Raw genomic sequence first — 57,671 nt, forward strand, 5'->3', positions numbered from 1 at the left:
GCTAGAGAAGGTTACCACCAACTTGAAAAAGAGTTTAGAGCATTAAAATACGTAAGTGAAGCTCTGAAACACCCGCACAAAGTTAGTTTAGAAGAACCTAAAAAGTTGCCAGTAGAAGTTTTTCGCGATATAGTTAAAAAAATGGTGGAAAAATGAAAATAACTAATTCATCTGATGCAGAAGAATTAGAAAATTTAGCTTTAGCAATTCATGAACTGGTAAATAGATTACCATTAACAATGAGAAGCAAAGAAAAAAGAGGCCTGCGAATTGAAAATGGAAAGGTAATAGATTACAACTATACAGGACCTGTGTTGGAAAAAGTACTAAAAACCGGTAAAATATGTAAAGAAACACCAAATGAGGGTCCATATAAAGGTATACCTGTCGTTGTAGTTCCTCTAAAAGAAAACGGAGAAGTCATTGCAGCAATTGGAGTAGTTGACATAACTAAGGGCGTTTATAGTGACGTAGTTGAGATATCCCGCCGTCCTAAACTTTAGGAGGAAAAATAATGAAAGTTTTAATTTTTCCACCAAATTCACTTATACTGGCAGATCTAGTTGAAAGAAAAGGCCATGAACCATTAATTTTACAAAAAGAAATAAGACATAAAGTTACGGATCCAGAAATAGATTCTCCTCCCCTAAATATTAGACCGGAGGATGCATTGAAAGGTTTAAAATATGCAGCTATAGAAGTTCCATCAGGTGTTAGAGGTAGAATGTCTATTTTAGGACCACTGATAGAAAAAGCTGAGGCAGCTATTATTATGGAAGAAGCACCATTTGCCTTTGGTTGTGTAGGATGTGCAAGAACTAATGAACTCTGCATTCACCTCATTAAGAAAAAAGGAGTGCCTATCTTGGAAGTAAAATATCCTGAAACTAAAGAAGAAGCAATAGATGTAGTAAACAAAATAAATACATTTTTAGACAAATTGGAGGCCAAAAATGGTTAAAATAGCCCAAATATCTTGTGGTACAGAGTATAGTGGTATTCAAAAAGAAATTGAAAGAGCGGCTGAAACTTTTGGAGCTGAGATAGTAATTCCCGAAACAGATTTAGACTATATAAATGATGCATACGAAAGATTTGGATTTAAATGTGCCAGTTCATCATTAAAATTAATGATAGCTAGAGCAATGTCTGTTGTTGAGGGTAAAACAAAAGCAGACGCTGTATTCATAGCCACATGTTTTAGATGTGCAGAAGGGGCTATTGTAAGAAATGAAATAAGAAAATTTATACAAGAAAATACGAATTTACCAGTTGTAACATATTCATTTACGGAAAGAACAAAAGCAGAAGAGCTATTTATAAGAATGGAAGCATTGTCAACAGTAGTTTCCAGAAAAAGCCTACTTGCAAGAGAAAAACAAGAAGGAATCACTTTAGGCATCGATTCTGGTTCAACAACAACTAAAGCTGTTGTAATGGAAGATAATGAGGTCATAGGTACTGGTTGGGTTCCAACAACTGATGTTATAGAATCAGCTGAAAAAGCTGTAGATATGGCATTAAAAGATGCTGGATATACAATGAAAAAAATAGAAGGAATCGGAGTCACTGGTTATGGAAGGTTAACACTTGGAAAGCATTTTAATGCTGACTTAGTACAGGAAGAGTTAAGTGTAAACTCAAAAGGTGCCGTGTTTTTAGCAGATAGACAGAGAGGTGAAGCTACAGTAATAGACATTGGTGGAATGGATAATAAAGTTATAACTGTAAATAATGGAATTCCTGACAATTTTACTATGGGAGGAATATGTGCAGGAGCTTCAGGAAGATTTCTTGAAATTACAGCACGAAGATTGGGAGTTGATATTGAAGATCTTGGAGATTTAGCTGTTAAAGGTAACTACCGGAATGTTCCTATGGATAGTTACTGTATAGTGTTTGGAATACAGGATTTAGTTACTTCTTTAGCAGCCGGAGCAAAAAAAGAAGATGTTGCTGCAGCAGCATGTCATTCAGTTGCAGAACAAGTTTATGAACAACAATTACAAGAAGTTGATATCAGAGAACCAATTATAGAGGTGGGTGGTACATCCTTAATTAAAGGATTAGTAGAGGCTGTAAGTGATATTCTTGGTGGTGCAGAGGTAATAGTACCTAATTATTCACAATATATAGGGGCTGTAGGTTCAGCATTGTTAGTTTCAGGAATTATTAAATAATTATTTCAAAACATCATACAACCTTAATTTATACTCTCCTAATTTTCCACCATAATTTCCTGCAGAAATTCTTAAGACACCATCAACAGTAGTTGCAGCTTCTATGCCAACTTTCATTGCTTCCTTAATTTTATCTTCTTTCAATCCATTTATAACAATTTCAGGGATATATTTAACACCTTCAGGCACCTTAGAATCTTTTCCAAGTCTAGATTTTAATGATGGACAATAAGGATGATTTGTTGTTGGTCCTATCCAAGGATAATTTGTTTCTGGTTTTGACGCAGCTGAACATACATCAAAAGGTGTAATAACATAATCTATTTTATTTATAGCCTTTATAATTTTTTCACCTGCTTCTAAAACAGCTTCTTTGGTTTCACACATATACCAAAAATTTGCACCCATTATTCCTTTTTGATAACCAATTTTCCTCTCAATTTTGAAGTCAGGCACTGTAATCGGTACAATAATCATTTTTCTTCCATATAACTCTTCTTCCCATTCATATCCATCTCCACAATGTCCAACATATTTCATAGTGTCGATATGTCCATCAGCATCTAATTCTAAATTAAATAATGTTGTGAATGGTTTAACTAAAATATCTTGTCTAATCCTATATGATAACTCTACTTCAAATTTTTTTAAATCTTTTTTTCCAAACCAAAATTGTAAAATGGCACCAGGTCTTCCATCAGGAGTCTCAGACTTATCTACAAATTTTTCAACTCCTCCTTCGATTCTTCCTATTACAGCTCCAGGCGTTGATGTTGCATCATAAGCTGCTTTCTTTAAAGTATTTTTATCTTCTGCTGTAATCAATACCCTAGCACAAACTCCATAAAAAGCCTCACAAAAAGTGTCTTCAATAAAAACATCGTTGATATACACTAACCCAGACCTCCTATTTTCTCTCCTCTAATGTTTTTTCTCATCTCTAAACTTCTTTCAGATATTTTGTCAATGTCTACCATCTCAGGTAAGACAATCGTTGGTTTTGTTTTAAGCATATTTTTAAATTCAGGACAATATTTTTGTATAGCATCTTCAGGATCTTTACAATAATATTTTACAAATTCAAAAACTTCTTCTCTGCTACACATTGAATGTAATTTTGATAAAACTATTAATGGATCAGTTGTTGGAGAAATTACCACTATATTTGCTTCTTTAACTGCAAATTCATTGCCATTAAAAGAAATTGCCAATCCTTCACTTCTTAAAAACCTAAAAACTTCAATGTCTGTTATGCTATCGCCTATATATAGCGTTTCCTCCTTTTTTGAATTGTTTTTCCTTATAATTTCTTTTGTAATTTCTTTCTTTTTTTTACTACCTATAATTTCAACATCGTTAAAAATTTTACCTATCTCCATCTTTGGAATCTCTTCAAAAAATATTTTGTCTAGTGTTTCAATGTCAGGGTTTGAAAGGATGATTTTTCTAAATTCAATAATTTTCTTTTTTTCTTCAGGAGGTAAATTATATTTATCTAACTGTAATTTTGTACTATAAGTGTTGTCAAAAGGAAAGTTAACTAAATCACACAGCGCCTTTATATAATGTTCATAGCTTGTACTAACAATAAATGAGTTCATTAAGGATGAAACATACTTCAACATATGCTTTGCATTAGGTACCAAATTTATATTATCTTTAGAATACTTAATCATGGATTCATCAGTGGCCCCATATGCCTTTAAAAAAGGCAATATTAATTTGAGTGTGTTTCCAGCTTGGTATCCTGGTCTTTTAATTTCTTCTGCTAAAATATCGTCATATTTACTTACTATTTCGAAGAATTTATCCCCCTCTGGTATAAAATATGAAGATAATTCAAATGCATTGTCATTGAGTGTTATAGGTCCTTCACAATCACTTATAAAAAGTTTCATTTTTTACCCGCTCCTCATATTTCTTAAATCCATTTAAATTCCTTGGAATTCCATCTGTAGCTCCAAATTTTTTTATACAACATGAAGCTACATAATTACCAAGCATACAAGATTTCCTTAAACTATAATTATTTAAATAACCATATAAAAATCCTGCATTAAATGCGTCGCCAGCGCCTGTGGTATCTACACATTTAACTTTTAAAGTCGGCACAAATAACTCTAAATTTTTAGTTCTTAAATATACACTATTTTTACCTCTCTTAACAACTATTATGTCCACATAATCTAATAGAGAATTAGCTGCTCTTTTATAATCTTCCTCGTCACACAATATTCTTATTTCTTTCTCATTGATCAATAGTATGTTTGTTTTCTCCAAAAATTCTCTTAATGCCTTTTCACCCATTCTCACATATAACATTCCTGGATCAAAACTTACTGTTGTTCTTGAATCTATTTTATTTAATATTGATTTTTGAGTTTTAAATGAAATTTTTCCAACAAATGACGTCAAATGTAAAATTTTAGTTGAAAAACAAATTTTCTCTATTTCATCAATTGTAATGGTGTCATTAACGCCTGAATCAACATATATAGCCCTATTTCCACTTCTATCTACAAAAACAAAAACTTTTCCACTTCTACCATCTGAAGAAGTTATTAAACACCTAGTATCAACGCCCTCATCAAGTAATCTATTTTTTATGAATTTACCTTCTTCATCCTTAGCAATTTTACCTATGTATGCGCATTTAACACCTAACCTACTCAATCCGATTATAGTGTTTGCTGCAGAGCCACCAATATATCTTTTTTGACTTCTTATGGATGTTTCTTCATCAACTCCAGCTATTTCATCAACTAAATATATATTATCAACATTAAGAGCTCCAAAACCAACTACATCATATTTCATGCTCCCAACTATTCAAGTTTTGAAAATAAACGCCATATATCTGGATATTTATCTTTAATGGCCTTTTCTATCAAAGTTGAAGCTTCTTTACTTATACTAAACCCTGGTTTTGTCTTTTTCAAATATCTTAAAACTGCAGCTGCCCTCATAGACCACAATGTTATTCTGGGATTATTTTTAACTTCTCTTATAACTTCTTCAACCTTTTTATCTTTTAACATTGTTCCAAGGCTTTCATCCTCTGTTTTTATCAATGCATCAAGGCCCTTTCCAAGGCTTTTATTTCTTTTCATTATCTTCCTCCAATTTAATCAACTCTTTTGCTAACTTAAAGTATGCTTTAGAACCATTACAATCTTTATCATAAATTATGCATGGCATCCCATGACTTGGAGCTTCTGCTAAACGTATATTTCGTGGTATTGTTGTCTTAAAAATATATTCTTTTGAAGAAAAGAAATTTTTAACTTCTTGATAAACTTCCCTGGCTAGACGTGTTCTTCTATCATATAATGTCAATAATATACCTTTTATTGGGCATGGACTATTTAAACGATTCTCAACTAACTTAATAGTTCTTAATAGATCAGCTATTCCTTCTAATGCATAATATTCTGTCTGTATTGGTATTATAACACTATCACATGCAACCAATGCATTCAATGTCAATATTCCCAAAGATGGGGGCGTGTCAATAAATATATAATCATAATCATTCTTTATTGGATCTATCGCTTCTTTAAGCACTGCATGAGATCCTATTTGGCTAATAAGTTCTACCTCTGCCCCACTGAGGTCAAGATTACTTGGAATAATATAAAGATTAGGAATGGATGTTTTCCTAATGACCTCCTCTGCTTTTGCTTCTCCACAAATAATTGAATATACACTACTATCTAACTTAAATTTATTTATTCCAAAACCTGTTGTTGCATTTGCTTGTGGATCCATATCTATTACAAGAATTTTCTTGTTTAAAGATGCAAGTGCAGCCGATAAATTCACTGCCGTTGTAGTCTTACCACAACCGCCTTTTTGATTTGTTATTGATATTATTTCACCCATTAAGATCCTCCAAATTAATTAATCATGCCTCTTTCAATCTTAATGTTTATTGGATCTAATGGTTTATTAACATCTACTCCTTTTTCGTTAGCCCATTTTTCTATTCCCTTCAGAAGAAATCTTAAACCTAATTTTATCAAAGGAGAAATCAATGTAGCTAACAAACCTTTTTTTACCATTTTAAATCCTCGTCTAAATTCCCAAAGAATTTGTTTCCAGGCATGGTAAATATGTAATAACTCTCCCTTTGTTAATTCCTCATTGATGTTAAAAAACTCTTTATCTTTTAAATATCCCATTGGTACAAAAGAAAGCGGTACAACTACAAAATGTGCTTTTTTACCCAATTTCTCTCTCAATACCTTTCTCATCGTAATTATCAGTCTTGCTGTATAAATTTCATCCTCCTCTGTTGCACCAGGCAAGCCCACAATACTTGTATAAGCAGGGAACCAAAAATATTTATTGAGAAGGTAGGTACCATTTAACAATACTTGTGGCCATTCATCAACATTGAATGGTTTTGCTTTATTACTTGCAATTTTCTTTAATAAAGATGGTGAGGCAGTTTCAAATCCTATTTGGACACCTACCCATCTATTTGGGCCAGCATTATTTAATTTTGCTATCTCTTTTATAATTCTAGGTGCAGCTAATGCACTAGCAATATTTGCATGAGTAGGATTTGCATAATTTACAATTTTAAGAACTTCCTTAAATAAGTTGATTACAGCTTCTTCATTTGGATTATATTCCTTTTTATCTTCTAGCATGTAACTAAATATATCCTCACTATGGAGCCATGCGTTGTTTTGTCCAGCACTTTTATTTACTTTAATCTCTCTAATAATCTTCTTAATTGGATAGTATCTTACTTTCCTAATATTAGGATCACAAAATTTACATCCGCGACCACAACCTCTCATAACTTCTACCATTCCTTTATATGATGGGCCTACAATAGTTGGTATTTCATTTGCAGATGGTTGGTCCCTAATGAGAATTATCTCATCAGCTTTCTCAACCTCAATATCTTTAAATATTTCAGCAATTTTATGTTCTGTTTCACCAATTATTAAATGATCAATTTTTAATTTTTTCATTTCATATTCTTTGGCTTTTAATTGCCAAGCCCCAGAACCTCCAACTACAATTTTAAAATCTAAATTTTTTCTTTCCCTATAACTATTTATTCTATCAACAAGCGATGTAAACTTTATTTTTGTATAAGATGGAAATCTTCCACCCTCAGTAAACATCATTGTAAGTGGTCCTAAACCCAATGGATCCATAGCTGTAACAGCCACTATCTTTGTATTTTCATCAATAAATTTTTCTACATATTTAGGATGAACGACTGCTACTTCGTCTCTTCTATACTTTTTAAGTAATGCTGCTTCTACCTTACGTAAAGAATATGGTGCAAAAATTAGTCTGCCATTTTTATGTGGGACTTGAGTATCTATAATTCTATAAAGTATTGGAGGTATTCTTTGTGGAGGTACACATCCTAGAAAATCCGAAAGTGGTAAATTTCTATAAGTTGATGTTAATGTTTCGTCAGCAGTTAAAACAATTTTCAATATTTATTCCCTCTTTTTCATTATTAAATTCAACAATAATTTATGTTTTAAGAAAAAATAAAATTTTTCAAACTTAACTTTAAGAATTAAGGGGATAGCCATGACTAAAGTAGAGAAGATATTTTTAATAATTGCATTAATTTATGGAATACTTTTTTCATTTTTGGTGCCGCCATTTCAAGTACCTGATGAGAAATGGCATTTCTATAAGGCTTTTTCTATTAGTGAAGGACATATATTTCCAACAAAATATGTTGTCGTTCCAAAAAATGTTAAAGTTGTTGTAGATACATTCAATTCTGTTAAAGACGTCCAAAAGAAAATTTATGAAAGTTTAAATTTACCAATAACACAAAATAAAGTCGCTGTAGATATATCAAATGTTTCTATTTATCCACCTATTCCATATTTGTTTTCCTCTCTGATTTTTATGGCGTTAAAATCATTTTCACCCTTAATTTTAATGTATATAGCAAGACTTGTAAATTTAATTGTCTGGATAACCCTTCTATATTTTGCAATAAAAATTACACCCATACATAAAAGATTATTTTTAGCATTGTCATTAATGCCTATGACAATTCATCAAGCTGCATCACTGTCTCCAGATAGTTTTACAATTGGTATTTCGTTTCTTGCTATTGCAGTTATATACAATTATGTATTTGGGGAAGAAAAAATAAAAAGAAGAGATTTTGCTTTAATTTTAATTTTAATGTTAATTCTTGCATTCTCTAAGCCAGGTTATGCACTTTTATCATTGATTTTTTTGATGATACCTGGTGATAAGTTTCCAAAGAGAACCAAAATTTTAGACTTCATAGTAATAATTTTCGTTGTATTTTCACTTCTCGTAGTCTGGTGTATTTCATTCAAAGGATATTATACTCCAAGTGAAGATCCAGCAGTTCGGCCTAACTTACAATTTAATTATGTTGTCACACATCCACTAGAATTTATAAAAATCCTTGGAAACACAATATCAACAAAATTAAATTTATATTTAATAATGTTTGTTGGGTGTTTTGGACATCTAAACGTTTATTTACCTGAATTTCTTGTTTATGCATACCTCTTCATGTTATTTTTTATTTCACTTAGTGACAATGCTAAATTTGAAATACATAATAAACAAAAACTAATAGCATTTTTTACTTTCTTATTGCTTTCATTTCTCATATTTTTATTTGAGTATCTAACTTGGACACCTGTGGGGTATAATACAATACTAGGAGTTCAAGGAAGGTACTTTATACCTATTTCTCCTTTATTCTTCATGATTTTCCATAATAAAACTGTCAAAAAGCTAAAAATTAAAACTAATCATGCTTTAACAATATTAATATTGTTTATTCTCTTTTGTCTTTCCTTCAGCGTTTTTAAACTTTTGGAATATTACTGGTTGTGAACACTTCTATGGAACCTCTAGTAGAGTATTATCCTAAACAGCTACTTCAACAGTATTCACATGCTAATATATAATTCCCAACTTATTTTCCATAGCTTAGACTCTTGAATTTACTTCCTAAATCAGTTATTATAGGCAAAGAATTTGCTAAGATATCAACATTTTGGCAAATCATGATTTTACTATAAAATACTTTTCAGTTCTCATCTTCACGCTTTGTATGGAGACTTCTTGCCGATAGAGTTTAAAATTAAAAATAATAATCTTTATATATTAGATTTATTTAACATTGTTTTAACAAAACAACTATAATAAAATTTTTTTTGAACAATGTATATCATGGATAACAAATTTTAATAATCAAAAAAGTAATTTTTTTTAATGTTAATTTTTTTAAGGAGGTACTTAGATTGTGTGGAATAGCAGGGATCGTATGTAAAGATAAAAAAGTGCATAATGTAGGTAAATTGATGACTAAAATGCTTCAAACACTACAACATAGAGGCCCTGATTCTGCAGGTTTTGCAATATATGGTGGATTAAAATTGAAAAAAAATGAATATTTATTAAACATTGAAGTAAAAGAAAAACCAGGATTACTAGATAGTGTCAAAAAAGTTATAGAGAGTGTCACAAAAATAAAAAAAGAAAAAATAATTCCTTCAGTTGAAGAATATGTTATTTATCGTTGTATAATCACCCTAAACTCATATTCAGAATTAAAACCATTAATAGTTGAGATAGATAAAATAGAAGGTGCAACTGTACTTAGTGGAAGCCATTCATTTGAGATGATAAAAGATGTTGGGTCTGTAGTTGAAATTGCTGATCGCTATGATACATGGTCAAAGAAAGGTACTCATGCCATAGGTCATACAAGGTTTTCAACAGAGAGTATTGTAGATAGGTATCATGCACACCCATTCCAAAGTTATATAGTCCCTGATATTACAGTTGTTCATAATGGTCAAATAACAAATTATTGGAAAATAAGAGATCCTTTAGAAAGGAAAGGTCACATATTTGAAACAACAAACGATACAGAATGTATAGTTCATTATATAGCCGATAAACTTGCAGATGGATATTCTCTTGAAGAAGCATTAGAAGAATCTGTTAAAGACATGGATGGTCCATTTTCTTATATTATAGCCACTCCAACAGGTATAGGAATTGCAAAAGATAAACTTGGCTTACGTCCTGGAGTAATGGCAGAAGATGACAATGTTTTTGCAATAGCATCTGAAGAAGTAGCATTAAGAGAAGTTGTAGATACTAGGTGTGTAGAACAAATAAACCCTGGTGAAGTAAGGGTTTATGAATTTTAATCTACAATCATAAGGTGACTATATGAAAGAAGTAGTTATTGATGCTGAATCAAAAACCCCTAGAGAGGTCAATAGTTCTTTAAAAAAATTAGCAGAAAAATATGATAGGATAATTATCGAAAATCCTAATGCAATGCATTATCTTGCAGCAGGGCTTACTAAAAAAGTTGAAGTTATTATTAATGGATCTGCAGGGTACTTTGTAGGAACAATGATTCATGGCCCAAAAATAGAAGTAAAAGGAAATGCTGGCTGGTTCCCTGCAGATAATATGACTAAAGGCAAAGTTATAATTCATGGATCAGCTGGAGACGGAGTTGGGCAGGGAATATATGGAGGTACAGTGATTGTAAAAGGAGATGCAGGGTCAAGAACTGGAGAGATAATGAAAAATGGGACAATAATAATTGGTGGCAACTCTGGATTTATGACAGGTCTTTTTATGATGGGCGGACGCATTGTTGTTTTAGGAGATTTAGGAAAAGATGCTGGAGAGTCAATAATAAGAGGAAAAATTTATGTTAGAGGGGAAATACAAAGTTTAGGAAAAAATGCAAGAGTTGAAGAGATAAACGTCAAAGACGAAGAAGAATTAAATAAAATATTGAATGAAAATGGATTCAACATAAAAAAATCAGAATATGATGAATTTAAAAAAATTGTTCCAAAAAGTAAAAGACCATTTTATGGTAAGCAATCGGAGGAAGGATAAAAATGGGTGGTGAAGATAAGATTGCGATGGTAGGCACTCCCTGTCAAATAATAGCAGCAACACTTATGGAAAAATATTCATCACAACTTAAAAGGAATTTCCCGATTGATATAAAGATAGGTTTGTTTTGTATGGAAAATTTTTCTTATGAATATCTCAAAAAACTGTTACATTCATATGGAATAAAATTTCGAGATGTAGTTTCATGTAGAATAGAAGGAAGCAATGCATACTTTCATCTCATAAATAAAGACGTTATTTCCATACCTCTCAGTACTTTAAGAAAAAGTATGCGTAAAAGCTGTAAAATTTGTATGGATTTTACATCTGAACTAGCTGATATATCAGTAGGTTCTGTAGGTTCTCCAAAAGGATGGTCAACAGTAATCATAAGATCTGAAAAAGGTTTAAAATTAGTTGAAAAAGCTAAAAAAGCTAAATACATTGAAACAAAAATGTTAGATGCAGACAGATTAAATTTAATAGAAAAGTTAGCTAAAATTAAAAAAAATAAAAATCTTGAAGAAATTAAAAATAGGGAAAGAGTGGCAAGACCTGTTATGTATTGGAGAATCATGCCTGAAGAAATTTTTCTTAATGAAGTAGAAAATTATCAATTTAAGGATTTAAAGGGAGACGTTATAGATGTAGGTGCTTGTGTATTATGTGGAGCCTGTTTCTTTTCCTGTCCTGAAGATATCATAAAAATTGAAGATAGGAAACCAGAAATAAACGGTAAATGTCCTCCAGATTGCAATGCTTGTTATATAGCATGTCCAAGATCATATGTGCCTGATTGTATAGTAAATCATGAAGATGCATATTCGGCATTGGGAAATTATATAGAAATAATATCTGCTAGATCTCCGTTTTTTAAAGGACAAGATGGTGGTGTAGTAACAGCATTATTAGCTTGTGCATTGTCTGAAAAAATAGTAAACAAAGTATTAATAGTAGATAAGGATCCTGAAAAGCCATGGAAACCTTTACCAATCCTCACAGATAAAATTGACGATGTTGTAAAGGCATCTGGTACTAAATATTCTGTATGTCCTATATTCAAAGCATTAAAAGAATAAATAAGGAGATAATTATATGCCATTCAAAGTTGAAAGAAAAGAAAACATATGTAAAAGAGATTTTGACAGGCCTGGTTGTTGTTGGTATCTTTGTGATAATAGAGATGAAAATTTATGTAAAGATTGTTTTTCATGCTATAACAACTGCCCTCACAATGTTTATGAAATTATTAATGGTGAACCATTCCCAATATGGCATGAAAGATGTGTTGGATGTCGTATATGTGAAGAAATGTGTCCTAATAATGCAATAGAAGTTCACGCAGTACCTGAAGACAGAAGGAATGTCTGGTCATATGCTGATTTAGTGGAAATACAGAGAAAAGCTGAAGAAGGAACATATAAAGTTAGAGGATGTGGAGCAACAAGAAAAGTTCCTACCTTTGATGATCTTGTAATTGTACCTGCACAAGTTTCAAGGCCTCCTATAGATAAATACAGAGAACCATGTAATACCAAAGTTGTTTTAGGAGATAGGTATGCTGAAAAACCTTTAGAATTAGATACTCCAATAATGATAGCCGCAATGTCCTTTGGGGCAATTAGTAAGGAAGCCAAAATAGCATTGGCAATGGGTGCAACATTGGCAGGTACAGCCACAAACACAGGCGAAGGAGGCATGTTACCTGAAGAAAGAAAATATGCTTCAAAACTTATAGCACAGTATGCATCAGGGCGTTTTGGTGTATCAGCTGAATATCTCAACAATGCAGATGCTATAGAAATTAAAATAGGTCAGGGTGCAAAAGCAGGAATGGGAGGACATTTATTAGGAGAAAAGGTTGTAGCTGAAGTAGCAGAGATAAGAATGATACCAGAAGGTACGGATGCCCTTAGTCCTGCAAGACATATGGATATAGTTGGACCTGAAGATCTCAGCATGAAAATTTCACAACTACGAGAAATAACAGACTGGAAGGTGCCAATAATAGTTAAATTCACATCAGGGCGTGTAAGTGACGATGTAAAAATTGCTGCGAAGGCAGGAGCAGATATTGTCGTCGTTGATGGTATGCAAGGAGGTACTGGAGCAGGGCCAGACGTTGTAACAGAACATGCTGGAATTCCAACAATAGCAGCTATAGTAGAAGCAGATGAAGCTTTAAAAGAAATTAATTTAAGAGATGAAGTTAGTTTAGTTGCAGCTGGAGGTATAAGAAGCGGAGCAGATGTTGCAAAAGCTATAGCATTGGGTGCAGATGCTGTATATATTGGAACAGCTGCATTAGTAGCTATAGGTTGTAGAGTTTGTCAAATGTGTCACACAGGCAAATGTAGAAAAGGAATTGCAACTCAAGATCCTATATTAAGAAGACGTCTAGATTATGTAGAAGGAGGAAAGAGAGTTGCAAGATATATTGAAGCAATGACAGAAGAACTCAAAATGTTAACTCAACAAGCTGGAAATACTGACGTTAGAAAATTAGAAAAAGATGATCTTAGAGCATTGAATTTAGAGGCAGCTGCGTTAACTGGTGTTAAAATGGCTGGAATGGATGCACCACTCAAAATTTAGTAAGATAATGCAAAAGAATTTTCAATTATTTTTCTTTCTACTCTACTTAAAAATATTCTCATTTTTAATAATTTATCTATATTTGTTGAAATTGAATCTACACCCATATATATTAATTTTTCAACAATTCTTTCTTCAGTGGCTGCATACCCTGCAACACAACTTTCAACATTTCTTTCATTACATTTTTTTATAATATAAGATGCTATTTTTAAAATTGATGGATGTAAGAAATTAAACAGTTTAGCAACTTTTACCCCTCTCCTATCAACAGCTAAAGTACACATTGTTATGTCACTGAGACCTATAGACACAAAATCAGATCCAACGTCTAAGAATTTATCTATCTGCAATGCACTTCCGGGAGTTTCTATTGATACTCCAACTTTAATATCTCTATGTGGTTTTAGGCCCATTTTATTAAGAATTGATTTGACCATTAAATATTCAGATATATCTCTCACAAAAGGTACCTTCAGAGCAATGTTTGAATAACCTTCATCAATTAACTCTATCAGAGCTTTTAACTCAGCTTTTAAAATTTCAGTTTCTTTTAGATCTCTCGTAATACCTCTATATCCTAAAAGTGGGTTAGGTTCTTTTGGTTCTTTACTACCTTCTAAAGCTGTTAATTCATCTGTTGGTATGTCAAAAGTTCTAATCCAAACAGGTTTTGGATAAAACGAATCAACAACTTTCCTAAGACCATCAACTAAAGTTTTTGTTAATTTTCCTTCTTTAAGGAGTTTATGAGGATGTTTTCCTGTTTCGATGACCATATTCTCTATTCTAACAGATCCAACACCATCTGCATATGGTGCTGCTCTCTCTGCTAATTCAGGTACATTAATATTAATTTTTAAATCTATTCCTGTCTTTGGTTGTGGTAATTCTTCAATTTTTTCTTCTAATTCCATTATACCTTTATATACTCTTCCAGTTTTTCCATCTACAGTTACTATCATCCCATCTTTTAAAACTTTTGTTGCTTTCTCAGTGCCTACAATACAAGGAATTTTTAATTCCCTAAGAACAATAGCAACATGACTTGTCAATCCACCATAATCTGTAACTACTCCTGCCACCCTTTTAAGGTGAGGTATCATATCCCTAGATGCTTTCTTGACAACTACTACTTCTCCACTCTCTATTTTCCTTATATCTTCTTTTTTATGTATTTTTCTTACTCTTCCACTATTAACATATGGACTAGCTCCTATACCTTTAGTTAATATCATATTATACCTCTTCTAATTCTAAATTATCAACAAAAACGTAATTTTTATTTTCAAATTTATATATATTTATTCACATGAAAAATAATTGATGAAGAAAAAACTATTTTTTCCTAAATTAATAATGAAAAATTAATTTTTCGTTAAAATTATATACTAAAACTGAAAAAAATAATTAAAGGTGGTTAAAATGCCAAGATTTAGCACCTGGAAACTTAAATTAAGGATGTTCTTAGCAGTGGCAATATTATTTGGAATCCTGTATGCATTGTTAAGCGTAATTGGAATTTACGCCGGAATCAAAAGTCCTTTAATATATATCCTACTAGCTTTATTCATAGTGTTTATCCAATACTTAATATCTCCAAAAATTGTTGAAATGGGCATGAACATACATTATGTTTCTCCACAAGAAGCTCCAGAATTACATTCAATTGTTGAAGAATTAGCAAGGAATGCTGGAATTCCAAAACCTAAAGTTGGAATAGCCGAAATATCAATACCAAATGCATTTGCATTTGGAAGAAGTAAAAGAGATGGAAGGGTCTGCGTAACACGAGGTATATTGAATCTACTAGATAAAGAAGAATTAAAAGCAGTTTTAGGCCATGAAATATCACATATAAGACACAATGACATGATAGTAATGACTTTTATCAGTGTAGTACCACTAATATGTTATTGGATATTCCAAAGTATGTACTGGGGAAGTCTAATGGACAGGGACAGAGGTTCCTCATTAGTAATAATTGGAATTCTAGCTTTCATTGCATACATGATAGGACAGCTCTTAGTACTCTTTGTCTCAAGAATTAGAGAATATTATGCAGATTTAGGAAGTGTGGAAATTGGTGGAAAACCACATAAACTAGCAAGTGCATTATATAAATTAGTTTATGGGTCAGCAGTCGTAAGTAAAGAAAACAAAGAAGAAGTAAATCAAGTTTCTGGATTTAAAGCTTTCTTTTTAAATGATATTAATCAGGCAGGACATGAAATAAAAGATCTAAAACAAGTTGACATGGACATGAATGGTACAATAAGCAGGGAAGAGCTCGAGAGGCTTAGATACACTCCTGTAAAAATAAGTCTAACAGAGAAAATACTAGAAATCTTTTCAACACATCCTAACACCTTAAAAAGGATTAAAAGATTGTCCGAATTAACAACGTCTGTTTAACTACACCAATGACATTTGAACGTGGTAGCCATGTATTAAGAGGAGTTTCAGTGATAACTTCGTTTGGTAAATAAATTTTTTTAACAGACTTATTATCACTAACTAAATATACCATATCTCCTTCTATCTTACCAACTCTCTTAACAATAAGGCCATAAACCGGATGTTTAGCTATTACAATGTCCCCCACTTTAAAATCTTTTGTTTTTACCGCAATGATTTCTTGTCCATTTTTTAATGTTGGATACATGGAATCTCCACTCACTATGGCAAACATTGGCAATTTGTCTTCACCAAATTGGGATATTATCTTAACATTCACATCTTTATACCCATATTTTTCCGCAATGTTTTTAACATTTTCTTTTATGGATTCAACGGTACTGTCAGGATCATAAATTGCTGCTGAAACATAATTAGATATTTCATGTAACATTTCAGGAGGAGGATTGATGAAAAAATTGGATATTTTTATATCTGATGTTGTTCCATTTGTCTCTATTATTATATTTAGACGATGAAAACTCATATCCTGGAAATTATCACTTGCAAAACCTATCAAAAATAATATAAGTAGGAATATACCAATCCACAAGATTTTTTTCAAGGCCTCACCTCACTTCAAAAATTTTAATTAAAGACCTCGTTGTTTTAATATCAAGTTGTCCCGGAGCTGTTTTTATATTTCCACTAGCAAATGTAATTGGAGAGCCAAAAAGATGAGCTACTACACGAGTAAATTTTCCTAATTCACCCATAGCAATACCAATCACATTTTTTTCTTTATTCATTACTTTTAGCAATGTAAGAACGTCGTCCATATTTTTAGGCATTACAGCAACCTTTGCAATATCTCCAATTTTTTTCTCTTTTTTAATAATTTTTATTAATTTATTTTCACTAGGAGTTTTTTCAAAATCATGAAATGATATTATGCTTTTATTTGAAACCTCTATAACTCTATTTCTATACTTATCCTTCGTAGATAATTCAATATCTGTGTAATCTGCATATTTTGCTGCAGTGGAAAGTAATTTTATTCTATCAACTTCCTTTCCTCTAAAATATCCACCTTCTTTTCTACACCGGTTAGTTACTATACTTGGAAAATCTACATTCTTCATAAGTTTTTTAATGTCATCCACACTAGGGTTCCTTAATGCATCTAATCTAAGTTCTATTATGTCTGCTCCTTCTTCAATATATTGTTTAGCAGATTCCAACATTTTATCTATATTTTCTTCAAATGCAGGCACACAAATTTTTATTTTCATCTTAAACCCCATATTTTTTAATTTTTTACATTACTTACAATTTTATTTTTGATATGTTTTCGGATCCGAAAAATTTATATATGAGTAAAATTAATTATCGATATGTCGGAATGAGGTTTCCGACTTCCATGAAATAGTTGGAGGTGTTAAAAAATGGATCCAATAAATGCAGGTGATACTGCTTGGATGCTTGTATCTACAGCTTTAGTGTTGCTAATGACAGTTCCAGGGGTAGCAATATTCTATGCAGGACTAGTAAGAAAAGAAAATGTATTAAACACAATATTTATGTCGTTTATTGCATTTGCAATAACAAGCATTATATGGGTAATTTATGGATTCCCACTGGCTTTTGGCCAAGACATAAATGGAATAATAGGAGCTCCAGTAAATATTTTGACGAATGGTCTTAACACCAATTCAACACACACACTTGCACCTACAATACCTGCATTTATCTACATAGCATTTCAATTGACTTTTGCAGCAATAACAGTGGCATTAATATCTGGTGCAGTTGTAGAAAGAATGAAATTTTCAGCATGGATGATATTCGTAGCATTATGGGTAAGCCTCGTCTACGTACCAATAGCACATTGGGTCTGGGGCGGAGGATTCCTATCAAAATTAGGTGCACTTGACTTTGCAGGAGGTACTGTAGTACATATAAATTCAGGTATTGCAGCTCTAGCGCTAGCATTATTACTAGGTAAAAGGAAGGATACAAGGTTGTTACCTCATCACCTTGGATATGCAGCAATAGGTGCTGCACTACTATGGTTTGGATGGTTTGGATTTAATGCAGGGTCAGCGTTGACAGCAGGTGGACTTGCAGCATCAGCATTTTTAGTAACTAATACAGCAACTGCAGCTGCAATGATTTCATGGGTAATTTTAGATTACCTAAAAACAGGTAAACCAACATTACTAGGGGCATTGTCAGGTATAGTAGCAGGTCTTGTAGCTATAACACCAGCTGCAGGTTTCGTTACAGTTCCAGCAGCTATCATAATAGGTTTAGTTACAAGTGTATTCTCATACTTTGCAGTGTCTTACCTCAAACCAAAGCTAGGATACGACGATGCACTTGATGTATTTGGTATACATGGTGTTTCAGGTATATGGGGATCAATAGCAACAGGTCTGTTTGCAGCTCCATTCATAAACCCATTAGGTAAAGGACTGTTCTACGGTAATCCAAGTCAAGTGCTTATACAACTTTTAGCTGTAGCAACTGTACTTGTATATTCCTTTGTAGTTACTTTAATAATAGGTAAATTAATAGACATAACCATAGGACTACGTGTATCTGAAAAAGAAGAAATAGAAGGACTAGATACAAACCTCCATGAAGAAACCGGATACAGATTATGATTTGTTTGAGTAAATGTAGGTGGTATTATAAATGAAAATGATAACTGCGATAATAAGGCCCGAAAAACTTGAAGTCGTTAAGAAAAGTTTAGAAAAAATTGGATATCGTGGAATGACTGTCACAGAAGTTAAAGGTTGTGGTAGACAATTAGGAATGACTGAAAGTTATAGAGGAAAGGAATATAGGGTTGACCTCTTACCAAAAACAAAAATTGAGATAGTTGTAGAAGATGATAAAGTAGAGGAGGTTATTCAAACTATAAGGGAAAATGCAAAAACTGGAAATATAGGGGATGGAAAAATATTTATATCAAACATTGAAGACGTAATAAGAGTAAGAACTGGAGAAAGAGGCGAGGATGCGCTTTAGCATCCCCCATTTATTTAATTTTTTATTAAAAAAATGGAGGAGGTCAGGAAAAATGGCCACAATCGAAGAAATAATAAAAAAAATAGAAGAAAATGATATTAAATTTCTTAGACTCCAATTTGTAGACATTCATGGAAATTTCAAAAACCTGGCAGTTCCAATTAACAAGCCTGATGATGTAGAAGACATTGTTAAAGACGGTGTATTGTTTGATGGATCATCAATTGAAGGATTCGTTGAAATAAATGAAAGTGATTTGCTTTTAAAACCAGATATAGACACATTTTCAACCCTTCCATGGAGACCTGAAGAAAAAGGAGTTGCTAGATTTATTTGCGATGTATATTGGCCTGAAGGAAAACCATTTGATGGAGATCCCAGAGGCAGACTAAAAAGAGTCTTAGAAGAATATAGGAAAAAAGAAGGGTATGAATATAATGTTGGACCCGAACCAGAATTTTACATTGTGAAAAAAAATGAAAATGGAGAAATAGTTCCTTGTGATGATGCAACATATTTCGATGTTGAACCAGCAGATAAAGCTACAGACATAAGAAGAGAACTAGTACTTGCCTTAGAGAAATTAAATTTTGATATAGAAATGAGCCATCATGAAGTCGGTCCTGGACAACATGAAATCGATTTTAGATTTGATAATGCATTAAAGACTGCTGACGCAGTCATGACATTTAAACAAGCAATAAAAGCAGTTGTACATAAAATGGGTTACATTGTTACTTTCATGCCAAAACCATTCCAAGGAGAAAATGGAAGTGGTATGCATTGTCACCAATCATTGTTCAAAAAAGATGAAAACATATTTTATGATCCAGATACTCCAACAAAATTGTCAGAAACTGCATTTTACTTCATAGGAGGTTTACTAGAACATGCAAAAGCACTAGCAGCTGTATGTGCACCTACAGTTAATTCCTATAAGAGATTAGTTCCTGGATATGAGGCACCTGTTTACATCTCATATGGATTCAAAAACAGATCAGCATTAATCAGAGTACCAGCAGCAAGAGGAAAAGCAACACGTATAGAATTCAGACTTCCTGATCCATCATGTAACCCATACCTTGCGTTTGTTGCCATGCTTGAAGCTGGTATGGATGGTATTAAAAATAAAATAGATCCTGGCGATCCTGTTGATCTTAATATTTATAAGCTTAGTGAAGATGAACTTAAAAAATTGGGTATAGATGTCCTACCTTCCAGTCTTTGGGAAGCATATCATGCATTAGAAGAAGATGAAGTTGTCAGCTCAGCTTTAGGTGAATACATATATGAGAAATTCTATTCCTTCAAGAAGAAAGAATGGGATGACTACAGATCCCAAGTATTTAAATATGAAATAGATAGGTACCTAAACATTTAATTTTTTGTCTTTTTCTTTTTTTCTTTTTTTAATTTGTTAATACATCCTAAATAAATTTAGCCATACCTAACTCAGAGGTATCAAATGGATCTAAAAAATCTATTTAGAAAAAAATCTTCCGAACTAATTATCAAGGAAACCGAAGCAAAAGAACATAAATTAAAAAAGGCATTAAGCGTATATGACTTGATCGCATTAGGTATTGGTGCAATTATTGGAAGTGGTATATATGTAGTTACTGGCATTGCAGCTGTCAAAGCAGGTCCAGCAGTTATATTATCATTTATTTTAGCAGCAATAGCATGTGCATTTGCTGCAGTTTCTTATGCTGAACTGGCATCAATGTTTCCAATTACAGGTTCAACATACAATTATGCCTATGTTGCAATGGGAGAATTTTTTGCGTGGATTATAGGCTGGGATTTAATACTTGAATATGTTTTTTGCTTACCAGCTGTTGCAGTGGGATGGTCAGGATACTTCACAAATTTATTAGCCAGTGTTGGAATAAATATTCCTAATTATTTAGCCAATTCTTTTTTACAAGCACCTAATGGATTTATCAATGTTCCAGCGATTGGAATATTGTTATTTATCGCTATATTAAATTATATTGGTGTAAGAAGAGTTGCCAGTAGTAACAACTTGATGGTAGCACTTAAAATTTTAGTACTTTTATTCTTTGTTTTTATTGCTGTTTGGCATGTAAAACCAATTAATTGGCACCCATTTATGCCATTTGGTTGGCAGGGAGTACTAGCAGGTGCAGCAATTGCATTTTATGCTTTCATAGGTTTTGATGCAGTATCTACAGCCGCTGAAGAAACAAAAAATCCTGGCAGAGACATGCCAGCAGGAATTCTTGGATCTCTAGGAATCAGTACTTTATTATATATTGCAGTCTCAATTGTTCTCACAGGCATAGTGTCTTACACTAAACTAAATAATCCAGCCCCTATTGCCGAAGCCTTAAAAATAATAGGCATGAACTGGGCATGTGGATTAATTTCATTGGGAGCCTTAGTAGCAATCACAAGTGTATTAATTGTTATGTTCTATGGTGCAACGAGAATTATATTTGCAATTTCCAGAGATGGTCTACTACCTCCAATTTTTTCTAAAGTTCATAAAAAATACAGGACCCCAAGCATATCTATAGCTTTAATTGCAATTGTAACAATGTTGACAGCCGGGTTCTTACCAATAAACATAATTGTAGAATTTGTGAATATAGGGACGATGCTAGCATTTGTTCTCACATCCCTCAGTGTAATAGTGTTAAGATATACCCAACCTGACCTACCAAGGAAATTCAAAGCACCTGGTGTACCAGTGGTACCTATTTTGGCAATAATTTCAATGCTCTTGCTTATGATGTCTCTTTCATGGGAAACATGGGTCAGACTTGTTGTGTGGTTTATAATAGGATTATTTGTGTATTTTGGATATGGAAGACACCGTAGTATATTAGCAAAAAACAATGAACAAGAATAAAAAAATTGTTTTTTCTACTTTTTTTATTTTTTAATTTTTTACTTAATAAGAGAAAGATTATATATTAAAAAATTACTTTTTATTATTAACCAAGCTTTTGGAGGATGAAAAGTTGGGAAATGTCTTGAAAGTTGGTGTAGGACAGGATAAAAATCCTAAAAAAGCTGTGGACATGGCATTGAATAATGTAGAAAATCCAGATTTAACATTGGTTTTTGCATCTTCAAATTTAAACATGGAAAAAATATATGAAACTATTAAAGATGAAGTTGGAGATAGCTGTGTAGTTGGAGGCAGTACTGCAGGAGAATTTTCATCAGTAGTTGAAGAACCAAAAGAGAATACTGTGGCTGTAATGACAATAGAAAGTCCGTATTTAGGTGTGGGAGTAGGAATAGGTGAAAAAATAAGTGAAGATCCATTCAAATGTGGAAGAACAGCAGTTCGTGATGCATATTCATCATTTAAAGGTAAGGGAACTCTATCATCATTAATGTCAGTTGCATTCATGTCCAAACGTGCATCAGAAATATCAAAATTAAAACCCTTTGTAAATATTGTCATCCCTGATGGTTTGTGTGGAAAAGAAGAAGAATTTCTAAGAGGAGTTGTTTATGAAAGTGAAAGTACCACTCCAATAATTGGAGGATCTACTGGAGATAATTTAAAGTTTGAAAAAACATTTCAAATTTGTAATGGTTTATATTCCAATGCAGGAGTTGTCACTGTACTTGGAACTGTATTAAAAATTGGATGTGGTTATGGACATCCCTATACACCTACTAATAAAACTGCAGTAGTCACAAAGTCTGAAGGTAGAGTGCTTTATGAATTAAACCACAAACCTGCTGATGAGGTCATAAAGGAATTTCTAAATGTTGATGAGCTCACTTATGAAATGTTTTCAACAAAAACATTCGGTGTCAAATCTTCGGATGTTTTTGGAGAATATACAATAAAAGCTCCAGCGAAAATCAACGACGATGGGAGTATTATGTTTTACTCTGAAGTAAAAGAAGGTAGTTTATTAACATTGATGGAAACTAATAAAGAAAATGCTATAAATTCTTTCAAAAACACATTAAAAGCTGCAATTCATGATGCTGGTAATCCAGAAAACATTGGATGTATTATTATTTTCAATTGTGTTCTAAAATATTTACTCAACAAAAAATTGGGAATAAATGACCTTGAAATTATTAGAGAAATGTTAGGAGATGTTCCAGTTATTGGATTCAACACTTATGGAGAACAAGGTGCAACATTAGGTGGCTCAATTGGCCATTACAATCAAACCTCAACATTAATGGTAATTGGAGATGAAGTAATTACTCAATAACACAATGCTTTTTTCATTTTTTAACAAATTCTTCTTTTTTTGAATTCTAAAGTTAAATTATTAATAATAGAAAAATTAAGTTTTTAATGCAAAAGAGCAAAAAATAATTATCTTTACTATAATTTTTCCCATAATACTAGGAGGTCGCTAAATGAGAAATATCTGTGTTGAAAGTGTTAAACAATTGCCCATTGAAAATCAAGACATTGAAATTGTGGAAAGAAAAGGAATAGGTCATCCGGATAGTATAAGTGATGGTATTGCAGAATCTGTAAGCCGTGCATTATGTAAAGCATATTTAGAACGATTTGGTGCAATTATGCATCACAACACAGATGAAGTACAAGTCATTGCTGGAGAATCTTCTCCAAAGTTTGGTGGCGGCGAAGTAATAAAGCCCATACATATTTTATTAGCAGGGAGGGGAGTAGCTGAAGTTAAAGGAGAAAAAATTGGGCTAAATAGAATTTCAATTGCAGCAGCAAAAGAATATCTTAAAGAAAATATAAGAAATCTTGATGTTGAAACATCTGTAGTAATCGAATGTAAAATAGGTCATGGATCAGCAGAATTACAAGAAGTATTTGAAAGAAAAAAAGATAAAATACCTTTAGCAAATGATACTTCATTTGGTGTAGGTTTTGCACCATTATCAGAAACAGAAAAAATAGTATTAGAAAGTGAAAAATTGCTTAACTCAGATAAATTTAAAAAGAAATATCCGATGATTGGAGAAGATATTAAAGTTATGGGATTAAGAGAGAAAGATAAAATTACATTGACACTTGCATGTGCGATGGTAGATAAATATATAGATGATCTTGACACTTATAAAGAAGCTAAAGCTGTAATAAAAGAAACTTTACGTAAATTAGTTTCTAAACATACAGAAAGAGACGTAGACATCTATGTAAATACTGCTGATCGTTATGATGAAAAAGAACCTTCTATATATTTAACAGTAACTGGTACTTCAGCTGAAATGGGAGATGATGGATCTACTGGTCGTGGTAACAGAGCAAATGGATTAATAACGCCAAACAGACCAATGTCTCTAGAGGCATGTTCTGGTAAAAACCCTGTAAATCATGTTGGTAAAATTTACAATTTATTATCAAATGAAATTGCTGAAAAAATTGTAAATGAGGTTGATTCCGTATTAGAAGCACAAATATTACTACTAAGTCAAATTGGTAAACCAATAGATAATCCAAAGGTTGCAGATTGTCGTGTTATCTTAGAAGAAGGATGTAAACTATCAGAAGTGAAAAGTGATATTGAAGCTATTATTGATGATTCACTTGAAAACATACAAAAAATTACAGAGAAATTAATAGATGGCAAAATAACTACATTTTAATTTACTCTAAAAACTCTGTTAAGGATGAAACCCGAAAGTTTTTTATATTTGTCAATTAAAACTACTAACAAAAAGCATGGTAAATAGAACTTTATCTAAATTTTGAATTACCTACAATTAATTTTCTTTTCATTATTAATTTTTGGAAATTCTTACTAAGGAGGTCTACAATGGCAATAAAAGAAGCAGAAAAATTTTACAAACCTCATGAAATTGAAAAGAAGATTCAGGAATTCTGGGAAGAAAATGATATTTATGAAAAAGTAAAAGAAAATAGAAAAAATGGACCAATTTATTCTTTTTTAGATGGGCCTCCATATTGTAGTGGTCGTATTCATCTAGGAACAGCATGGAATAAAATTATAAAAGATACATATCTCAGATTTAAAAGCATGCAAGGGTTTAATGTAAATAGGAAGCCTGGATGGGACGCTCATGGTCTTCCAATCGAACATAAAGTTGAAAAAAAGTTAGGAGTAAAAACAAAGAAAGAAATTGAAGAAGAAATAGGAATAGCTAATTTTGTGAGTGAATGTAAAAAATTTGCCATAGAAAATAAAAATGCAATGACTAAACAATTTAAAAAATTAGGAGTTTGGATGGACTGGGACGATCCCTATATAACTTTTGATCCAAATTACATAGAATCCTGTTGGTGGACAATAAAAAAAGCTCATGAAAAGGATTTATTAAAAAAAGATTTACGTGTTATAACTTGGTGTCCTAGATGTGAAACTGCTATTGCTTCAGCAGAAATTGAATATAAAGAAACAGAAGATCCATCCATTTATGTTAAATTTCCAATAGAAGAAAACAAATATATATTAGTGTGGACAACTACTCCTTGGACTTTACCTGCCAATCTTGCTGTAGCTGTACATCCTGATTTTGATTATGCATATGTGAAAAATGGTAAAGATATATATATTCTAGCAAAAGACTTAGTTGACAAAATATTTGAAAATTATGAAGTTTTAAAAACTGTAAAAGGAAAAGAATTAGAAGGAATGAAATATAAGCATCCTCTTGAAGAAGAAGTACCATACCAAAAAAATCATGAACATAAAATTGTTGTTAGTGAACATGTAACTCTTTCTGAAGGTACTGGTTGTGTACATATAGCTCCAGGTCATGGTCCAGAAGATTTTGAAATTGGTAAAAAATATAATTTAGAAATATTTTGCCCAGTAGATGAATCTGGAAAATTTAAAAAAGAAGCTGGTAAATACAAAGGAAAATTTGTTAAAGAAGCTGATAAAGATATAATTTCTGATCTTAAATCAAAGGATCTATTATTTAAAGAGGAAACAATAAGACACAGATATGGATTTTGCTGGAGATGTAAAACTCCAATAATATATAGAGCAACAAAACAATGGTTCTTAACAGTTACAAAAATTAAAGATAAAATGTTGGAAGAAATTGATAAAGTTGTGTGGATCCCAGAATGGGCTGGCATGAGTAGATTTAAAGATTGGGTAAAAAATGCAGAAGATTGGACAATATCAAGACAAAGATATTGGGGAACTCCATTACCTATTTGGATATGTGAAAAATGTAACAAAATTACAGTAGTAGGTTCAATACAGGAATTAAAAGAAAAAGCTATTGAAAAGAATTTTTCAGGAGATTTTGTACATAGACCTCTTATAGATAAAATATTTCTTAAATGTGAATGTGGAGGAAAGATGAAAAGAATACCTGATGTACTTGATGTCTGGATTGATTCTGGAGTAGCTGGATGGGCATCAATAAATTACCCAAAAGAAAAGAAACTTTTTGAGAAACTATTTCCATATGATTTCATAACTGAAGGTCATGATCAGACCAGAGGATGGTTCTATTCCCAACTTGGCTGTGGAGTTATAGCCCATGAAAAAATTCCATACAAAAAAGTTTTAATGCATGGATTTACACTTGATGAACAAGGAAGGAAGATGAGTAAATCCTTAGGCAATGTTGTTGAACCTGAAGAAGTTATTAGAAAATATGGTGCTGATGTGTTAAGATTTTATTTATTATGGGCAAACAAGCCATGGGAAGATTTAAGATTTGTATGGGAAGAAGTTAAAACCGTAAATAAGATGTTTAACATACTTTGGAACGTATATGTTTTTGCAACAACTTATATGTCACTGGATAACTTCAACCCACACAAATGTAAGGAATTTGAACTTAAGAAAGAAGATAAATGGATATTATCTAAAGTAAATTCAGTTGCAAAAAAAGTAAGTGAATATATGGAAAATCTGCTACTTCACAAGGCCTCAAGAATAATTTATGATTTCATTGTTGAAGATTTAAGTAGATGGTATGTAAAATTAATTAGAAGTCGTACTTGGATAGAAAAAGACGATCCTATTAAATTAGGAGCATATTATGCATTATATAATGTCTTAAAGCAATTAATTACAATAATGGCACCAATAACACCCCATATAACTGAAGAAATTTATCAAAATATTGTTAGGGGTGTTGATCCAGCAGCTCCTGAAAGTGTACATATGCTAGATTGGGAATATTCAGAGGAACTCATATCACAGAAATTAGAAGAAAAGATGGAGATTGTAAGAGATATAGTAGAAGCTAGTATAAGAGCACGTGATAAAGCACAATATAAATTAAGATGGCCAATGAAAAAATTGTATGTCATTTCTAACAATGAAAAAGTTAAAGAAGCTATCTCAGACCTTAAAGACATTCTCCTCGATCAATGTAACACAAAATCAATTACCTATGATACAAAATTCCCTAAAGCTAAAACAAAAATAGAAGTTAACTATAAGACTCTTGGTCCTAAATTGCGCCAAGACATGCCACTATTACTCAACAAACTTAAAGAAATTGATGCAAACGAATTAAAAGAAAGGATAGAAGAAGATGGCTTTTATGAAATAGAAATAAATGGTAGAACTGTCAAACTAGAAAAAGAAGATTTAATATTCAAGGAAGAACTGCCAGAAAATATATTTAGTTCTAAATTTAAATATGGCAGGGTGTACATAGATGTTGAACTTACTCCAGAAATAGAGGCAGAAGCAATGGCTAGAGAACTTATAAGAAGAATACAGAGTATGAGAAAAGACCTTGATTTACATGTGGAAGCTAGAATTGATGTAGCGGTTGAATGTAGCGATAGATTTAGAAAATTAGTACAGAAACACCTTGATTATATAAAAGAAGAAGTTAGAGCAAAGCAATTTAACTTCGGAACTGGTTCTGGTTATAAAAAATCATGGGAAATTGATGGAGAAGAAGTAATAATTTACATACAAAAATAGGTTGCTGATAAATTTGCTAACAAATTCTGAATTAAAATACATAAAAAAAAGACTAGGACGAGATCCTAACCCACTGGAATATGGAATGCTAGATGTCATGTTTTCTGAACATTGTTCATACAAAAGTAGTAGGCCTGTTATCAAAATGTTTCCAACAGAAGGTGACAAAGTTATTGTTGGACCTGGAGATGATGCTGGTGTAATCGAAATTAATAAAAAATTTGCTTTGGCAGTAGGTATAGAAAGTCATAATCATCCTTCAGCAATCGAACCATACAGTGGTGCAGGAACTGGTATTGGTGGAATATTGCGTGATATAATTTCTATGGGAGCATGGCCAATTGCACTTCTGGATTCATTACATTTTGGACATTTGGAGGATCAAAGATCATGTTATCTATTTGAAAACGTTGTTAAAGGAATATCTGATTATGGAAATAGAGTAGGGGTTCCAACCGTAGCAGGTGAAGTAGAATTTGATGAAAACTTCAAATTAAATCCTCTTGTAAATGTAATGTGTATAGGTATAGTTCCAAAAAAGAAAATAAAAAGAGGAATTGCACCCAATGTAGGTGATGTATTCTTTTTAATGGGTGGACTAACAGGTAGGGATGGAATTCATGGAGTAACCTTTGCTTCTGAAGAATTAACCAGTGAATCAGAAATAGAAGATCGTCCAGCAGTTCAAATAGGTGATCCATTTACAAAAAAAATAGTCATGGAAGCTTCTTTTGAAATAATGGAAAAAATACCTGTTTCAGGTGTTAAAGATCTTGGCGGTGGCGGTCTAACATGTTGTATTTCAGAAATGGTTGCAAAATGTAACAATGGAGCAGAAGTATATGTTGATAAGGTTCCATTACGAGAAAAGAACATGACTCCATATGAAATAATGCTCTCAGAATCTCAAGAAAGAATGATGTTTGTGATGCCACCAAAGTATGTAGAAAAAGCTTTAAAAATATGTAAGAAGCATGAAATACCTGCTGCAGCTGTAGTTGGTAAAGTAACTGATACAGGTAGGTTAGTTGTAAAGAAAAACAATAAAATTATAGCAGATATCCCTGCAGATTTATTGGCTAATCCTCCAGTTGTATACAGAGAATCCAGAAAACCAAAAAAGATTAAAACTAAAATACCTGATGTAGAGCATCCTCACCCAGAAGAAGCTTTAAAAAAGGTTCTATCATCTCAAAATATAGCAGATAAAAGTTGGGTATATTATCAATATGATTATGATGTACAGATAAGAACTATTGTTAAACCAGGAGATGATGCTGCAGTATTAAGGATTGATGATAAAACAGCTATAGCAGCCACTGTTGATAGTAATTGTGCCCATACAAAATTAAGTCCATATCATGGTGGTGCAGGATCAGTTGCAGAAGCTATAAGAAATGTTGTCTCCATGGGTGCATGGCCAATTTGTATTGTAGATTGTCTTAATTTTGGCAATCCTGAAAAACCTGAAATATTTTGGCAATTTAAAGAATGTGTCAAGGGGATGGCAAAGGTTGCAAAAAAATTCAAAGTACCTGTAATAAGTGGTAATGTTAGTTTTTATAATGAAACTGAAGGTATAGCTGTTAATCCTTCACCAGTGGTAGGCGTTGTAGGTAAAGTACCCATAAATAATATTCGAACCCTTGAATTTAAAAATAAAGGTGATAAAATTATAATGGTTAGCAAAACATACAAAGAACTCGGTGGTTCAGAATATTATAAAGTTGTTCATGGTATTTCCAGCGGGATAGTCCCAAAGGTAAGGATCCAAGATGAAATAGCAGCTGCTAAATCTATTTATAATCTTGTTTCTAAAGACAATGAAAATAAAATCACTGCAATTCATGACTGTTCTAAGGGAGGACTTGCTATTGCATTGAGTGAAATGGCAATAAGAAGCGGTATTGGCGCTAAAATAGATTTAGATTTAGTGCCTAAATCAGAAAATATTGATAAAATCGAAACTTTATTTTCAGAATCACATGGAAGATACATAATGACCGTAGATAAATCGGTTGCAAATGATTTTATAAAAGAAATAAATGTCCCAGCAAAAATAATAGGAAAAGTTACATCTAAAAAACTTAAAATTAATGATATAATAAACATAAGTGTTAAGGAACTTCAGGAAAGTTATTATGGTGTCATAGAAAATTTTGTTGTATAATCTCTTGAGAATGATAAAAATGAATTTTAAGAGAGAAGTAATAAGGCAAACAATACATGCTTCGGGAGCATGCTTTATTTTACTTGAAAATTTTTTTCCAAATTATTTAATTGGATCAATAGCCTTACTTTTTAGCTTAATTGGGTATTTCATTTGGTATTTAGATAGAAGAGTATATTTAAGCTTTATATCTAAAATTTTGAGAACATGTAGAAGAAATAAAAAAGACAAGGGATTTATTTATTTTTTTATAGGGATTGGACTAACTTTCCTTTTATTTAATAATAAAGATATTATAAATGCTGCAATTATAGTTCTATGTTTTGGAGATGCCCTATCTACAATAGTTGGTAGATTTTATGGAAAACATCCTTTTCTATTTGGGGAAAAAACATGGGAGGGATTCTTAACATTTTTATTCACATCTTTTTTTTGACAATGATAATACTTGACCCAATAAGAGCATTTATTGCAGCATTGGTGGGCGCATTGGCAGAAAATCTTCCACTGGAAGATAATATAACGATACCTCTTTTTGTTGGCATTGCTTTGAGCTACTCCTCATAGAGTTTCCTACTTCATCAAGAAAAAATATAGTCCTAAGTAGGGCATTCTCCCAAACAGACAATCAAAGCTACTCCACTCTTCAACAATACATGAATTTCATTTAGATTTATCATGAAAATTAGGTTTTTTCTAGATATTATTGCATTTTGGACAAAAAAGAAATTAAAAAAATAAGAAAATCATTTCTCCGGCCTTCTCAATAGATATCCTGCTGCTATTAATGCAATCAATATTATAACTCCGATTATTCCTGCGAATGGAATTCCTGGCTTTCCAATTCCTTTAGATACTGGTGTAATCTCATATGCTTTTCCTGCTCCTTTACCTGCTGCAGCACCTGTAATTCCTGCTTTACCTGCTGCTCCAGCAGCTTGAGCTGCTCCTCTTGCACCAATTTCACCACCAACTCTACCTGAAGGACCTGAAATTCCTGGTGAAACTCCCCTTGTTGCTGCAGTTCCAATTCCTACTCTTCCTAATGCAGTTGGAGCTCCTAGTTGTGATGGTGCTCCTGGAATGGATGTTGGAATTCCAGGGATTGAAGGTTGTGGTGTTGTTGGAGCTCCTGGGATTGAAGGAGCAAATGCAGCATTTTTTGTTGCTATATATAGCTGAGATCTTACTGAATTTAATAGATCTGGATTTACATAGTTTAATGCCCATCTTATCATAGCTATATTTCCACAACTGCAATCACAGCATGCTGGTCCATATCTGGCTATTAGAGCTGCCCATCTATTCATGAGGAATCTCATTGTATTCGCATCTAATTTTAATCGATTTTGATGTGCTAAGGTTAACAATGTGCCTATCCAATGAATCTGATCAAATGGATTGTTGTTAAGCCAGTTTGAAATGCCTAAATTATATTTATCTCTTAAATACACATCTATGAATTCCTTATACACATCACTACTAATCTCTCCTGGAACTGTAGTCTGCCAAATTTTCAGAGATTCAATGAATGTTGAAATCCTATAAGCTCCTGCCTGGCCTTCACTCATCAATGCTTTAATAAATTCTGGATTGAAATATCTCGTTCTGAGATCCCTTGCAATATAATCACTTAAAGAAAGTATTTCTGGATTAAATTTATTAGAAGTTATAGCAATCCTAATTTTTGGAGTTTCACCTGTTAATACTCTTATTGTCATTGCCAATCCACCTAAATAACTTGCCATAGCATCATTTTCTGCAACGCCAACTACATATGTACTTCTTCCTTGATATATACCTGAAACTCCGCTCAATAAATCTTTAAATAAGTCTGTATTCTTCTCACCCCAGGTAGTCTCTGAATAGAAATTACTCATCCTATTTATGAAGATATTTGATAAATCTGTCTCGTTTTTCCAGGTCCATGGTTGATCTATAGCTTCTTTTATGCCAGTTCCATATCCTCCAGCAGGTGGGCCCACTATCCTTAATATTGCATAATTTCCTGCTTTTTCAGGTTCTACTCCTGATGCTATATATTTTTGAACAGATTCTAACCAATGTTTAGCTACATAATTTTGATCTATTGGATCATCGCCTTTTACTAAAAGTTTTAGATCAACTAATGGTTTCACTGCCGCATCTAATGCCTTTACTATTGTATCATTATATTGTCTTGCTATTGTATTATAAGATGCTGCAAGAGCTAATCTAAATGCACGATCAAGTAATACTGCAACCTGTCCATAAGCATCTCTGAATAAACCACTAATCATGACAATTGCATCGATTCTAGGCCTATTTAGAGTTGTTAGTGGTGTTAATTTAATACCAGAGACTCTTCCCCCTGCTGCCCAGGTTGGCTCCACACCTAACAATCTTAAAACAAATGAAACCATTGCTCCATCGTCTCTAGCTACATCAACTCCAAATATAACGACAGCCAGTTTTTCTGGCGGCTTTTCATATTCTTTTAATGCTAAATCAGCAATCTTTTTTCCTAATTCATATGCAGATTGTGTTGGTATCAATGTTGGATCTGTTGCATAGAAGTTCTTTCCAGTTGGTAAGACATTGGGATTAACAATAGGATCTCCACCAATCTGTGGAGCAACGTATCCACCATTTAAAACATTTAACAATGAATTTAATTCAGAATTAAAACTTTGTTTCAATTTGTCGATGAGATCTTTTCCTAATTCTAATTTCTTTGTGATATTTTGTGAAACTGTGATATTTTTTCCTAACAATATGTCTTTTATCCATGCCTTCACTTGGTTATAAAGTTCATCAAACATCTCAGGTGTTATATTTTCATATGAAATTCCTTTTTCCTGTGCCAATAACCTTATAATAGATGGATTGTCAACTCCACCATCTATACTTAACATTGAAGCTACAGTTTCAGCTATTTCGTCTGCAGTCCATTCTTTTCCAAATGTATGTAATCCATAGGGCATCAATGTTGTTTCAATTTTAATTAAGTAATCTGAGCATGCTTTGATTAATTCTTCATCGCTTAAATTAGTATTTATTTCAATTTTAGATCTCTCTATTAATTTCTTTATATCCTGTATATATGCCTTTTTGAGATTTTCATCTATAGCTTTTTTATAATTTTCTAATAATGTTTTAAGATTTAATAAGTCTCCGTATAATCCTGACAACTTCATTGGAGGTGTTAAGTAATCTATTATTACCCCATAACCTCTTCTTTTTATTAATAATCCATCAGCCACGTTGTCGACTCTGTATAGATGAATGTTAGGTGTATCTCCAATAACTATATCTGGGAAATCAAAATCTAGTAATGCTGTTTGCTTTCTAGGAAGATGTTGATAAGTTGTGTCTACACCAATGTGAATCATTGCATCTGCATTAAATTCTTTATTTATCCAAGCATAGAATGCGAGATATTGGTGATGTGGAGGAAGTATCAACGCATGTAACAAAGCATCTGGATTTCCTTCGTAACCTAATATTGGTTCTGGCCCAATGAATACATTTCCAATAATAATTCCAGGTATAACAATATATTTTGTTCCATTTTTAACTATAGTCATCAGATTGCCTGGAGGCTCTCCCCAACCTGCAAGTCCTGTAATATTTAACAGCATGAACTCTTTTTTCATCCTATAGAATTCTTCCCATGTGCTCGTGCCATTTATTATTGATCTCAATGTGCTTACAATTTTATCCAGTATTTCTAATCCTCTTTGTGATTTATTAGGACACATCTTTATACAATCTCTCATTTCTTTATACCATTTGTCAAGGACTTTTGTTGCAGTGCTGAGAATACCTGGATCCTTTTTACTATAATTCAGAGCAAATTTTATTATTTCTTCTATATATCCAAGAGGACCTTCCACAACATACTTTTGAGCTATTGGATTTAAACTGCTAAACCATCGTTTATATTTCTCTGCTTCCCACAATATCGAATTATTAGCAAGTTTCTCAAGTTCTCCTGGTGCCCATGGTGCCACATTTATGCCTTTAGTTCTTAAAATTTCAACAAATTCTTCAACATTTGGTATTTTGTCAATTGTATATCCTGCTTCCTTTAATTTGTTAAGTATGTTAATGATAGACTCTGGAAGATTTAAATAACTAGTTCCTATGTTCCATTTTCCTACACCATTCTCATATATAATTGCAATCTTTTTATCTTTATTTGGTTTAATTTTCAATTGTAACCATTTTTCAACTCTAGAAACAACTTTAGATACTCTTTCATCAATTACAGAATATGAACTCAATTCACAACCAGTTAAAGGATCTACACGTTTATCTAGTGCTGCAATAGCAATAGGCTCTATCAGTCCCTGTGATTCTGGGAACACTAATTGCCCTGCTATATCGTCTCTACTCCATGGTGTTAAGCCATCATCAGAAATTAACCAATCTTTAACACTTCTACTTTCAATTTGAATTATTTTTATAACAGGAATATTTAGACGTTGTAATAATGCCACAACATTTTTTGAGGCTGGTCCTCCAAGTAAGTAAGTATGTGGTGCTAAAATTATATCTACAACTGGTTTTACAGAATCTGGATTTGATTCATACTCCTTTACAGACTTTGCAGTTGTGAAAAATTCAACAATGCCTGCATATGTTTCATAACCATATCTAGCAACAACAGGTATTACATTGTAACCTTTAGTTGTCAATTTCTCAATTAATGAATCAATTCCTGCTGTACCTCCTAGTGCCACATAACTATCTAATTCTATAATTCCAACAGTTGGTTTTTGAGGATTTAATGGATAATCTTTGAAATATTCTGTTAAATTATTATAAAATTTTCCATTTCTGTAAATTACATGCCGTGAAAACACTTTAACCTCGTCATATTTTACATACACAGGTTTTTTGTTGTATTTCGCCCACATATCTATTGCACAAAGTATTAAATTCTTATCATTCTCTGTACTTGGATAACAATAATATGAATACAATTTTGCCCATTTTTGTATTTGTGGATATTTATTTACATATTGGCTTAACATCGTTAGAGGATTGTCAGAAATTTGAGTATAAGCACTGACATTGTATATATCCTGATCAGGAATTCCTTCAAATATTTTCTTACCATCAATCTGAGACAATTTTACAGAATCAACGCCTTCAGGACAACGTAAATGCACAAAAAGTTTGTCATTTGTTAAGACTCCTGGACTTTTCAATGTATTAACAAGTTTTGTATAGGTTTCCATAGTATGACCAATTGATTTTACAATGATAATATCTGAACTTTTTATCATTGCTGTTAAGTCATCTGAAGACATTTTACTTATCTGTTCACCAGTCCTAACAGTGATATTGAATTTGTCTTTATATTGAGGATACTCTTCATAAATTTTATATGTTGCTTCAACCGAATGTCTTGCATAGTGAGGTGGATTTAAAATTAATATGTTTATTTTTTCATGATCTGTAGTATTCTCTGCGGCTGCAGTCCCTAATAAGGAGAAAATCAGTAGAAATGTTATTAGAATAATTGTTCTTCTCATAGATTTCCCTCCATCAATAAAATGTTTAACATTAGTAATAATATTAAAATTTTTTGTTTTTTCATTAACAATTAAAATAATTAAAATTAACTTCAATAACGAAGAGAGAGGTAAATTTCAAGTGTAATAGCTAGAGATAATCAGAGAGGGGATAGTTATAAGTTATAACTTATAAGTTATAAGCGAGGAAAATAATGCTGAAACTATAGCCAAATACAAAATTATGGAAACTACAGCCAGCCTGACAGCCTTATCTATTGAATTTTCATTTAACTTCCCGTCATCTCCCAAAACATAATGGCCTGGCTTTTCTAATTTTGCTTGTAATGCACCAGCAGTGGCTGCCATTGGATAACCTGCATTTGGACTGTCAGGAACCTTAGAATCTCTTAACATTATTTTAAAGCTATTTCTCCAATCCATATTTAAAAGTAGTGAAGTAAAGACTATTAACATTCCAGTGATCCGTGCAGGTATAAAATTAAGTATATCATCTAATTTCGCTGGAAACCATCCAATTTCTCTATACTCTTTATTCTTATATCCAATCATTGCATCAAGTGTATTCACAACCCTATAAAATACTGCACCATATATCCCAAAAAACAATGCATAAAAAATCGGAGACACTACAGAATCCACAATATTTTCACTTAAACTCTCTATGGCCGCTGAAATAATTTGTGTCCTTGATAATTCACTTGTATCTCTACTTACAATTTCAGATACTTTTTTGCGTGCAGATTCTATATCATCCAACCTCTTTTTCACTTCTAATGGATATTTAATAAGTAATTTTATTGAAAACGTAGAAGATAAAATTATTGAATAAAGAATTATTTGTAAAAACATTGGAAGAAAAGCTATGAAATAAAGTGGAATTATATAAAGTATAGAAGTGAGGAAAGTGATTATAACACCTGAAATTTTCTTATTTGGTAATCTTACATATAAGAAATCTATAGTTTTACCAATCCAAACAACAGGATGAATTCTAGTTGGAAGTTCTCCAATTAAATCCAATATTATCGCAAAAAACAAAATAATTAAAAAATTCATTGTTGGTGCCTTTTCTTTTTTAAATAAAGCTCAAGGTATGACCTTCTCTCAAAATTATTCTTTATATTTAATTTTTTACAAATTTTAAAGGCATGGTCCACATATTCTTTAATTTTATTTTTATTTTTTACATTCTTCTCAACTTCAATAAATTTACCAACTTTATATACATCATCAAGACAAATCTCAAAATCTTTAAACTTGTAAATTTTTCTTTTTTTCTTTATTGTTGCTACTGCTTTGTAACCAAGGAATTTAAGTATTTCAACCATATTTTTTAAATTTTCTATACCAACTTCAACCTCTTCTCTAGTTTTACTAATTTTATCTATTTTTGGACCTTTATATGTTAAAATTATTTTAGTTTTTTCATTTTCGATCTTTCTAATTCTCAATGCTTCATCAGTCTTTGAAAAGTCTCTGTCTGGAGCATTGAAATAAATATCTTCTTGATATATTTCCTCAATTTTTTCTGCTCCTAATTTTTTTAACCTATCTTCAATTTCTTTTAAATTATTAACATGGGCTTTCACTTCGACTTCCATGAGCTACTCCTCAATTTCCATACTATTTAGTCTATTTAAAACATGCATGAGACGAATAATTTTCATTTTTTATTTTAATATATATAGTTTTTTCTAAGTATTATTGCGTTGGAGAGAGAAAATCAATTTCAATAAGAAGAGAGGGAGGTAAATTTCAAGTGTAATAGCTAGAGAGAATTAGGGAGAGATAGTTATAAGTTATAACTTATAAGTTATAAGTGAAATAGAGATAGACTTATTAAGTATGTTAAGACAAAACATTTTTATATTGTATTCTGCCTAAAAACAAAATAATCAGTTGGTTTTATAAATAGACTAAATAGTATGGAAATAGAAAAAAGGTGATAGTTTATGCCTAAAGCAACGTTAGCTACAGGAATTATAGCAATAGGTGCTGGTCTAGCAATAGGTTTTGCAGGTTTAGGAGCTGGAGTAGGACAAGGAATAGTTGGATCATCCTCAGTTGGAGCAATAGTTGAGGATCCTGGATCATTTGGTAAAAGCCTCCTATTTACAGCTCTACCAGAAACTCACACAATCTTTGGATTCATTATTGCTATAATGTTGATAATGTTTTCAGGAATGATGGGTGGATAAGCTACTTCTATTTTGAGCTACTCCCTACGGAGCTTCCTGATTCATAGAGAAAACTTGCCCAAAGACTATATCCCTACAGGAGATAGTCCTGAGTAGAGGTTTTCTCTCAGGCAGGCTATCTGGGGCTGTCTTTTCCCTGACATCCAAACTTTTTGGGTAAATTATCATATAAACAAAAATAAAGGTAGTGAAAACTATGATCTATTATATTATCTATTTTATTACCGGTCTTCTAGCAGGAGTTGTAGGTGGACTTTTGGGCACAGGTGGTTGTGTCATAATGATGCCAGTAATTCGTTTTGGTTTCCATTTTGATCCGGCTATTGCGGTAGGAACAACTTTAACTGCTGTGGTTTTTACTGCCGGTTCCGGTGCCTTTCAGCATATCAAAATGAAAAATGTTGATAAAGAAACTGCGCTTTTAACCGGTTATTCAGGAATTTTAGGAGTAATTATCGGCTCAATTATTTTTGGCTACATCAAAAATCATGGTAACCTGATTGATTTGATTGTTGGTATCGCTTTCATTTTTGTTTCTTTACGAATGCTTTATGAGGGATTATTCGCCAAAATTAAGCAAGTTGAACAAGTGCAAAAAATTCCAGGGACGCCTCTCTCTAAAACGATTATAGGTTCAGTTATTGGCACTTTAACTGGTATTATTGGTTTAGGAGGAGGCTATGCTCTTGTCCCATCGTATACTTTATTCTTGAGATCTCCGATAAAGTTGGCTATCGGTACTTCTATGGCTGCTTTTGTCTGGATAGCTTTGGTTGGTGCCATCTACAAATTATTCCAAGGAGTTGTTAATATTCCAGCAGCGATTGCTTTGGGCATTGGTACAGCGATTGGAGCGATTTATGGAGCAAAATTAGTAGCGAAATTTAAATCCAATGTCTTAAAAATCTTGTTTGGTCTTTTATTTCTCTATGTCTCTTTGAAATATATATTAATTTACTTTGGCATCGCTATTTAACCACTACAGAGATAAATAAAGTGAATAGGATGTGATTCTAGGGATAAAACTTTGTAGGAACTGGGATATTAAGAGGTAACTAATCCACAAATGAGTAAAAAATTGAAAGTGAGGGCATGATGGTGAAATCAGATTCAAAGACCTCTTCTGTCCTTCATTTATTTTTACCATTATTCAAGCCGGACTTACAACCTCTAGCGGTCCTGCAATGGTTTCATATATTAAAGATCTGTGTGTAAAACAGAACAAATGGCTTGATAAAAAACATTAAAGAGGATTAAAATTGAACAAGAGTAAAAGAAGAGTTATGTATATTTTTTAAAACAAGTGCTAGTTTTATATTTCATTTATATTAACTACTTTTTCTTATTTCTCAATCCCTATAGAGTGGAAATCTGTTTAATTCTGAAAAAATATTAAAATAAAAAAATTTATTAAGTTGGGCAGACAAAACATGAAAAACATGAAAAAAGTAAAAACCGGAATTCCTGGAATGGATGATATATTACATGGAGGAATACCTGAAAGAAATATAGTTTTGTTGTCTGGTGGTCCAGGCACTGGAAAAACAATATTTTGTCAGCAATTTCTATATAAAGGTGTTAAAGAGTATAATGAGCCAGGGATTTTAGTAGCATTAGAAGAGCATCCTGTACAAATCAAGGAAAATATGAAACAATTTGGATGGGATGTTAGAGAACTTGAAGAAGAAGAAAAATTTGTCATAGTTGATGCATTTACATCTGGAATAGGACGTGCTGCAAAAAGAGAAAAATATATAGTAAAGGATCCAAACGATGAAAGAGAATTAATCGATGTTTTAAGAACTGCTATAAATGATATTGGAGCTAAAAGAGTAGGAATTGATTCCGTAACTACCCTCTACATAAATAAACCAATGATGGCCAGAAAAACAGTGTTTCTATTAAAGAGGGTCATTTCCGGTTTAGGATGCACTGCTATTTTTACATCTCAAATTTCTGTTGGAGAGAGAGGATTTGGAGGCCCTGGAGTTGAGCATGCTGTTGATGGAATTATAAGGTTAGATTTAGATGAAATAAAAGGAGAATTAAAAAGAAGTTTGATCGTTTGGAAAATGAGAGGAACCAATCATTCTTTAAAAAGACGTCCATTTGATATAACTGATAAAGGAATTTATGTACACTCAGATAAAGTATTAAAAATTAGATGAAAGGTGTTAGTTATGATTCCATTAGTGCCTACATCAAAAACTGAAATAAATAAGTTAGAACATGTTTTAGTGTTAGGAACATTGTTTAGACCCGAAATTTTGAAATTAATAAAGGATCCTAGAGAAAGAATTACCTGGGTTGAATCTTTAGCTGTTGCTTCAGGGAGCATAGCAAGAGAAAAAGCAGGGTACACTGTAAGGGAAATAGCGGAAGAATTAGGAAGAACAGAACAAACAATTAGAAAACATGTGAAGGGTGAAACAAAGGCTGGAAAATTAGTCAGAGAAACCTATAATATGATAAAAGAAGGAAAACTAGACATGTCAGAGTTGGAAGATTTTTTAGAAACTACTGTTAGAAAAGAAGAATTAGAATCAAAATTATCAAAAGTTAAAGAATTAGATAAAAAATTAGAGGAACTTAAAAAAGAAAATGAAAAACTCAACACAAAACTAGAAAAAGTCAGGGAAAAATTGGAAGAAATATTGGAGGACATAAAATAATATTATACGTACATTCTGTCACTTTCTTTACCTTTTTCAATATCTTCACCACATTCTTTATGTATTTTCCACAAAACATGGAGTTTTGCCTTAAACACCCTCTTTATGGTAGACATCAACTTGTCTTTACTTAAACCATCTTTATATATTACGTCTCTAACAACATAACCCTGCAATACATCGTCATTTTCCTGAATTTCAAAATCAACAAGAAATTTATTCAATGAAAATTTTATATCCCACATAAATTCCCTACGTTCTTTCCTGTTTAAATCTCTAAGTTTTTGCACATGTTCTGGACTAACTTTCGTAGCACATCCAACAATAATCACATCTGATTTTCCAAGAGGTTGTATGACATCCATGTAATGTCCTGGAGGACATTCAATTAAAAAATGAAAATTTGCCGATTTATCACTCATTTCTTCCTTATACATATCTTCCTCTAATAACCATTCTCTAATTTTTTCCTTGATTTCCATATTTTTTACACACCCTATGTTTTATATACTTTCAAAACAAAATCACATACCTGATTTTCAAAATATGGTGGATCTAGTAGAATTGATTTTTTTATTTTCACAATATAAACATTGTCATCTGGTATTGAATTTAAATTTAACCAGATTACTTGCTTTTCACTTTTTACCATTGATTTTATTCTATCGTTTAAATTATAAAATTTTTCTGAATTGAAATCATTATTAGGATTTTCCACAGTATTTAAATTCCACAAAATATTACTTGCATTTGATATTAAAAAATAATTGTATTGATTAAGTTCAGAAGTAGTGACAGAAAAATGTTTTGAAATTTTTGATGGAATAGGGCCTACTTCAGAATCTGTTTTGTTTGCATCAATCTTTACCACAACACAATCTGCAAAAAAATCACACACTACGGTTCTATTTACAACCACAACTTCTTGAGAAGAAATAGGTGGATCATCCTTAATTACAATTTTTCCTCCATTTTTTGGATAAAGTATTAAGCTTGTGGTCGTATTTGGCAATATTTTTCCAATTAATTCATCATAATTTTCTTTTAATTTTAAAATTTTCTTAAAAGATAAGACATTCCCACTATTTTCTTTTTTTAATCCAGGTATTACATCGCTTGAATTCCAAGTCCCATAGGTATTTACGAGAATGTCTACTGCTCCTCTTACTTGTCTCTCTAAATTAAATCTATAATATTGATCACTTGTGTTTTTTATTAAATTATCAACTGTATTTACAGAAATTCCAAAAATAATTACGATAACTATAAGAGAAAGAAGTAAATCTGTGGATAATATCATTTTTAACCCCTATTTTTAGCTATAATATAAATTATAACTATTACGATACCTATTGCAACAATATAATCAAGTTTATGAAATATTTCAACCACCGATTTCCAATGTGGACCTAATGAATAACCTACATATGCTAACATATAACACCATGGTATAGAACCTATGAAAGTATAAATACTAAATTTTTTTAGATCCATTTTGGCTGTACCTGCAGGTAATGAAATAAATGTTCTTACAATTGGCATTACTCTACTTATAAATACAGCTTCATGTCCATATCTTTTAAACCATTTATCAGCCATTTCAAGTTTTTTCTTTGTAATAAAAATATATTTACCATATTTTTCCAAAAATGGTCTTCCACCTTTTATCCCAACAAAATATGCAATCCACGACCCAACTAAATTTCCTAAAGCTCCAGCCATAACTACGAGATATAAATTCAAATTTCCTTTCCAGGCAACATAACCGCTAAATGGCATTATAATTTCACTAGGTAGTGGAATACATGCGCTTTCAAGTACCATAGTGAAAAAAATGCCAATATATCCTGTTGATTCTATCAGCGAGATTATAAAGTTAGCGATTGTTTCAACAATGCCTGCCATTTCTTCACCCCAATTTTTTGAGCTACTCCTCATAGAAAAAACTTGCCCAGAAACTATCAGTTTTCTCTCAGACATGCGATGGGGATTGTCTCGTCCCCTTTTTAGGATCTGCATGCCGATATATAATCTCTTAACTTATTTTTTAATCCTTTTAATGCTCCCAGGTTTGGGCTACCCCCTACGGAGCTTCCTACTTCATAGAGAAAACTTGCCCAGAGACTATATCCCTACAGGAGATAGTTCTGAGTAGAGGTTTTCTCTCAGGCAGGCTATCAGGGCTACCCCATCCCCTTAACAATATTCTACATGCTGATATATAATCTCTTAGTTTATTCTTATAGGTTAATCCTTTTGATGTTCCCTTTGGATTTACCTTCTTAACAATCTTACCGGCCCTTTCAGCCTTGTAAGATAGAAGTATATATAGTTTTTTCTAAGTATTATTGCATTGGGGAGAGAAAGAAAGAGTAAGAGAGAGTTGTGTATATTTTTTAGAACAAGTGTTAGTTTTATACTTCATCTATATAAATACTTTTTCTGTTTTCTCTCAATCCCTGATAGAGTGGAAATTTGTTTTTCACAACAATAAGAAGAGAGGGAGGTAAATTTCAAGTGTAATAGCTAGAGAGAATTAGGGAGAGGTAGTTATAAGTTATAACTTATAAGTTATAAGTGAAATAGAGATAGACTTATAAGTATGTTAAGACAAAACATTTTTATACTGTATTCTGCCTAAAAACAAAATAATCAGTTCGGTTTTAAAATAGACTAGGTAGTATGGAAATTGGTGTGGATAACCAAAGTCTACTTCATATGGATTGCTTTTAAAATAGACTAAATAGTATGGAAATAGCCCCTAATTATCTTTGGAGGATCAGTTGTAAAATCAATAACCGTAGATGGTTCCCCACGCAATGGTCCTACATCAATTGCTAAATCCACATTTTTCAGTTGTTTAATTATTTCTTTAACAGTTGGCGGTGTTTCCCTACCAGATATATTAGCACTAGTAGCTGTAATTGGAAATTCTTTTGCTAATTCTATTGAAATTTTACTTTTTGGAATTCTTATTCCGACTTTCTTCTTTCCAGCAGTTAATACATCCGGAATTATATCTTTTTTTTCTAAAATTATAGTATATGGACCTGGTAATAATTTAGAAATCTTTTCTTTTTGTTTATCGTTTAAATAAGCAACTTTACGAATCCAACGCATGTTTGGAACACAGATAGAAATAGGTTTGTCAAAAGATCTTTTTTTTATTGAATAAACTTTTTTTATAGCATCTTCATCAAATGCATTAGCTCCAAGGCCATATAATGTATCTGTAGGATATATAATTACTTTACCTTCGGCTAACATTCTCCTGACTTCATTTAAAACTTTTGTTTTTGGATTATAAGGATCTAATTTAATTATTTTCATAACTATAAATTTATTTACTCTATTTTAAATATTATAATTTTATAAAAAATTATTTCAAAACTTAAAATATTAAAAAAAGGGGTGAAAATTTGGAAAGAGGTTATATAATAAGTAATATGACTTTTCTACTAATAATACCTTTAATTTTATTACTTTCAGCTGTTTTTTCGTTTATAAATATGGAGAATTCAATAATTCTCAACAAAAAATCCTCTAAAAATGTTATTTATGCAGCAGATGATATTGAAAACAATGTACCAATAATTGCAAGGAAAGTTATTGAAGATATGGCATATAATGTCATTGATAACAATGTCAGCTATACAAATAGTTCAGATAGCGCAAAAAAAATAATAGAATTAAAAATAAACGAAATATCTAAAAAATATGAGAATAAAGGTATTAAATCAAATTGTATTATAAATTATTTGAAAACAAATGGTAATGATCCTTTTTTGATTGATATAAACTTTTCATTAGATGTTGAAGAGGGAAATGTGAAACATCAAGAGACCATTACAAAAGAATTTTCAATTGAAGGCTTACCAGACCCGTTACCTTTTATAAAACTAAGAAAATATGGAAATCTGCATCATGATAAATCTAAAATATATTATGGAGATTCTTTAGCAGCGTATTTATCTGAAAAAGGATTAAAAAATGTTTCTTATTATAAAAATGCAATTTCTCCATTTTTAATCAAAAAATGTCCTTATGAAGAATATACAACACATAACAACACAAATATTTTGCTAAATTGCCTAAAAAATGGCTATTACCATGAAAGCCATGATGGAGCATGTTATTTTTATAGATTAAATGGAAAAGGTGTTTCTGATGGACGTGAATTTGGAATTGAAACTTTTATTGTACCTTCTACCCTAATAGAAAATGTTAGTGCACCAGTATCAGTAGATCATGTATTATTTTCTGATACAAATACATATTATGGATTTTCGTTCTGTTTTAATTCAACAAGCTCCTTTTCAGGACTTTTTTTAGACAATGGACACAGGAAAAAATATGGTATACTTCTATTTCTATTGCTTGAGCCTCTTTTCGATTTCCATACCATTTAGTCTATCTTAAAACCAGCTTCATTTGCACATGGTTGTAAATATTTCGTATTTCCATACTATTTAGTCTATTTTAAAACAAGCCCTTTAATCATCAACTCATCTATCTTAGACCTTGATTTCCATACTATTTAGTCTATTTTAAAACACAGTTTCGCTGGCTCTGGAGTGAACACAGAGTACAGATATTTCCATACTATTTAGTCTATTTTAAAACTCATCTGTGTATAGTATGGTATCATGAGATCTTTATATTTCCATACTATTTAGTCTATTTTAAAACGAAGATGCATAAATTAAATAATTTATAGCTAAACTGCATTTCCATACTATTTAGTCTATTTTAAAACGATGATAAAAAAACAGAAGATGTAGAGAAGCTGAAGAGTAATTTCCATACTATTTAGTCTATTTTAAAACTTCACCTCCGTGGAATGTAACTACTGTTACACTGTATTAATTTCCATACTATTTAGTCTATTTTAAAACGTTTTTCCTCCTTCGCTTTCTTTCCATGCAGATCTAGCATTTCCATACTATTTAGTCTATTTTAAAACGCTGACCTACATGGCTGCTTATGTTGCAGAGGAGCTGTATTTCCATACTATTTAGTCTATTTTAAAACAAGCTCGCAGGATTTGCGTTTTACTTTAATGAAACAGATTTCCATACTATTTAGTCTATTTTAAAACCTGGAAGAAGCTTTGAGAGAGATATAAGCTTCTTGCATTTCCATACTATTTAGTCTATTTTAAAACAAAAGGGGAAGGGGAGACAGCTTAATGCTTAAAAGACTTATTTCCATACTATTTAGTCTATTTTAAAACCGTTTCTCAGCAGTAGATAAGTCTCTTGCTAAAGCTTATTTCCATACTATTTAGTCTATTTTAAAACTTGAAAAGAGAGAAGAAGCTTTAAAATGCTGAGAAGATTTCCATACTATTTAGTCTATTTTAAAACAAAAGCAAATACAGTATTGAAGTGAAAGACAAAAAAAATTTCCATACTATTTAGTCTATTTTAAAACCGAACTGATTATTTTGTTTTTAGGCAGAATACAATATAAAAATGTTTTGTCTTAACATGCTTATAAGTCTACCCTTAATAATGAGTTTCATTTATAAAGACTGACTTAAAGTATAAAATCAATAGTGTTTTTTTCAATTCCAAGAACATATAAAGAAACATACTTTTTACTAGGAAATTTATAAATCATCACAGAGTCACGAGTTTCATCTATTAAGTCCTTGAGACTTGTTTTTATCTCATTGAACTGTGCTTTACTCACTTCACCCTCAAATACAGAGTTTTGTCTCCAATGGAGATAACTTTTTAAAAATTTATGAACTCTGTTAACTCTTTTGACGTCAACATCGTATACTATCAGTAAATACATCTAATCACCTTATTTCTATACTATTTGGTCAATCTAAAACGCTAAAGAAGATATCTGTTCAATGTTTTGAATTTAAATTAATTACCACCATGCCTTGAAACTTTCATATTTTTGATCACCTAAGACATGTTTTATTAATTTATATGCCTCTAACCTCATCAGATATTTATATGATACTCTCCTTTTGAGTTTGGGGTGTTTTATAGTTGTATCGAGCTTAGCCTGATATTCTCTAAGGAAAATTTGTTTGCCTCTATCGTTGAGCATTACACCAAGGTCTCTATCAAAATCCTTCTCAGAAATCATGCTATTATTTACTATTTTAAATATTACTCGACTAACTATTAGAGGTTTGAAAATATCCGCTATATCTAGAGCAAGTGAAAATCTCCTCTCAGCAGGTTCATGCAAAAAGCTAATAGATGGATGAAGATAAGTATGATATATTTCAGATAGTGCAGATACATATAATAATGAATTACCAAAGGATAGTAATGCATTTAATTCAGTTGTCGGTGGTCTTATTTCTCGTTTATCCATTTTAAATCTTTTAAGGATGCTGTTAAAGCTTTGATAATAATAATTCCACATCCGCCCTTCGTTGCTCATTACTTGCGCAACATCTCCTTCTACAACCTCTTTCTCTATCATATCAATATAGCTGTCAACAGCCTTCCCTCTTTTTTTGTAGTACTTCAATGATTTGAGTAAATTATGTTTAATGCCAAGAACCATCTCCCTAGCAATTTCAGATCTCTTCTTGGGATCTAAATAATACTCTGACTGTTTTACTACGACAAGTCCTGAGTTAAGCTGCACACGTGGGTACAAAGATCCCTCATAATAACCATACTTATTGAAAAAATTAACAAGTACTCCCTTCTTCATCAATATAGATAATGCTCCTGATTTAATTGAAACTTTACCATAACAGTTTATCTCATTTATACGATTTATTGGGAGAGGTTTCTTAATATCCTTATTGATGAAGTATAATGTACTTCCCTGGTGGGATAATATCCCATTGGAAGTTATATATAATGGATCTTTCACCGAAATCACCTAGTTAAATCATGCAGAATTCATAATAACTACATTTGCGACAATAAGGTTTATAAATAGGTTCAGGAGGAGATTCCATTCTAACGACCGTTTTTATGCCCTTCAAAATTTTTTCTATTTTCGATTCCACTTCAGACGTTAGGTAGAGTTCTTCCCTTTTCTTTTCAGCGGGATACACCACCATTCCTCTCGCGTTTTTACCCGTAAATTTCTTTATGTACCATAAGTAATAGTAAAGCTGATACCTGACGGGTTCTTCAAGACTACTTGACTTTTTTATTTCAAAAATCGTCAGATTTTTCTTATTTATGAAATCTATTGAAATTTCACCGAAATTTATGCATTTCTTTTCTCTTGAGAAACTTTTTTCATGGAGAAGTCTTCCTATAAGTATGTCGTCGTTATCATAGTTCATGTTTATCTGGTTTGCGAAGAACCATAATTTCCGCTTACAAACCATATAGTATTGGACCATGACCCCAGTTACTTTCATGGAACCACTTTGAACCTATATAATGTTCCAACCTTCCTCTTCAACAATCTCAAAACCACATGCGTAACTATAATTAACCCCATGGATAAGATAGAAATTTTTCATATCATCTACCTTGCCTTCGCGTAGCATCTTAAGAAATAGCCATTTGTATATTCCCACAGTATTTTCAAACTTATCAAGGTCTTTTTCATTGAAATATACAGCTGGAACTACATTAACTTTTTCAAACTTCTCATCAGTATCTCTAATTGATAGTAAACGTGAAATTTCTTCCATGTTGTCAGTCTTAAAGCGGATAGTGTAAGGTCCTCTTTTGATGATTTCATCATATTTACCATACCCTCTTTTAAGTTTTCTATTAAAAGAAAACTTAATTTCTTCTATTTCAAGAAGGGATTTGTAAAGATTGAAGACCATTTCACTCATTTCACCGAGGGATGGCTTCCCATCTTTTATTATATCCTTTGAACACTCTATTAACTCTTTTTTGTAAGGATAAACCCATTTACCGTTCTTAGTTTCAGCTTCTATACAAGTTTCTATGTAAACTTCTCCTACTTTATGGGAATCTTTAGATCTATTTATTCTACCTAATCTCTGCGTTATTGCGTCTATTGGTGCTATTTCAGTAAATAGTACATCAAAGTTTATATCTAAGGAAATTTCCACGACCTGTGTCGCTACCACGACTAATCCTCTATCCTTCCATTTTTCTTTAACCTCAATTTCATTTTCTTTTTGTTTTCTATGTTCCTTTGTGAATTGTGAATGATAAAGAATCAGATTAGAATTCTTATCAAACGACTCGCTTGTTCTAAAATATCCAGACTTTTCCAAGGCCCTATAAACTTCTCTTGCCTTATTGACGGTGTTAACAACGACGAGTACCTTCTTGTTATTATTAAATTCACTTATTATGTTGTCTATTTTATCAAGAATTGAAGAATTTTCGACTTTCAATGAAAATGGTCTGTACTCAAAAAGACTTTCTTCAGTTATCAAAGTATAATTTAGATCCTTTAAAAGAATATTCTTAAGATTTTCAGGGAATGTTGCGCTCATTATTGCAAATTTACAACCTCGATTATTAAGTTCTTCCAATATTCTTTTTAAGACACCCAACATTTGCCAATCATATGAATGAACTTCATCGACAATTAAAAGACAGTTTTCTATATTCAATTGAGAAAGAGGCCACTTATGAACGTTGAAAAAACTCAAAAGAAATGAATCTAAGGTACAAACTGTTATAGGTTTTGAAAAGGTTTTGTTAATTATCTTTTCCTTCCATATTTCTTCCTGATCGTCAGCATATTCTTCTGCAAGTATAATAGAAGACGATCCATGTAATATACCGACTTTATCCTTTCCAAAATAATCCTTAAGACGTTTATACATCGAATTGCTGGTTACCTGTGTGGGCATGGTATATATTATCTTAGTGTGTTTATTTTTGACGTTGTTTAAAGCCCATAAAAGAGCTGCTTCTGTTTTACCTTCGCCTGTTGGTATCTTTATAAAGATGTTGTCTGAACTTTCAGAAGCTTCCTTTTGGAATCTTTTTAAACCATGAAATTCATGGCCTCTTGAAATTACTCGGGATTTTATTTTATTTATAAGTTCATTCTTAGAAATGAATTCCATGTCAAGTTCATAAAATCCAGAGGAAAACCAATCTGCTCTAATTAAGTTCCCTGTGATAAAAGCATAAATTTCTTTTATTTTTTTCTTTTTTGAAAGACTAGATTGATTGAGAATACTGTTTAGATTATCAATAATACCTTTCTCCTGAAATCCCCATGAAAAAGTGCATCTTAATAAATCGTAAGGACTCTTTGACGGCAAATTAAACTTAAATTTATAAGGACATGACTTATTAAAAAATTCTTTATAATAATTTTTATATTGTTTAGCGAATTTCAATGTCTCTTTAAAAAATGTAGGAGGTTTTAAATCCCTAAACTTTTCACTTCCGTAAATATCATCATGAAGAAGTGTATGGTGTGTGAGTATTGAAAGTGTAATATAATCAACATCGTCAATTTTTGGCATTTCAAGATTATAAGTAAAGTAAACAGAATATAATGGGTGATATGACTTCTGTTTCTTTAAAATTTTATCATTATAAAACTCAAGAGTCCCTTTTCCTATATCATGGAAAAACACTGCGAAAAATAAAACATCTAAAAGTAATTGTTTTTCAATGTTGTGCCTTTTTGCAAATGAATCAAAAGTTTGACTATTATCATTTATAAATTTTTTCAGTGACTCCAGAGCTTCTTTTGTATGCCCTTCAAGAGTGAATGACTTTTCATTATTGGTCTTTGCTATAAGATTTACTTCAAAAAAAGAGGGATCTATATTATATAATTCTTTAAATTTGGTTTTATAATTACTGACAAATTCCTTTAAGTCCATCATTTGCATCATGGGAACCAACCTGAAATTTGATGGACTGCTCAGTATAAATTCATAGTATCATAGGAACTCTATGTTATAATGGTAGTCTTCGTCAAAGTAAAGATCCTTATTTCTGTTTAATTTACATTGAAGACCCACAAACTCTACTATTTGGACAAATTTGGTGGGTTTCCTAGGAATTACATTCCTATTAAAATTGAGATTGACTGAAATTATCCTAGGAGGGAATAAATTTGAATTGTCTGTTTTCAGAGGACAATATCTAAAATCCATGCCCTCTTCTAAGGTAAATACACTATGTACGATCGTGTCATTCTTTGGTTCCACGGTAATTTTTTTTGGTTCTCTTATGATCACCATCTCATCATCCATGCCAAGAGATGGAACTCTTGAAGGATACATCAAAAATTCCATCATCTTTTCCAAAAGATGGGGATCTTCTGCTGATACATAGATTAAATACTTACCTCTGTAAATTTTTTCGCGTTGGAGTATGTCTCTACCAGCTCCAGCAGACTTCCATTTTTTAAAAGTCCATGCATCATTGAAGATAGAGTTTATATAGACAGGGATTATTCCAACCCGGACTTTATCAAGAAGTGCGTAATAGTCTCTCTCATTTTTACCCATGATATTTGTGAGCATGCCCACAACTTGCGTCTTTGTTGGAGCCAGGTATGTCAATTGGTAAATGGATGTCTGGGGCATCCTAAAAGAATTAATAAGGCCCTCAACAATGAATCTTACTGCCTCCATTTTAACACCAGTCATACCCAACCTTTTATATTGTCAAGGGCTTTGTTAACAGAAGTTACATTTTCTTTAAATTCAGATTTTATCTCCTCTTCATTACTGAATATACCAGATCTTATACCAATATAGTACTCAGCTATTATATCTTCAAATTCATCGATGACTTCCTTGATAGGACTGATGTCAATACCACCATCTTCATTTACGTTGAGAGCATTGAGGAAAATAGGCGTGCCTGCTTTTTGCCTTGTAACAACTACAAACTTTGGTGTTAAATCATCAAGAAGCCTTGCTTTTTTTGCTCCTCCATCAATACTTTTAAGTGCATCTACCAGATACGCCACCCTTCTCTTTTTTTCATCAGGGTCAATAACAGTATCAATCTCATAACTAAGTTCATCGACAGTGGATCCTATTGCATCCATATCTATTACAATTGTCCCCTTCATGAAGTTGAAGGTGTTTATTTCAACTTTAACAAAGTCTCCACCTTCCTGACCTTCTTTTTTTCTCGTTAAGAGATCATTGTATCCATTCCATGGGAATATACTTATAAGAGGAGAGACCTTTACAGGTGACCACCTTCTAAGAGCCATTGATTTAGAACGTTTAACAGCTTCCATGAAGCCAAATAAATCCAGATCAGGGTGATTCTTCAGTATTTCATTATACCTACTCTTATCTTTGCTTTTAGATTCTATTATATACTCTCCATTCTTATCTACTTTTGTAAGTTTCATTCCAAGCTGATTCATTGTCTCTTTGAGGTAGTATCTTAGTGCTTGCCCAGAAACATAGGGGTAATAGTTCCCCTTATTATCCTGAACTTTTTTTAAGATCACCATGTTTCCAGGATTTTCACTACTGTTGAGGTTATCTATGTTAACCTTAGTTATGTACCCTATATTTACAAATGTCCTATTCATTTTAATCCCCTCCTTTTTTCTTTGCGTATTTAGTGGATAGGTATTTTTGTATAGCATAAATAGCAAGATAATTCCTTATTAAATTTATACTGTTTTCTTTTGTATCCATTAATATCTCTTGAATCAAATCACTGTATCTTTTGTCAGTCCCTTCTACTCGAGAGTTCCAGACTGCTCCCGCATCTTCTTTTAATATTTCGTATTCAAGGTTTTTGAAGAACTCACTAAGTCTTTCAAAATTTCCTATTTCTCTAATAGAATATAAAACATCTTTTTTATCGTATTGAGCTGCGAAATATCCAATCCTGTCTCCGACAAGCCGACACACATTATGCAATTCCTTAATATCAGACATTCCAATTACCTCCAAATATTTTGTAAGAAATTTATAAAGAAGGAATGAGTTAATACTAGAAGGATTATTTTGTGAAAGATTATAAAAAGACAAGTCACTCAAAACAGAGTCTATAGGGAGTCCGAAGAGGATCCTTCTTGAAATTTCTTCTCTGGGTAAATTCTTCATTTCATATTTGTTTATACCTTTGTAATATGAATAATTCATTAGTAAATTTAAGAAAGGAGTACCAGATTCGTTTCTTAAATTTTTAATGCTGTCAAAAAATTGTGATATGTACGAAAGCTTATTGTAAATCTCTAAATCATCCACGCCCTGGTTGGTAACAACAAAATAATATATGGAGAGATAAGCAAGTTTATCCCTGTCAATTATTTTTTCCTTAATTTTATGAATTAGAAGGAGCAATCTTGAATAAGGACCGCTTGTAACAAAATCTCCGCGTTTTAGAAAGTTTGTCTTTTTTGAAGATTCCTCAAGATAATCCTCAGGAATCATCAGTCTCTCCTTTATATTATATAAAAAGCGGAGGGAAGGAGCCGATATCAGGAATACATTGTTATTAACAAAATAATTATTTAATAGACCATACTTGTAGATAAGATCACACATAAAACAAACTATAATATCTTTTTTTGACCTTAAATCTCTAAAAGATGGCCTTTTGACACCCCCTCCTACACCAAAGTCAAATATCAAATTGGTAGATTTTATTGAAAAAGACCTTTTTTTGCCGTTATCGTCTATATACTTTGAATACTTATTTCCACAGAAAAAACATTTGTCTCCTGCCTGAATTTTTTTAATTTTTGATGAAATAGATTCTCCAAGTCTTTTTGGTTCCAAGTATATCATTACCATATTTCTTTTACCTCTTTCACCATACTGGAGCTTGCCACTTACCTTCCCTTCAAAATTACTTTTAGCCTTGGTCTCTTCATTTTTGAGGGCTTCGAGCTTTTCCTTTGATACTTCCATTCTAGGTAAAAGATTGTTTGTACGCTCAGATCTCCGTAAATATGGTTTGACATCAAGTTTTGGTGCTATAATGACCTTATCATTTTTTGGATCATAATAAGGTTTGTAATTTTTGGTTTCCTCAAATGCCCTGGAGTAATAAATATTTCTTAAAATAAAATAGACATCTTCCAATTCCTTAAATGATCCATGGAAGATAATTTTATTATCTAAGAGTTTAAATTTGGAATCCCCATATTTCACGGTGTATTTATCAATATTTTTGAATCTTTCGTCTTTTTTAATATTTAAAAAGATGTTCACGAGCCCATTATCGTAAAGAAAATCCCTTTTCTCAAAACTTATTTTGATCATTTTATACTCCCCACTGTATTTAGCATTCCAAATCCCAGTGAATTCTTCTCACCAATGCCACAATCTAATATAAACCTATAAAATCTTTTGTTGTCCATATTAAACTTTTCAAGATTCTTCCAGAGCGTCCCTATGACAATGAACATTTTACCTGCCCTTTTAAGTCTAACAGCAACCTCTCGAGCGTATTTAACCCTGTCAAAAATGTTTCCATCGAAATAATAATCATCATCATGAAATGCATTATACTTTTTCAAGGCATTTTCTTTCAATCTTTCCATAAAAAATGAAAGGTCACATGATTTTTTCATCGAAAAATAGATATTTTCCCTATTATTTTTATACAATACTACTGGCGTGCTCGTTATAAATTGTCTTCCAAATCGGGTTTTAAAAAGACTCACAGATTCCAACTCAATTGGGATCTTTCCTAAATAATATGATTCATTTCTTTTAATTTCCTTTTTAATCGTTTTCAAAAGCCTAGGCGCTGGTGAAGAAATTATTAAATTTTTAGTTTCTCCTCTCTTAAAATTACTTATTGGGAAAATATTTGAAAAACAAAAATATTTGAAGCCTCTTCTGTCATGGTAACTTTCAAATTTAGAACTTCTCTTTAAAAATGAGTAAATAAATCCCTGAATAGTATAATTATTGACTGAGGTGTATCCAAAATCTTTCTTTGGTTTAAACTTGATAAGTAGTCTCATCATTCAACCTCTATTTATAATAAAAAAATAATACTTAACTTCTTGTATATAAAAGTTATCATTTTTTAATTACCTTGTATTAATGTTAAGATATTTATTTAAGTTCGTAGATTAAACTCTGATTTTGTGTTGTGGGTCAGTTAAATGTTTATATCATTCTGTTTCCTGAATACCGTAGATAGGTTTGTGCGAAGTCATAATATGATACTGCATGTGTTTCCTTATTTAGAATCTCCTTCTAACAACTAACACAGTAATTAAAATTAGAAGCATGCCAATTAATATTCCATCTATAGACGTTATTTTAGTTTCTCCTGAAGTATTATATTTCGTTTCTTTTAAATATGGATTAGCTTCATTTGGAACGTCTGTTTCTTTTAAACTATTAAGCACTGCAGAATATGCAACTGATGCAGCCTTATCAAAATGCTTCTCCACTATACTAGGATCTCTAGTTTTTAACCACTTATACCAATCATTCTTTTCATTTTTCGCTGATGACATCAAAGTATAGAGATCTCCTGGAATATACTTGATCTGTGGTGTATAACCAATAACTTGAGACTCATACATCTCATGATCTTTTTTTGACTCTTTAGCTATATTATGTGGAGCACAGAAAGAATCAGATATATAGTGAGTTGCAACTCCAAAGCAATAACTTGCATACTTGTAATTTCCTTTCTTCCAAGCATCTTTGCCTTTATTAAGCCATTTCTTAGCTTCATAATAAGCTGGAGGGAAATGGTGTTTTTTGAAGTCCTTAAATTTTAAGTCAGGGGCTGTTGAACCCTCCTTCATAGCTTCGAGGTCAATTTTGCTTTGATATTCAGAAGGTAGGTTGTTGTAGATCAATTCAACTATATAGCGATGAGATTCTTCTTTCCATCCATAGCTAAAGCTAAATGTAAATGGCAAAGACAGAACTAAAGCTAATAGGAAATATTTCTTGATGTTCAAGAAGCTCACATCTCCATACTATTTAGTCTATGAATGCCTTGTCTTAACATACTTAAATATGTCTATCTCTATTTCACTTATAACTTATAACTATCCCTTCCCTCAATTCTCTCTAGCTATTACACTTGAAATTTACCCCTCTCTCTCAAAAAGATATTTTTTAGAAAAATAAAAATTTATTTATTAGATTCTTTTGGAGGCATGGTCATGCAAGAAATAAATTCTCTGAAAAATACAGAAAGATCTTTAAATTATTTAGATGAAATAAAAGATAAAGATTTTCTATTTACTTGTGTTATTGCTACAACTGAAACATCATGCATTCCTGGAATAACTGGAGCAGGTGCAACACCTGAATTAACAAAATATACGCCAGCTCTTGACACAGAATTGGTAGTTTGTGGCAAACCATTAAGCATGTCAGAAATTCCCCAAACTGTTGTTGAAGGTTCTTCAACACCCACACCTGCGGTTATAACAAGAGCAGTAGTTGAACTTTTGGATATCCCTTTTTTAGTAGTAGATGCTGGAGCAGAAATAAAACCAAAAATACCTTATATCGAATTAAATGATAAACCTGGAAAAGATATAAGAACAGGTAAAGCCGTTGATAAACCTCGCTCAATTTATGAAAAAGGTAAAATATTGGGAAAGTTTTTATCAAAAATAACAGAATATTTAATAATTGGGGAAAGCACACCTGCCGGTACAACAACTGCTCTTGGAGTATTAACTGCTTTAGGATATAATGCTAGCTTTAAAGTTAGTGCAAGTTTACCAGAAAATCCTCATGGATTAAAGAGAAAAGTAGTGATGGAAGGATTAAAAAATGCAAATATAGAACCTAGTAATATTGATGATCCATTTGACGCTGTTAAAGCTGTTGGAGATCCAATGATACCTGCTGTTGCTGGAATATGTGCTGGATTTAAAAATTATATAACACTTGCTGGTGGAACACAAATGCCAGCAGTTTGTGCATTATTAAAAGAAGTAGGAAACTTTAATTTTTCTAAATTAGCTATAGCAACCACAGTTTTCGTTGTGAAGGATGAAAGTTCTGATATTTTAAATATAGTTGAGCAAATTGGTGATATACCTGTATATTATGTTGATCCTCATTTTGAAAAATCAAATCATGAAGGTTTAAAAAGATATATGGAAGGGCATGTGAAGGAAGGCGTAGGTGCTGGAGGGGCAATGTTTGCTGCAGTGTTAAAAGGTATTACTACCGATGAATTAAGAAAAGAAATTGAGAAAGTCTGTACAGTTGTTTTTTAGTTTACCTTTCAACCCTAAAATAGTCTGATTATTTTTTCATTTTTTATTTCTAGTATATATAAGTTTTCTTAATTTATAGAGTATTTTTTGAGAGAGAAAGAAGGAGTAAGAGAGAGTTTGTATATATTTTTTAGAACAAGTGTTAGTTTTGTACTTCATCTATATAAATACTTTTCCTATTTTTTCATGCCTGATAGAGTGGAAACCTGTTTTTTGTGATTTGTGTCTGTAAAAAAATATAAAAATAATATAAAAAAGAATCACCTAACCTCTATGGACCCATATTCATTCACTCTGTATTTCACACTGTATTTGAATTCCTTTCTTGGAGCTATGTAGTTGCTTATTTTCCTTATTTCCGGATCGAATCCTTCAATTTCATATTTCACCTGTAGATTTAATTGAATTCTTTTCTTTGATGGATTTTTAACAATCATTGTCCCAGATACTATATGTCCTGCTGGATATTTACCAAGATATATTCTCTTTGTTTCTTTTGGCTTTAGAGTTATTGTTACTTCCTTATAGCCAACTTTCTTTCCATTAACTGAATTTGTGTAGATTGAGATGTAACATTTTATGGTTATTGTTGATTTTCCAGTGTTTGTTAAGGTTATATTATAATCTAGCACATTCTCAAGAGGAATGTTGGAATCATTTGGAAGGTTGTCAATGAAGATATTAGAGTTATCTACAATAATACTGGGTTGTGGTTCTTTATATTCTATACCTGGACTAACATAAATGGCTCCTCCATCTTCTCCAGCTTTGTTGCATTTAAATAGAGAATTTGTAACTGTTAAGTTGTCTGAAGTACTTATTGCACCACCATAGGAAGTAGCATTATTGTTATTAAACGTACAATTGTCTATTATTAGATCACCATCATTAGAAATAGCACCGCCGTCTCCATCTACCATGTTTTTATTAAATATAGAATTTGTTATTTTTAAATTACCAGCATTGTCGATGGCACCACCCCAGCAACCAGCACTATTATTCTCAAATCCACAGTTATCAATTGTTAAATTA

The 57,671-nt window shown here is 31.9% G+C and carries 51 protein-coding genes and 1 CRISPR repeat array (2 of these 52 running past the window's edge); of the genes, 25 read left to right on the forward strand and 26 right to left on the reverse strand.

All coding sequences use genetic code 11. The features are described from left to right. The 4 genes in view from ACZ5LY_RS04170 to ACZ5LY_RS04185 are tightly spaced (at most 11 nt apart) and all read left to right on the forward strand, a layout consistent with a single transcriptional unit that may run on beyond the window. Positions 1-156, forward strand: the final stretch of a protein-coding gene (locus tag ACZ5LY_RS04170; RefSeq protein ID WP_464577003.1) for a methanogenesis marker 6 protein. Its footprint begins 270 nt before the window's first position; 156 of the gene's 426 nt are visible here — the last part of the coding sequence; its start codon lies off the left edge, out of view; it ends in the stop codon at positions 154-156. After that, positions 153-503, forward strand: coding sequence for a DUF2111 domain-containing protein (locus tag ACZ5LY_RS04175; protein ID WP_013414165.1), 351 nt, complete (start codon positions 153-155; stop codon positions 501-503). The genes ACZ5LY_RS04170 and ACZ5LY_RS04175 overlap by 4 nt, the downstream gene beginning before the upstream one ends. 11 nt (positions 504-514) lie before the next feature. After that, on the forward strand, positions 515-961 hold the full coding sequence (locus tag ACZ5LY_RS04180; protein WP_013414166.1) for a methanogenesis marker 5 protein: 447 nt from the start codon (positions 515-517) through the stop codon (positions 959-961). Beyond that, complete coding sequence (locus tag ACZ5LY_RS04185) at positions 954-2,180, forward strand: methanogenesis marker 15 protein (protein WP_013414167.1); 1,227 nt, start codon at positions 954-956, stop codon at positions 2,178-2,180. Before ACZ5LY_RS04180 ends, ACZ5LY_RS04185 begins: the two co-directional genes overlap by 8 nt. On the opposite strand, the gene ACZ5LY_RS04190 is transcribed toward ACZ5LY_RS04185, so the two are convergent. From ACZ5LY_RS04190 to ACZ5LY_RS04215, 6 genes are read right to left on the reverse strand one after another with little or no spacing between them, the layout of a single operon-like run. Next, positions 2,181-3,074 (reverse strand): formylmethanofuran--tetrahydromethanopterin N-formyltransferase, encoded by an 894-nt coding sequence (locus tag ACZ5LY_RS04190; protein WP_464577006.1) that lies wholly within the window; start codon positions 3,072-3,074, stop codon positions 2,181-2,183. It abuts the gene before it with no gap. Continuing rightward, entirely contained in the window at positions 3,074-4,078 is a 1,005-nt protein-coding gene (locus ACZ5LY_RS04195; protein WP_464577008.1) for a hypothetical protein, read from the reverse strand. Before ACZ5LY_RS04195 ends, ACZ5LY_RS04190 begins: the two co-directional genes overlap by 1 nt. Next, a complete protein-coding gene (locus tag ACZ5LY_RS04200; protein ID WP_464577010.1) occupies positions 4,059-4,997 on the reverse strand; it encodes a carbohydrate kinase family protein in 939 nt (312 codons plus the stop codon). Before ACZ5LY_RS04200 ends, ACZ5LY_RS04195 begins: the two co-directional genes overlap by 20 nt. Positions 4,998-5,005: 8 nt before the next feature. After that, positions 5,006-5,290, reverse strand: a complete 285-nt coding sequence (locus ACZ5LY_RS04205) for a hypothetical protein (RefSeq protein WP_013414171.1) — start codon at positions 5,288-5,290, stop codon at positions 5,006-5,008. Then, positions 5,277-6,062 carry a ParA family protein gene (locus ACZ5LY_RS04210; protein WP_013414172.1) on the reverse strand — a complete coding sequence of 262 codons (786 nt, stop codon included), beginning with the start codon at positions 6,060-6,062 and terminating at the stop codon, positions 5,277-5,279. Before ACZ5LY_RS04210 ends, ACZ5LY_RS04205 begins: the two co-directional genes overlap by 14 nt. Before the next feature lie 14 nt (positions 6,063-6,076). Next, entirely contained in the window at positions 6,077-7,645 is a 1,569-nt protein-coding gene (locus ACZ5LY_RS04215) for a B12-binding domain-containing radical SAM protein (protein ID WP_013414173.1), read from the reverse strand. A gap of 100 nt (positions 7,646-7,745) precedes the next feature. Between ACZ5LY_RS04215 and ACZ5LY_RS04220 the strand changes: the two genes are divergently transcribed. From ACZ5LY_RS04220 to ACZ5LY_RS04240, 5 genes are all read left to right on the forward strand, one after another. After that, positions 7,746-9,053 carry a DUF2142 domain-containing protein gene (locus ACZ5LY_RS04220; protein WP_464577013.1) on the forward strand — a complete coding sequence of 436 codons (1,308 nt, stop codon included), beginning with the start codon at positions 7,746-7,748 and terminating at the stop codon, positions 9,051-9,053. A 410-nt stretch (positions 9,054-9,463) separates the two neighbouring features. Then, positions 9,464-10,381: a class II glutamine amidotransferase gene (locus tag ACZ5LY_RS04225; RefSeq protein ID WP_013414175.1), complete on the forward strand. Its 918-nt coding sequence runs from the start codon at positions 9,464-9,466 to the stop codon at positions 10,379-10,381. 22 nt (positions 10,382-10,403) lie between these two features. Continuing rightward, positions 10,404-11,093 carry a GltB/FmdC/FwdC-like GXGXG domain-containing protein gene (locus ACZ5LY_RS04230; protein WP_013414176.1) on the forward strand — a complete coding sequence of 230 codons (690 nt, stop codon included), beginning with the start codon at positions 10,404-10,406 and terminating at the stop codon, positions 11,091-11,093. 2 nt (positions 11,094-11,095) lie between these two features. After that, positions 11,096-12,172, forward strand: coding sequence for a Coenzyme F420 hydrogenase/dehydrogenase, beta subunit C-terminal domain (locus ACZ5LY_RS04235; protein ID WP_464577016.1), 1,077 nt, complete (start codon positions 11,096-11,098; stop codon positions 12,170-12,172). Between the two features lie 16 nt (positions 12,173-12,188). Continuing rightward, complete coding sequence (locus ACZ5LY_RS04240; RefSeq protein WP_013414178.1) at positions 12,189-13,688, forward strand: glutamate synthase-related protein; 1,500 nt, start codon at positions 12,189-12,191, stop codon at positions 13,686-13,688. Here ACZ5LY_RS04240 and ACZ5LY_RS04245 read toward each other — a convergent pair. Next, positions 13,685-14,926 carry a putative PEP-binding protein gene (locus tag ACZ5LY_RS04245; protein ID WP_013414179.1) on the reverse strand — a complete coding sequence of 414 codons (1,242 nt, stop codon included), beginning with the start codon at positions 14,924-14,926 and terminating at the stop codon, positions 13,685-13,687. The two genes, ACZ5LY_RS04240 and ACZ5LY_RS04245, sit on opposite strands and share 4 nt — an antisense overlap. Positions 14,927-15,113: 187 nt before the next feature. Here ACZ5LY_RS04245 and ACZ5LY_RS04250 point away from each other — a divergent pair, with 187 nt between their 5' ends. Then, positions 15,114-16,103: a zinc metalloprotease HtpX gene (locus ACZ5LY_RS04250; protein WP_464577019.1), complete on the forward strand. Its 990-nt coding sequence runs from the start codon at positions 15,114-15,116 to the stop codon at positions 16,101-16,103. Here ACZ5LY_RS04250 and ACZ5LY_RS04255 read toward each other — a convergent pair. Together ACZ5LY_RS04255 and aroD are read right to left on the reverse strand one after the other, a co-directional pair. Next, positions 16,069-16,710, reverse strand: coding sequence for a S24 family peptidase (locus tag ACZ5LY_RS04255; RefSeq protein WP_464577021.1), 642 nt, complete (start codon positions 16,708-16,710; stop codon positions 16,069-16,071). The two genes, ACZ5LY_RS04250 and ACZ5LY_RS04255, sit on opposite strands and share 35 nt — an antisense overlap. 4 nt (positions 16,711-16,714) lie before the next feature. After that, positions 16,715-17,377 (reverse strand): type I 3-dehydroquinate dehydratase, encoded by a 663-nt coding sequence (aroD, locus tag ACZ5LY_RS04260; protein ID WP_013414182.1) that lies wholly within the window; start codon positions 17,375-17,377, stop codon positions 16,715-16,717. Between the two features lie 153 nt (positions 17,378-17,530). Between aroD and ACZ5LY_RS04265 the strand changes: the two genes are divergently transcribed. The 10 genes from ACZ5LY_RS04265 (at position 17,531) to ACZ5LY_RS04310 (ending at position 30,713) form a co-directional block, all read left to right on the forward strand. After that, positions 17,531-18,751: an ammonium transporter gene (locus ACZ5LY_RS04265; RefSeq protein ID WP_464577023.1), complete on the forward strand. Its 1,221-nt coding sequence runs from the start codon at positions 17,531-17,533 to the stop codon at positions 18,749-18,751. A gap of 31 nt (positions 18,752-18,782) precedes the next feature. Then, on the forward strand, positions 18,783-19,121 hold the full coding sequence (locus ACZ5LY_RS04270) for a P-II family nitrogen regulator (protein WP_013414183.1): 339 nt from the start codon (positions 18,783-18,785) through the stop codon (positions 19,119-19,121). 52 nt (positions 19,122-19,173) lie between these two features. Then, positions 19,174-20,502 carry a type I glutamate--ammonia ligase gene (glnA, locus tag ACZ5LY_RS04275; protein WP_464577026.1) on the forward strand — a complete coding sequence of 443 codons (1,329 nt, stop codon included), beginning with the start codon at positions 19,174-19,176 and terminating at the stop codon, positions 20,500-20,502. A gap of 84 nt (positions 20,503-20,586) precedes the next feature. Further along, the gene (locus tag ACZ5LY_RS04280) at positions 20,587-21,996 is read left to right on the forward strand and encodes an amino acid permease (protein WP_013414185.1); all 1,410 of its coding nucleotides are present in this window, start codon (positions 20,587-20,589) and stop codon (positions 21,994-21,996) included. A gap of 112 nt (positions 21,997-22,108) precedes the next feature. Continuing rightward, positions 22,109-23,335: an FIST signal transduction protein gene (locus ACZ5LY_RS04285; protein ID WP_464577029.1), complete on the forward strand. Its 1,227-nt coding sequence runs from the start codon at positions 22,109-22,111 to the stop codon at positions 23,333-23,335. A 151-nt stretch (positions 23,336-23,486) separates the two neighbouring features. After that, a complete protein-coding gene (locus ACZ5LY_RS04290; protein ID WP_464577031.1) occupies positions 23,487-24,695 on the forward strand; it encodes a methionine adenosyltransferase in 1,209 nt (402 codons plus the stop codon). A gap of 170 nt (positions 24,696-24,865) precedes the next feature. Further along, positions 24,866-27,976 carry an isoleucine--tRNA ligase gene (gene ileS, locus ACZ5LY_RS04295; RefSeq protein WP_464577033.1) on the forward strand — a complete coding sequence of 1,037 codons (3,111 nt, stop codon included), beginning with the start codon at positions 24,866-24,868 and terminating at the stop codon, positions 27,974-27,976. A gap of 13 nt (positions 27,977-27,989) precedes the next feature. Continuing rightward, entirely contained in the window at positions 27,990-30,146 is a 2,157-nt protein-coding gene (gene purL / locus ACZ5LY_RS04300; RefSeq protein ID WP_464577035.1) for a phosphoribosylformylglycinamidine synthase subunit PurL, read from the forward strand. Between the two features lie 19 nt (positions 30,147-30,165). After that, complete coding sequence (locus ACZ5LY_RS04305; protein WP_464577037.1) at positions 30,166-30,582, forward strand: diacylglycerol/polyprenol kinase family protein; 417 nt, start codon at positions 30,166-30,168, stop codon at positions 30,580-30,582. Positions 30,583-30,584: 2 nt separating this feature from the next. After that, positions 30,585-30,713, forward strand: coding sequence for a hypothetical protein (locus ACZ5LY_RS04310; protein ID WP_281034183.1), 129 nt, complete (start codon positions 30,585-30,587; stop codon positions 30,711-30,713). Positions 30,714-30,892: 179 nt separating this feature from the next. Here ACZ5LY_RS04310 and ACZ5LY_RS04315 read toward each other — a convergent pair whose 3' ends face one another. From ACZ5LY_RS04315 to cyaB, 3 genes are all read right to left on the reverse strand, one after another. Then, positions 30,893-35,668 carry a cobaltochelatase subunit CobN gene (locus ACZ5LY_RS04315; protein ID WP_464577039.1) on the reverse strand — a complete coding sequence of 1,592 codons (4,776 nt, stop codon included), beginning with the start codon at positions 35,666-35,668 and terminating at the stop codon, positions 30,893-30,895. 162 nt (positions 35,669-35,830) lie between these two features. After that, positions 35,831-36,727: a cobalamin biosynthesis protein gene (locus ACZ5LY_RS04320; RefSeq protein WP_464577041.1), complete on the reverse strand. Its 897-nt coding sequence runs from the start codon at positions 36,725-36,727 to the stop codon at positions 35,831-35,833. Then, positions 36,724-37,272, reverse strand: a complete 549-nt coding sequence (gene cyaB, locus ACZ5LY_RS04325) for a class IV adenylate cyclase (protein ID WP_464577043.1) — start codon at positions 37,270-37,272, stop codon at positions 36,724-36,726. Before cyaB ends, ACZ5LY_RS04320 begins: the two co-directional genes overlap by 4 nt. Before the next feature lie 351 nt (positions 37,273-37,623). On the opposite strand from cyaB, the gene ACZ5LY_RS04330 reads away from it, so the two are divergent. From ACZ5LY_RS04330 to ACZ5LY_RS04345, 4 genes are all read left to right on the forward strand, one after another. Further along, a complete protein-coding gene (locus tag ACZ5LY_RS04330) occupies positions 37,624-37,869 on the forward strand; it encodes a V-type ATP synthase subunit K (RefSeq protein WP_464577045.1) in 246 nt (81 codons plus the stop codon). Between the two features lie 196 nt (positions 37,870-38,065). After that, positions 38,066-38,845 (forward strand): sulfite exporter TauE/SafE family protein, encoded by a 780-nt coding sequence (locus tag ACZ5LY_RS04335; protein ID WP_464577047.1) that lies wholly within the window; start codon positions 38,066-38,068, stop codon positions 38,843-38,845. 454 nt (positions 38,846-39,299) lie between these two features. Then, a complete protein-coding gene (locus tag ACZ5LY_RS04340) occupies positions 39,300-40,037 on the forward strand; it encodes a KaiC domain-containing protein (RefSeq protein ID WP_464577049.1) in 738 nt (245 codons plus the stop codon). Positions 40,038-40,049: 12 nt separating this feature from the next. Further along, the gene (locus ACZ5LY_RS04345; protein WP_464577051.1) at positions 40,050-40,541 is read left to right on the forward strand and encodes a transcriptional regulator; all 492 of its coding nucleotides are present in this window, start codon (positions 40,050-40,052) and stop codon (positions 40,539-40,541) included. 2 nt (positions 40,542-40,543) lie between these two features. Here the strand turns inward: ACZ5LY_RS04345 and ACZ5LY_RS04350 are convergent, their stop codons facing one another. The 13 genes from ACZ5LY_RS04350 to ACZ5LY_RS04410 form a co-directional block, all read right to left on the reverse strand. Beyond that, the gene (locus tag ACZ5LY_RS04350) at positions 40,544-41,023 is read right to left on the reverse strand and encodes a DUF2299 domain-containing protein (protein ID WP_013414197.1); all 480 of its coding nucleotides are present in this window, start codon (positions 41,021-41,023) and stop codon (positions 40,544-40,546) included. A gap of 14 nt (positions 41,024-41,037) precedes the next feature. Further along, a complete protein-coding gene (locus ACZ5LY_RS04355; RefSeq protein WP_464577053.1) occupies positions 41,038-41,841 on the reverse strand; it encodes a hypothetical protein in 804 nt (267 codons plus the stop codon). 2 nt (positions 41,842-41,843) lie between these two features. Further along, entirely contained in the window at positions 41,844-42,446 is a 603-nt protein-coding gene (locus ACZ5LY_RS04360; protein WP_048060596.1) for a DedA family protein, read from the reverse strand. 834 nt (positions 42,447-43,280) lie between these two features. Beyond that, entirely contained in the window at positions 43,281-43,871 is a 591-nt protein-coding gene (locus tag ACZ5LY_RS04365) for an L-threonylcarbamoyladenylate synthase (protein WP_464577056.1), read from the reverse strand. Positions 43,872-44,933: 1,062 nt separating this feature from the next. Next, positions 44,934-45,974: direct repeats of the CRISPR family, unit length 30 nt; unit sequence ATTTCCATACTATTTAGTCTATTTTAAAAC. A gap of 105 nt (positions 45,975-46,079) precedes the next feature. Further along, complete coding sequence (cas2, locus tag ACZ5LY_RS04370; RefSeq protein ID WP_013414201.1) at positions 46,080-46,343, reverse strand: CRISPR-associated endonuclease Cas2; 264 nt, start codon at positions 46,341-46,343, stop codon at positions 46,080-46,082. Positions 46,344-46,424: 81 nt separating this feature from the next. Then, a complete protein-coding gene (cas1b, locus tag ACZ5LY_RS04375) occupies positions 46,425-47,396 on the reverse strand; it encodes a type I-B CRISPR-associated endonuclease Cas1b (RefSeq protein WP_464577058.1) in 972 nt (323 codons plus the stop codon). 13 nt (positions 47,397-47,409) lie between these two features. Further along, the gene (gene cas4 / locus ACZ5LY_RS04380; RefSeq protein ID WP_464577060.1) at positions 47,410-47,880 is read right to left on the reverse strand and encodes a CRISPR-associated protein Cas4; all 471 of its coding nucleotides are present in this window, start codon (positions 47,878-47,880) and stop codon (positions 47,410-47,412) included. 33 nt (positions 47,881-47,913) lie between these two features. Then, complete coding sequence (gene cas3 / locus ACZ5LY_RS04385) at positions 47,914-50,319, reverse strand: CRISPR-associated helicase Cas3' (RefSeq protein ID WP_464577062.1); 2,406 nt, start codon at positions 50,317-50,319, stop codon at positions 47,914-47,916. 60 nt (positions 50,320-50,379) lie between these two features. Next, complete coding sequence (gene cas5, locus ACZ5LY_RS04390; RefSeq protein WP_464577064.1) at positions 50,380-51,078, reverse strand: CRISPR-associated protein Cas5; 699 nt, start codon at positions 51,076-51,078, stop codon at positions 50,380-50,382. Positions 51,079-51,089: 11 nt separating this feature from the next. Beyond that, entirely contained in the window at positions 51,090-52,001 is a 912-nt protein-coding gene (cas7i, locus tag ACZ5LY_RS04395) for a type I-B CRISPR-associated protein Cas7/Cst2/DevR (RefSeq protein WP_464577065.1), read from the reverse strand. A 1-nt stretch (position 52,002) separates the two neighbouring features. Then, a complete protein-coding gene (locus ACZ5LY_RS04400) occupies positions 52,003-53,688 on the reverse strand; it encodes a hypothetical protein (protein ID WP_464577067.1) in 1,686 nt (561 codons plus the stop codon). Continuing rightward, complete coding sequence (cas6, locus tag ACZ5LY_RS04405) at positions 53,685-54,398, reverse strand: CRISPR-associated endoribonuclease Cas6 (protein ID WP_464577069.1); 714 nt, start codon at positions 54,396-54,398, stop codon at positions 53,685-53,687. Before cas6 ends, ACZ5LY_RS04400 begins: the two co-directional genes overlap by 4 nt. A gap of 225 nt (positions 54,399-54,623) precedes the next feature. Then, complete coding sequence (locus ACZ5LY_RS04410) at positions 54,624-55,358, reverse strand: zinc dependent phospholipase C family protein (protein WP_464577071.1); 735 nt, start codon at positions 55,356-55,358, stop codon at positions 54,624-54,626. Between the two features lie 207 nt (positions 55,359-55,565). Between ACZ5LY_RS04410 and cobT the strand changes: the two genes are divergently transcribed. Beyond that, positions 55,566-56,639: a nicotinate mononucleotide-dependent phosphoribosyltransferase CobT gene (cobT, locus tag ACZ5LY_RS04415; RefSeq protein WP_464577073.1), complete on the forward strand. Its 1,074-nt coding sequence runs from the start codon at positions 55,566-55,568 to the stop codon at positions 56,637-56,639. Between the two features lie 260 nt (positions 56,640-56,899). Here the strand turns inward: cobT and ACZ5LY_RS04420 are convergent, their stop codons facing one another. Next, positions 56,900-57,671: the 3' portion of a right-handed parallel beta-helix repeat-containing protein gene (locus ACZ5LY_RS04420; protein ID WP_464577075.1), read on the reverse strand. It continues 803 nt past the right edge of the window; only the last 772 of its 1,575 coding nucleotides appear in the window; its start codon lies beyond the right edge, outside the window; it ends in the stop codon at positions 56,900-56,902.

The organism is Methanothermus sociabilis, assembly GCF_055392295.1.

Coding starts and splice junctions, on each gene's coding strand:
- ACZ5LY_RS04175 (WP_013414165.1), top strand. CDS start 153: ATGAAAATAACTAATTCATCTGATGCAGAAGAATTAGAAAATTTAGCT.
- ACZ5LY_RS04320 (WP_464577041.1), bottom strand. CDS start 36,727: ATGAATTTTTTAATTATTTTGTTTTTTGCGATAATATTGGATTTAATT.
- ACZ5LY_RS04210 (WP_013414172.1), bottom strand. CDS start 6,062: ATGGGTGAAATAATATCAATAACAAATCAAAAAGGCGGTTGTGGTAAG.
- cas6 (WP_464577069.1), bottom strand. CDS start 54,398: ATGAGACTACTTATCAAGTTTAAACCAAAGAAAGATTTTGGATACACC.
- ACZ5LY_RS04195 (WP_464577008.1), bottom strand. CDS start 4,078: ATGAAACTTTTTATAAGTGATTGTGAAGGACCTATAACACTCAATGAC.
- ACZ5LY_RS04230 (WP_013414176.1), top strand. CDS start 10,404: ATGAAAGAAGTAGTTATTGATGCTGAATCAAAAACCCCTAGAGAGGTC.
- cas5 (WP_464577064.1), bottom strand. CDS start 51,078: ATGGAGGCAGTAAGATTCATTGTTGAGGGCCTTATTAATTCTTTTAGG.
- cas4 (WP_464577060.1), bottom strand. CDS start 47,880: ATGGTCCAATACTATATGGTTTGTAAGCGGAAATTATGGTTCTTCGCA.
- ACZ5LY_RS04360 (WP_048060596.1), bottom strand. CDS start 42,446: ATGGCAGGCATTGTTGAAACAATCGCTAACTTTATAATCTCGCTGATA.
- ACZ5LY_RS04340 (WP_464577049.1), top strand. CDS start 39,300: ATGAAAAACATGAAAAAAGTAAAAACCGGAATTCCTGGAATGGATGAT.
- cobT (WP_464577073.1), top strand. CDS start 55,566: ATGCAAGAAATAAATTCTCTGAAAAATACAGAAAGATCTTTAAATTAT.
- ACZ5LY_RS04355 (WP_464577053.1), bottom strand. CDS start 41,841: ATGATATTATCCACAGATTTACTTCTTTCTCTTATAGTTATCGTAATT.
- ACZ5LY_RS04180 (WP_013414166.1), top strand. CDS start 515: ATGAAAGTTTTAATTTTTCCACCAAATTCACTTATACTGGCAGATCTA.
- aroD (WP_013414182.1), bottom strand. CDS start 17,377: ATGAAAATAAAAATTTGTGTGCCTGCATTTGAAGAAAATATAGATAAA.
- ACZ5LY_RS04220 (WP_464577013.1), top strand. CDS start 7,746: ATGACTAAAGTAGAGAAGATATTTTTAATAATTGCATTAATTTATGGA.
- ACZ5LY_RS04280 (WP_013414185.1), top strand. CDS start 20,587: ATGGATCTAAAAAATCTATTTAGAAAAAAATCTTCCGAACTAATTATC.
- ACZ5LY_RS04250 (WP_464577019.1), top strand. CDS start 15,114: ATGCCAAGATTTAGCACCTGGAAACTTAAATTAAGGATGTTCTTAGCA.
- ACZ5LY_RS04330 (WP_464577045.1), top strand. CDS start 37,624: ATGCCTAAAGCAACGTTAGCTACAGGAATTATAGCAATAGGTGCTGGT.
- ACZ5LY_RS04200 (WP_464577010.1), bottom strand. CDS start 4,997: ATGAAATATGATGTAGTTGGTTTTGGAGCTCTTAATGTTGATAATATA.
- ACZ5LY_RS04205 (WP_013414171.1), bottom strand. CDS start 5,290: ATGAAAAGAAATAAAAGCCTTGGAAAGGGCCTTGATGCATTGATAAAA.
- ACZ5LY_RS04245 (WP_013414179.1), bottom strand. CDS start 14,926: ATGATATTAACTAAAGGTATAGGAGCTAGTCCATATGTTAATAGTGGA.
- cas3 (WP_464577062.1), bottom strand. CDS start 50,319: ATGGACTTAAAGGAATTTGTCAGTAATTATAAAACCAAATTTAAAGAA.
- ACZ5LY_RS04185 (WP_013414167.1), top strand. CDS start 954: ATGGTTAAAATAGCCCAAATATCTTGTGGTACAGAGTATAGTGGTATT.
- ACZ5LY_RS04305 (WP_464577037.1), top strand. CDS start 30,166: ATGAATTTTAAGAGAGAAGTAATAAGGCAAACAATACATGCTTCGGGA.
- ACZ5LY_RS04350 (WP_013414197.1), bottom strand. CDS start 41,023: ATGGAAATCAAGGAAAAAATTAGAGAATGGTTATTAGAGGAAGATATG.
- ACZ5LY_RS04400 (WP_464577067.1), bottom strand. CDS start 53,688: ATGATCAAAATAAGTTTTGAGAAAAGGGATTTTCTTTACGATAATGGG.
- ACZ5LY_RS04335 (WP_464577047.1), top strand. CDS start 38,066: ATGATCTATTATATTATCTATTTTATTACCGGTCTTCTAGCAGGAGTT.
- ACZ5LY_RS04265 (WP_464577023.1), top strand. CDS start 17,531: ATGGATCCAATAAATGCAGGTGATACTGCTTGGATGCTTGTATCTACA.
- ACZ5LY_RS04315 (WP_464577039.1), bottom strand. CDS start 35,668: ATGAGAAGAACAATTATTCTAATAACATTTCTACTGATTTTCTCCTTA.
- cas7i (WP_464577065.1), bottom strand. CDS start 52,001: ATGAATAGGACATTTGTAAATATAGGGTACATAACTAAGGTTAACATA.
- ACZ5LY_RS04270 (WP_013414183.1), top strand. CDS start 18,783: ATGAAAATGATAACTGCGATAATAAGGCCCGAAAAACTTGAAGTCGTT.
- ACZ5LY_RS04290 (WP_464577031.1), top strand. CDS start 23,487: ATGAGAAATATCTGTGTTGAAAGTGTTAAACAATTGCCCATTGAAAAT.
- ACZ5LY_RS04365 (WP_464577056.1), bottom strand. CDS start 43,871: ATGAAAATAATTAAATTAGATCCTTATAATCCAAAAACAAAAGTTTTA.
- glnA (WP_464577026.1), top strand. CDS start 19,174: ATGGCCACAATCGAAGAAATAATAAAAAAAATAGAAGAAAATGATATT.
- ACZ5LY_RS04310 (WP_281034183.1), top strand. CDS start 30,585: ATGATAATACTTGACCCAATAAGAGCATTTATTGCAGCATTGGTGGGC.
- ileS (WP_464577033.1), top strand. CDS start 24,866: ATGGCAATAAAAGAAGCAGAAAAATTTTACAAACCTCATGAAATTGAA.
- ACZ5LY_RS04345 (WP_464577051.1), top strand. CDS start 40,050: ATGATTCCATTAGTGCCTACATCAAAAACTGAAATAAATAAGTTAGAA.
- ACZ5LY_RS04235 (WP_464577016.1), top strand. CDS start 11,096: ATGGGTGGTGAAGATAAGATTGCGATGGTAGGCACTCCCTGTCAAATA.
- cas2 (WP_013414201.1), bottom strand. CDS start 46,343: ATGTATTTACTGATAGTATACGATGTTGACGTCAAAAGAGTTAACAGA.
- cyaB (WP_464577043.1), bottom strand. CDS start 37,272: ATGGAAGTCGAAGTGAAAGCCCATGTTAATAATTTAAAAGAAATTGAA.
- ACZ5LY_RS04240 (WP_013414178.1), top strand. CDS start 12,189: ATGCCATTCAAAGTTGAAAGAAAAGAAAACATATGTAAAAGAGATTTT.